Origin of the sequence: Hymenobacter artigasi, assembly GCF_012275535.1 — a bacterium.
GTDB lineage: Bacteria > Bacteroidota > Bacteroidia > Cytophagales > Hymenobacteraceae > Hymenobacter > Hymenobacter artigasi.
Genome location: NZ_JAAVTK010000002.1, coordinates 1 through 57671, shown reverse-complemented (window position 1 = coordinate 57671; position 57671 = coordinate 1). Strand labels below are relative to the sequence as shown.

Genomic DNA, 57671 nt, shown 5'->3' with positions numbered 1-57671 from the left:
CCTGAACTTGGAAAATATACAGTGGCCGACGAGCCAACGAAAATAACCGCGTCCAACGGCCGGATATCCTGGATTCAGATTCGCTCTAATTAATGACCAAACCCGCCCTCCACGCCGCCTGCCACGCCTTCATCGAGCAGCGCATCATCGCCGCCCGCACCGCCATGCAGGCGGCCCAGGAATCCTCCTCCTCCGAAACCAAGAGCAGCGCCGGCGACAAGTATGAAACCGGCCGCGAAATGGCCAACGCCGAGCGCGACCGCAACGCCGCCCACATGCAGCAGGCCCAGCAGCTGCAGGCCGAGCTAGCCCGCATCAGCCCCGAAATGCCCTGTGACACCGTGCGGCCCGGCGCACTTGTGCACACGAGCATGGGCCGCTTCTACATCAGCATCAGCGCCGGCCAGCTGCCCGGTACCGACGTGTTTGCCGTGTCGCCCGCAGCCCCGGTGGCCGTGGCGCTGAAGGGCCTACGGGTGGGGGAAGCGGCCGTTTTTAATGGCAAAACCGTGCGGGTGGAAGCGGTGGAGTAGGCGAGCCGTCCCCCGCGTCAACGCTACCTACTTCCAGTCCCCGCCGCCGTCGGCGGGCTTGTCGTTGGCTTCGGGTCTCACCAGCTTAAACTCGACGCGGCGATTCACCTTGGCATCGTCCTCGGTCACCTCGTCTTTGAGCGGGTGGCTGGAGCCGTAGCCGAAACTCTCGATGCGGTTGGGGGCAATCTTGCCCTTGCGCTCGATGTAGCGGCGGATTGCCTCGGCGCGGTCCTGCGAGAGCTTCTCGTTCACGTCGGGGTCGCCGCTGGTGTCGGTGTGGCCCGTGATGCTGAGCCGGAACGTGGGATGGTCGACCAGAAACAGCGCGATGCGGTCCAGCGTGCTGTGCATGCTGGGCAGCACCGCCGCCTTGCCCTGCTCAAACTCCAGGTTCTTGAAAATGAGCGGCAGCTTGTAGTCGATGCTGTTCGTGAGCAGCGTCATCACTGTGTCGCCCTTCAGGGCAAACTGCTTTTCGACCGAGAAAAAGTCGTTGCTCTGAATCAGCATGGCGTAGTGCGAGCCTTCAATCAGCTCAAAGTCAAACGTGCCATCGGGCCGGATAAACTTGCTGGCCACCTCAATGCCGTTGTCGGTGTCGATGATGCTCACGATGCCCTTCAGCGGCTTGCTGCTCACCGAGTCCATCAGCGTGCCCTCTACCTTGGTGGTGGCCAGCGGCTGCGCCTCCATCGGCAGCGGGAAGGAGTAGAGGTCGAGGTTGTTGATTTCCTGCGCCTCCGAGCGGGCGTAGTACAGGTTTTTACTTTCCCGGTCGATGGTGAAATAATACTCCGAGCCCTTGCCGTTCACCAGCGGGCCAATGTTCCTGGGTTCCTGCCAGCGCCCGCCCACGCGGTAGGTTTTGTAAATGTCGAAGTCGCCAAAATTCAGCAGCTGCCCCCGCGAGCTGAAGTACAGCACGTGGTAGAGCGGGTGGTAAAACGGGCTCACCTCGCTCTCGCGTGTGTTCACCACCGGCCCCGCGTTCTCGGCCGGGCTCCAGCGTCCGTCGCGCAGCTTGTGGGTGTAGTAAATGTCCGACAGCCCAAAGCCGCCCAGCCGGTCCGAGGCGAAATACAGCGTATCCTCGCCCTGCGAGAGGGTGGGTTGCGAGTCCCAACCCAGCGAGTTCACCATGGGGCCCAGGCTTTTGGGGGCGCTCCACTTGCCGTCTTTGCCGCGCGTGGCGGTGTACAGGTCGCAGTTGCCGTGGCAGGTGGCGCACTCGCAGCGGGCAAAGTAAATGGTTTTCCCGTCCTTGCTCAGGCAGGCCGAGCCCTCGTTGTTGGGCGAGTTGATGGGCTTGGGCAGCGGCTCGGCATCGCTCCAGCTCACGCCCTCGCGGTGCGAGGTGTACAGGTCCTCGTCTACCACGCCGGTCAGGCCACGCCGCTTGCGCTTGCTGCTGAAGATTATCAGCGAGTCGTTGCCGGCCAGCGCCGGCCCGTAGTCGGCCGCCTTGCTGTTGATGGCGTCGCCCATGCTCGTGTACACGCCCTTGGGCGGGTGGAAGGTGTTGAGGTTCTTGCGGTACTCCACCAGGTCGTAGTACGTTTTCAGGGGCACGTACAGGGCAGTGTTTTTCTGCTCCAGCGAGTCGTAGTAGAGCTGTACGCGCTTGGTATCGGCGCGGCTGTGCTTCAGGGCCAGGCGGTAGTAGGCCTTGGCTTTCACCGACTGGCTGTCGCGCTCCAGCAGCTGGCCCAGCCGCCAGAGCATGTTGGTATTCTTCTCGAAGTTGACCGGCCCGAACCGGGCCACGTAGTCTTCGAGCAGCAGCCGGGTCTGGTGGTACTGGCGGCGCTTTTCCGCTTTGGCAATGGCTTTCAGCGCCTTCTTATCCTCAAAAAACGAGTATTTGTTGATGTTGATGAAGTCGGGAGTGCCATCGGGCCGCAGGTGTAGCTTGCGGCTCACGCGGCTGTTGAGGCCGCGCACGCGGTAGGCGCCGGGCATTATGGCTGGCTTGGGAGCTGCGGCGGCCGGGTGGCTGGTGGCGGCCTTTTTGGGCGCGGCCGAAGCCCCGCCGCTGGTAGTGTCGGCAGAAGGGGAGGCGGCGGCGGGAATCCGTTGGGTAGGCCGGCGCTGGGCCTGGGCCGTGGGCGAAGTCAGCAGCCACGCGGCCGCGCTCAGCAGCAACCAGCTTCGACGCAATAAAGCCGACATGGGTAGAGTTTTAAACATAGAATATTGCGCAAGTTGCCGACAATTTAACGAATTAGCCATATTCGGCATCCGCCCCGGGGGCTGGTGCGCCGCTTTGGCGGTTTTAGCCCGCTGGCACGGCCCTTGAAGCCCAAACGCGCCGGGAAAGCGTACCTTGTATCTTCCCAATCGAAAGGCCGCAAACTGCCAATCTGGCACCTGCGGCCGCTGCTTCTGCTTTATCTCCGTTCATGCATCTGGCTTCCCTTTATTCTTCCGCTGCGGCCCCGATTCGCACATTTAGCGACGCTAACTCTCAACCCGAAGCCATCGCCATTATGGCCGCCGACCCCGACCACCTCCTGCGCGGCGACGATGCCCCGCCCACGCTGCCTCTGCTGGCAGTGCGCAACACCGTCCTCTTCCCGGGCGTAGTGTTGCCCGTAACGGTATCCCGCAAAAAAAGCGTGAAGCTGGTGCGCAAAGCCTACGCCGCCGACAAGCTCCTCGGCGTAGTAGCCCAGCTCAACCCCGACGCCGACGAGCCCACCACCGACGAGCTGCAATCCGTGGGCACGCTGGCCCGTATTCTCAAGCTGCTGGAGCAGCCCGATGGCCACATTACCATCATCCTGCAGGGTCAGGTGCGCTTCACGGTTGAGGAACAGCTGAGCTTTACGCCGCTGGTGGCCCGCGTCAGCTATTTCCCCGAAGTATCGCTAAACCCCGAAATTCCCGGCGAGTTTGGCCTGTTGCAGGCCCTGCGCGAGGCCGCGACCAAGGTGCTGGAACTCACGCCCGAGATTCCGATGGAAGCCCGGGCCATGCTCGACGGCATTCAGTCGCCGGCTTTTCTCACGCACTTCCTGTCCAGCAACGTGCAGCTCGACCTGCCCGCCAAGCAGCGCCTCCTGGAGCTGGCCGACCCCGAAGCACAGGCCCGTCTGCTCCTCGAAGCTCTCCTCAGCCAGGCTGAATTACTCGAAATCAAGCAGGATATTCGCTCCAAAACCCACACCGGGATTGATGCCCAGCAGCGCGAGTATTTCCTGCGCCAGCAGCTCAAAACCTTGCAGGATGAGCTGGGCCAGGACGGCACCGAGGAAGACGTGCACCGCCTCAAGGCCCGCGCCGAAACCAAGAAATGGCCCGAGGCCGTGGCGCTCCACTTCAAGAAGGAGATGGAGAAGCTGGCCCGCACCAACCCCATGGCCCCCGATTATTCGGTGAACATGAACTACGTCGAGTTCCTGCTCGACCTGCCTTGGGGCGAGTATACCAAGGACAAATTCAACCTCAAGCAAACCAAGAAAATCCTCGATGCCGACCACTTCGGTCTCGAAAAGGTGAAGGAGCGCATTTTGGAGTACATCGCCGTGCTCAAGCTGAAGCAGGATTTGAAAGCGCCGATTCTGTGCCTCTACGGCCCGCCCGGCGTGGGCAAAACCAGCCTGGGCCGCAGCATTGCCGCTGCCATGGGCCGCAAGTACATCCGCATGAGCCTGGGTGGCGTGCGCGACGAAGCCGAAATTCGAGGCCACCGCAAAACCTACGTGGGGGCCATGCCCGGCCGTATTATCGCCCAGATTAAGAAGGCGGGTACCTCCAATCCGGTCATTATTCTCGATGAGATTGACAAGGTGAGCAGCGACTTTCGCGGCGACCCCAGCTCGGCCCTGCTCGAAGTGCTCGACCCGGAGCAGAACGCCACCTTCACCGATAACTACCTGGAAGTGGAGTATGACCTGAGCAAGGTCCTGTTCATTGCCACGGCCAACTCGCTCGATACCATTCAGCCCGCCCTGCGCGACCGTATGGAAATCATCGACCTCACCGGCTACACCCAGGAGGAAAAAGTGCAGATTGCCCGCAAGCACTTATGGCCTAAGCAATTGAAAGACCATGGCCTGGGCGAAACTGAAGTGAAAATAACCGATGCCGCCCTGCATCGCGTGGCTGACGACTACACCCGGGAATCGGGCGTGCGCGGCCTGGAGCGCAAGCTGGCCGCCGTGACCCGCAACCTAGCCCGCCGTAAGGCCGGCAAGGAACTGCTGCCGGCGGTGATAGAACCGGCCGACGTGCGCAAAATCCTCGGCTCGGCCATTTTCGACCGCGACCAGTACCAAGACAACGACACGGCCGGCGTGGTAACGGGCCTGGCCTGGACCTCAGTGGGCGGCGACATCCTGTTTGTGGAAAGCCTGCTGAGCCGGGGCCGGGGCAAGCTCACGCTCAGCGGCCAGCTCGGTGATGTGATGAAGGAATCGGCTATTACGGCACTTTCCTACCTGCGCTCGCGGGCCGATGAAATCGGTATCGACTACCGCCTGTTTGAGCAGTACGACCTGCACATTCACTTCCCCGAAGGCGCGGTGCCCAAGGATGGACCCAGCGCGGGCATTGCTATTTTCACCAGCATGGCCTCGGCCTTCACCCAGCGCCGGGTGCGCCCGCGCTTGGCCATGACCGGCGAAATCACCCTGCGCGGCAAGGTGCTGCCCGTGGGCGGCATCAAGGAGAAGCTGCTGGCCGCCCGCCGGGCCGGTATGAAGGACATCATCCTCTGCCCCAAAAACCGTAAGGACATCGAGGAAATCCAGGAAGACTACCTCAAAGGCCTCACCATTCACTACGCCGACCGGGTGGACGACGTGCTGCGCGTAGCCCTGCTCGATGAGCTGGTGCCGCACCCGCAAAAGCTGCCCGTGCGCGACGAGCCCGTGCCTGTGGTCGGCCCCAGCGTGGAGGTGCAGTAGGGGGTAGAACATGCTTTAGCTTGTTCCCATCAGCTGACAGCTGACTACGCTTGGAGCGGTGAATACTTTCGCGCTTAAATCGGCGTTGAGATGGCCGTTCTAGCCGGAACAAGCTAAAGCATGTTCTACAATTACACCTGTTATCTTCGAAGAATGAAGCACCTCTCCGCCCGCCGGATTATTGGTTTTTGTGTTGTTGGGGCTAGTCTGGCCGTGCGTCCGGTGGCCGCGCAGCAGCTGGGCGGCCGCACCGTGTTTCCGTTTCTGGACCTGCCGCCGAGTGCGCACCTGGCGGCCCTGGGCGGCATGAGCGTCTCGGACCGCAACGACGACCCCACCATGCTCTACGGCAACCCGGCCCTGCTCAACGCCGACATGGACGGCCGCCTGGCCCTGAGCTACGTGGCCTACCTGGCCGATATCAAGCAGAGCACCGCCGCCTACGTGTTCAATACCGAGAAGGCCGGCCGCTTCGGCGTGGGCATCACCTACCTCAACTACGGCAGCTTCGAGAGCTACGACCCGGCCGGCAACAGCCTCGGCACGTTCGGCGTGAACGAGTACACCGTGGGCGTGAGTGATTCCTACACCATGGGCAAATTCACGTTTGGGGCTACTACCAAGCTGGCCGTATCCAGCATTGCGGGCAGCCGCTCGCTGGCCGGCGTGGCCGATGCCGGCGTGGTGTACAAGCACCCCACGGCCGATTTCACGGCGGGCCTGGCCGTGAAAAATGCCGGCTATCAGTTCTCGCCCTACCCTGGCACCGAGCGCGGCCGGCTGCCGCTCGACTTGCAGATTGGGGCCACCGTGAAGCCCGAGCACATGCCGCTGCGCTTCTCGCTCACGGCCCACCACCTGCAGCAGTGGGACATTCAGTACCTCGACCCCAATGCCCGCGGCCCCCTCGATGCCAGCGGCAACGAGAAAAAAGCCACCAAAAGCTTCGGCGACAACCTGGCCCGGCACCTCACCGTCAGCGCCGCCCTCATCCTCGGCAAGGGCTTTCAGCTCCGGGCCGGCTACAACCACTTGCAGCGCCGCGAGCTACGCCTCGACAACACCAGCGGCAGCGCCGGCCTGGCCTTTGGCGTGATGCTGAAGATTAGCACGTTTCAGATTGATTATACCCACGCCACCCTGCAGGCGGCCGGTTCCAGCGAATATTTCACCATCTCGCGCAACTTTAATTCGCTGTTTAAGAAGAAGGAATAAAGTCCCGTTTGTTTAGAACGTCATGCAGTGCGCAGCAAAGCAGCTTGCCCGCCGTAAGTAAACCCATCGATTGGATTACTTATTGCGGGCAAGCTGCTTCGCTGCGCGCTGCATGACGTTCTTTCATTACCTCGTTCCCGTACACCTCCCATGCTCAACCAAGATTTTCTCACCCCGGCCCAAATCGTGGCCGAGCTCGATAAATACATCATCGGCCAGCACGAGGCCAAGCGCCACGTGGCCATTGCCCTGCGCAACCGCTGGCGCCGTCTGCACGCTCCGCTGGATATGCAGGCCGAAATCGTCCCGAACAACATCCTCATGATTGGGGCCACCGGCGTGGGCAAAACCGAAATTGCCCGCCGCCTGGCCAACCTCGCCGATGCGCCTTTTGTGAAAGTGGAAGCCAGCAAGTTCACCGAAGTGGGCTACGTGGGCCGCGACGTGGAGAGCATGGTGCGCGACCTGGCCGAACAGTCCTTCAACCGCGTGAAAGCCCGCCGCCAGGAAGCCGTGAAAGCCCAGGCCGCCGACGCCGTGGAGGAACTCATCCTCGATGCCCTGATTCCGGCCATCCAGCAGCCCGCCGGGGCCAAAACCGGCCTCGGCTTTGGCGGTGGGGGAGGCGATGACGTGCCCCATTCCGATGCCGAGCTAAACGAGCGTACCCGCGAGCGGTTTCGCCAGAAAATTAAGAACGGCGAGCTCGAAGACCGCAAAATCGAAATTCAGGTGGCGCAGGCCGGTCCCAGCATTGGCGTGATGGGCGCACCTCCCGGCATGGACGAGGGCACCCTCTCGGGCCTGCAGGACATGCTGGGCAACATGATGCCCAAAAAGACCCGCAAGCGCAAAGTGACCGTGGCCGAAGCCCGCAAGCTCCTCCTCGACGAAGAAGCCGCCAAGCTCATCGACATGGACGACGTGAAGGACGAAGCCGTTCGCCAGTGCGAAAACGCGGGCATCATCTTCATCGACGAAATTGATAAAGTAGCCAGCAGCGGCGGTAAAAACGGCGGCGGCGGCCCCGACGTGAGCCGCCAGGGCGTGCAGCGCGACCTGCTGCCCATTGTGGAAGGCTCGGCCGTGAATACCAAGTACGGCATCGTCAACACCGACCATATCCTGTTCATCGCCGCCGGGGCTTTCCACGTCTCCAAGCCCAGCGACCTCATTCCCGAGCTGCAGGGCCGCTTCCCCATCCGCGTCGAGCTGCAAAGCCTGACCAAGGACGACTTCTTCCGCATCCTCAAAGACCCCAAAAATGCCCTCACCAAGCAATATGAGGCCCTGCTCAAAGCCGAAGAGGTTGAGCTAACCTTTGATGATGCCGCCCTGGAGCGCATTGCCGAAATCGCCTTCGAGGTCAATGCCGAGGTCGAGAACATTGGCGCTCGCCGCCTGCACACCGTTATGAGCCGCCTGCTCAACGACATCCTCTACGACGTGCCGGACAAGATTGGGGCCAATGCCCGCATCCTCATCACCGCCGCCCTCGTGAACGAGCGGCTGAATGACATGGTGAAAAACCGGGATTTGAGCCAGTATATTTTGTAATTGCCAATAGGTCTTAAAACAAAGAACCCCGCCCAAATTGGGCGGGGTTCTTTGTTTTAAGACCTGTCAGTAATTAAATCGCACGTACTCTCACCAGCGGCGGAATGATGGTGGTGCCATCTTCCAGCGTGATTAAGAAGTAAAAGTTGATTTGATTAGGTGCCTGTGGGTTGGTAGATGCAGTGGCTGCAATTGGAGCCAGTGTCGTGCCAACCCGAGTCCGGTAAGCAGTGTACTTAGCAAGGTCTGATGTGAAGGTGATGGTGTTGCTCCCGTTGCCAGGGGTAACTACTGAGCCAGAAGCGGCACCAGTCAACCCATTCCAGCTATACAGCAGGCTAGCCTTGGCGGCTGAGCCATCCTGCACCTGGGCCAATCCACTGGTCCCCGTCGAAACACGGGTGATTTCCTTGATTTTGCCTTTGTCGGCAGGAATCGAGAACGTGATGGAGAAAGCACCGGAAGGTGCCGTAGCCGTCACGACGTAGAAACGCTCAAAGAAGTTGGCATTGGTTACCGTAACCGGAATCGCCGCGTAGGCTTGGTCCAATGGGGCCAGGCTATTGTCATCGTATACCTTCTTGCAGGAGAACGAGCCCAAAGCCAGCACCGCAAGTACGCATACATTTAAAAGTTGCTTTTTCATGAGAAAAGTAATTTTTGCTGTGAGAAATGGGCGGCCTACTTGCCCCACCATACTTTTACGCTGGTGCGAATGCTGGCATCCTGGTTCTCCGCGCCTGCGTTAGCCGTGAGCTCGGAGAGAGGGTAGGGGAACCGTTTGGGCAAAGTAGCGTCATCTCCCGATGCGTTCAATGCCGGAGCCAGCGTGGGATAACTGGTGCGACGGTAATCGTTGTAAGCCTCGATACCGTTGCCAACCCATGAAATCCACTTTTGGGTGATAATCTGCTCCTTGGCAGTTTCCGTGGTCGCGCTAAGAATAGCTACACTTGGGTTAGCCAAAAGGTAAGCGTCGACGGCTGCGGAAGTGATACCGGCCTTGGTCATCGAAGCCTTAATGCCCGCCTGGTAGAGCGACTGAGCATTGCTGCCATTGGGCAGGGTAACACCGGGCAGGGTCAGAGCCGATTCGGCTAGAATGAACAAACGCTGTGCATTAGTCAGCAGACGAGCCGGAGCTTCGCCGGATACGCCGGTGATGTACGTGTTGTAGCGCGACCGGTAGCCTAGTGGACGCGAAGGCACGGGAACGTTGTTGCCGTTGATGTAGCCCGTAAAAGTCAGCGTTGTGGGAGTGGGTACTCCGCCAACCAGTGGGCCCGGAATTCTCGTTGGGGTGCCGGTAGCGTTAACCGCTGTGGGCGTAGTGGCAGGCGTAGGCGTAGGCGTGTAGTAAATCGGCAGGCGCGGGTCATTGTTGGCATTCATCTTATCGAGAATGGTCTGACTCAGCATTTGGTCGTCCTGACGGGTAACGAAGTTGTACAGGTACAACGGATTCTGGTTGCCAACAGAAGAGCCAAAAGGCACCTCGAAGTCATCAGTGTTAGCCGCGAAAGCTTTAGCGGAAGCCGCGTTGATGAGGGTCGTAGCTAAAGCAGGCTCTCTGTTGCTGATGGTATTGGCGAACTTGAGCAGCAGCATGTTGCCCATTTTCTTCCACTGCGCAATGTTGTCAGCTGATTTGCCATAGGCCGGGTCATCCGAAACGCCAGGTTTGGCGGAGCTGGTTTTTTCCAGGTCAGCCAGACCATCCTTCACCAGGTCAATCAGACCGGTGATGCCCAGTGCGCTGTTGCCTTTGTAGATATCCTCCTGCTTGTCGTAGCGCGGGTGCAGGTTAGCATTGCCCTGCAGGGCCTGCGAGTACGGAACATCGCCGTAGAGGTCAGTAGCAACCGAAAAGTTGTAGGCCTTCAGCAGTTTCGCAATGCCACTGTAAGCAGGACTGTTTTTGGTAGCTGCCAAATCAATCAGCGTCTGCGAATTGATGAGGGTGCCGCCGTAAAGCTCCGTGTTCCACTGGTTGTCGAACGAGCCGCGCAGAATGTACACGTCGTAAGCAGCCGGCTGGTTGGCAATGCCCGCATACTGCTGGGTTAGAAGGGCAGTAGCCCGGCCATAGTCATTGGTGGCCAAAAAGCCCGTGTTGATGACCGTGCTGGTGAGCAGTACCGGCATCGATACTGCCGTGGGGCTGTTGGGCGTAGTGTTAATATCCAGGAACTTGTCCCGATTGCAGCTCATCGTGGAAAAAGCCACGGTAGCTGCCAGCGTAATGCCGATTAGTTTCTTGTTATTCATGAGAAAGACAATCGCTAGATTATAGGGTAAAACGGAGGTTAACACCGTAGTTGCGCGTATTCGGTGCGCCTTGCACTTCCAGGCCCCGGATGTTGCCTGCGCCCTGGGTGTTCACGTCTGGGTCGAAGTTGGCATTGGGTGCGTAGAAATACAGATTGCGGCCCGAAACCGACAGCCGAATCTGGCCAAAGGGCGTGCGCGACAGCAGGCCCGTGGGTACGGAGTAGCCCAGGGAAACTTCGCGCAGGCGGTATACCGTGGCGTCGTACACGTTGAGCTGGCTTTGCAGGCCGCCCGAAGCACCCCAGAAGGTCTGGGCATCAATCTGAATGTTGTTGGGGCGGTAGGTGCCGTCACCGTTGGCAATTACGCCGGGAATGATGCGCGGAGCATCGCGGTTGATGCCGGTTTCGTAGAGGTTGCCCGAACCTTTCAGCGATGCGTTGGTGAACGAGAGGAGCTCTCCACCATATTTAGCGTCAACCAGGAACGAGAGCTCAACGCCACGGTAGTTGAACGTGTTGGTCAGGCCACCCTGCCACAGCGGGTTAGGGTTGGCAATTACCGAGTTAGGAATACCCGTGTCAAACGAGCCACTGGTGGGGTTGATGATGTACTTGCCTACGTACTGTGGGTCGTTGGGCTGGCCGGCAGCATTGAGGGGCTGCACACGCGGCAGCGCGTTGCCGATGATTACACCATAAGGCTGGCCTACTTTGAACGAAGGCACCGAGCCAATGAAAGCAGAACCGTTTACGGAAGAGCTGGTTACGCCTTCCGTGATGGAGATAACCTCGTTCTTGATACGGGTAAAGTTGGCCGTAATGTCCCAACGGAAGTTCGACGTCCGAATTGGGTTCAGGTTCATCAGACCTTCGAAGCCCTTGTTGTCAAGGCGGCCTACATTGGCATAGCGGGCGTTAAAGCCGCTCGATGCTGCCACGGTTACGGGCAGAATCTGGTTTTCGCTGCGCGTGTAGAAGTACGTCAGTTCGAAGTTCAGGTGGTTCTTGAAGAAGCCCAGATTGGTACCAACTTCGTACGACTTCGTGAACTCCGGCGTGAGCGTGTTGCTGCCAATCGTGTTGCTGATGGCGAAACCAGGATAGTTAGTGCCGTTAGCAGTGAAAGGGAATTGAATGCTCGAAACGTTGTTGCCCTGGCTGGCGCTGCTATACGTGGTAGCGAGTACGAACGGGTCCGCATCGCGGCCTACTTTCGAAACGTTGGCACGAATCTTACCATAGGAGAAGATGTCCGACGAAATCTTGAGCGCGTCCGTGAACACGAAGCTGGCCGTAGCCGAAGGGTAGAAGAAGGTGTTGTTGGCAACCGGCAACGTCGACGATTGGTCAGCGCGGCCCGTCAATTCCAGAAAAAGGTAGTTGTTATAGGCCAGCGACAGCTGGCTATACACGCCCAGAATCCGGCGCAGCGACGTGCTTTCGCCCGTGCCATTCGAGAATACGCTGCCGTTTTGAGCATTGTAGAAGCCCGGCAGGGTGAGGTTGTCCGCCTGCGAAGCAATGTTCTGGAAGCGGCGCTGGTTCACGTTCTGGCCCACCAGCAACGAAGCGTTGAAGCCTTCAAAGAACAGGTTGTCTTTGTGAGCCGTCACGATAAGGTCGCTGTTGAATTCGCTGCGGTAGAACACCTGGTCCTGTACCTGGCCCGTAGGCTGGCGCACCGAGCCGATGGCGAATACCTGCTTGCGGCGGTCAGTGTAAGTGTCCAGGCCGGCGCGGTAGTCAATTTTCAGCCAGGGAGTAGCCTCGTAGCCCAGGTTGGCCACGTTGATAAAGCGCGTCAGCGAGGAGGTAGTAGGGTTCTGGGTAAGGCTGTAGTAAGGGTTCTCGACACCAGAGAAATACTGGTTGGCACCCGTCACTGGGTCGATGTAGGGATTGCCCTGCAGGTTGAGGCTGCGGGGAACCCGGTTGGAAAGCGTAGCGAAGGCCGAGCCGTTGTTGCCCTGCAATACACCCGTTTGGTCGGTCTGAACGAAGTTGATAGAACCACCAGCTCTTAACTTGTTCAACAGCTTGGTGTTGCCACCCAGCGTTACGTTGGTACGAGTCAGTTCCGAGTTCTGAGTGATGCCTTTCTGGTTGGTGTTGTTTACGCTGAGCGTAACGTTCTGCTCGGCGGTGCCACCGGCAATGTTCACGCCATTGGTCCAGATGGTGCCCTGACGGTAGAACTCCTTGATGTTGTTTGGGTAGTTCTGGTAGGGGAGCTGGTTGCCATTGGTCAGCAACAAGCCGTTGGCCAGCGTAGGAGTCGTACCAAAGCGGGGGCCGAATGACAGGCCGCTGGCGGTATAGATGTCTCCCAGGCCGCCAGTCGTCGTTACCACACCGTTGGTGCCTTGGCCGTAGTCGGTCTGCAAACGGGCCAAGCCGTACACATTCTGGATGTTGAAGCTCGACGTACCCGTCACTTCCAGCTTTTTGTTGGCACTGCCACCGCTCTTGGTGGTAATGATGATGGCACCAGCTGCTGCCCGCGAGCCGTAAAGCGCTGCAGCTGCAGGGCCTTTCAGGATGTTGATGCTGGCGATGATTTCCGGGTCGATGTCCAAAGCCCGGTTCGACGTCTGAGCTGCACCCAGCGAGCCCAGGCCTGCGCCTCCCAAGCTGCGGTCCAGGTCGTTGCTAATCGGAATACCATCAACTACGAACAGGGGCTGGTTGCTGCCCTGCAGCGATGTAATGCCGCGGATGTTGATGTTGGTAGAAGAACCCGGCAGGCCGCTGGAGTTCGTGATGTTTACCCCCGATACTTTGCCCTGCAAGGAGCTAAGCACGTTGGGCTCAGATTTCTGCGAAATCTGGTCAGCTTTGATTTGCTGCGTAGAGTAGCCCAGCGAGCGAGTGTCTTTCTCGATGCCGAGCGCCGTTACCACCACTTCGCTCAGCTCACGGGTGTCCTGTGCCAGTGCAATGTTGATTTGGGATTCGGTACCAATAGCCCGCTCTTGCGTAGCCATTCCAACGGATGAGAATACGAGTGTGCCACCCGTTTCGGGTACCACTAAGCTATAAGCACCGCTGGCATTGGTCGATACTCCGGTCGTGGTTCCTTTCAGAAGCACAGTCACTCCGGGCAAGCCTTCGGAGGACTTCTGGTCTGTTACCTTTCCTGAAACGGTACGCGTTTGCGCCATCGCTCCGTGAAGAAGTGTAAACATGAGCATGACACTCATGAGTAAGATTTTTTTCATGGACTAAGTGTTAAGATTGAAAAAAAGTAAAAAAATGGGGGAATGCTTAAGATTATCAAAAATAAGCCTTTGTTCTCATACAGTTACCATAAAGTCAACATTAGGACATAAAATTTTATGTCCGGCTTGCAAGCCTAAAGTGTAATGAGACTTCATTTGTGGCGATTGTTCGGAATTAAATAATGTAATTGCAGCTGTATGAAAGTAGCTAATTATATTGATATTAGCTAAACTGTACTTCGGCAATAGTCAGGGATTTACACAGCATTGTTACCCAAAAAAGCACCCCTGGAATTTGTTAATTCCAGGGGTGCTTTTTACTGTTCAGCAAGTCGCGGGTAGCGTTGAAGGACGCTTTTTTCAGTTGACCAAGGGTTGGCAGATTTTCGCCGGGTTATAGGCAAACCATTGCGCAACCCCGTTAATGAGCTGCTCAGCAGGTTCTACCTGAACACGGCGATTGCCGCCAAAGGCGCGTTAATCAGCGAGCTGGCCAATAGCGTATTGTCAGTCGAAACCGGCGTGAGGACGATGCGCCGACCGTCTTTCAGCACGTACTCGAAGGTGAATACAATGGCGTCGTTTCGCACAATGCGGTTATTCAGCGTGAGAACAGCCGGATTGGCCAGAACGGCGAGGGTGCCCGGTATGCTGTTGGGGTACAAGTCCTTAAGCGCCTGCTGGCTGGTGAGGCTGATGGTGGCCGGGAAGCTGGTGAGGTCCGCGATTTTCACCCGGGGGCCATACGTAGTACCCCGCCGGAAGCTCTTGTACACTTCAACGGTCTGCAGCTCGGCGTAGCCCTGCGACGGGTTCACGACAAACTCAAACACGGGCCGGGTATAGTAGTCGGGCCGGGAAGCGAGGCTGTCAATCCGGATTTGCTCGGACAGTTGGCTCCTCCTGAAAGGAAAAAAGGACTTGGTGGCGTTCACTTCCGGGATAATCAGCGGAACGCTTTCGTTTTTGGGCTCGGGAAGCTTGCTGCTCTCGCGGCAAGACGACAGCCCCGCAACCGCCGAGAGCAGCAGCAGGAAACTGGCAAAGTAGTTTTTCATGAATCAATAAAGATGAAGTCAGGGATTAAAGAGAAGGGAACCGCTTCCTACTTGTCCCAGAAAATGGGCGCGGTCACGTCGCGCTGGGAGCGGGGAGAGTTCGGGTTCAACGTCAGGTCGTTGGTGGGGTAGTACAGGCGCAGGGGAAACGGCCCGTTGGCCCGGGTAGCACCGTCGTCTACCAGCAGGCCGCTGTTGGGCGCGCTCAGCGATACGGCCTCGCGCGATACCCGAATGGTGGGATGGCCCGTGCGGCGGAAGTCGGTGTACACGTCTACGCCGTAGCCGAAGCTCGCCACGTACTTCTCGTACATGATTACCTCCAGCTTGTCCTCGGCCGAGGGCGCGTTATCGAACCGGGCCAGGGCGCTGGTTTTGTAGGTCGTGATGCTGGCGGCCGGAATAACGGGGCTGCCATCAGCCGTAGCAATGGCATTCACTTTGTTAAAGGAAGCTTGCACGGCGGCGTCGAAGGCAGTGCGGGCGGCTACTACGTCGTTGTATACCGTCAGGCGCAGCTCGGCTTCGGTGTATTTGCGGCTGTAGTACGTGAGCAGGCGCTGGGGGGCTTCTGCCTTGCCCGAGGTGGTGCCGGTTTTGCCACCCTTGCCGTCGTCGTAGCGGCCGCCTACGGGGTACAGGCCTTGCACGGTCTGAACACTGGCCGTAGTAGCCACGCTGGCGTACTGGCTCGACGTGCCCGGGCGCACCGTCACGAAGCTGGGGTCCAGGGCGCTGATGTAGTCCTGATTAGTCGTTGTGGTGCCGGCGGCCAGCTGGTTGAAGAAATAATAAGGCTTGCGCGGGTCGTTCAGCGTCAGCATGCCTTCGTAGAAATACCGGCCAATGCGGTTTTCCGGGTTGGCGTTGTAGTCGGTCACGTAGCCGGGGTTGCGGTTGTCGGGGTTGGCGGTGTTGAGGTAGCCAAGCTGAAAGTCACCAGTCTCCTCCATGAGCGCGCCACTCAGCAAAGGACCAACCTGGCTCTGAACCGTGGCCGCCGCCGTGGTTTTGCGCAGCTGGTTGTAGAGCTTCAGCTTGAGGGTGCGGCCAAAGCGGGCCCACTTGTCCAGGTCGCCTTTGTATATCAGGTCAACGGCACTCAACGTGGGTTTGGTGGGCACGGAGCCGGGCTTGGCCAGGTTGGCCAGTCCCTCATCGATGAGTGAGAACAGGCCCTGAATATTGGTCGTGCCGTTGTAGATATCCTCGTCCTTGTCGAAGCGGGGGGCCGGGTTTACTTCGCCCTTCAGGGCTTCCGAATAAGGAATGTCGCCCCATACGTCTACCATCTGGCTGAACACGTAGGCTTTCTGGAGCTGGGCAATGCCCACGTAGTTCCAGCGCTGCTCGGTGGTGCCCTGCGTGATGATGCGCTCGTTGTTGATGAGCACGCCGCGGTAGAGGCCCGCCCACTCGCCGCTGAACGCGTCGCCGGTCTGCTGGAAGTTGCCGATGTTGCGGGTGTTGTACAGCTGCTGCATCAGGGCCATGGTGTACTGGCTCAGGCCGCCGATGTTGTCGCCCAGGTACTCAGCCATGTTCACCTGCGCCACGGGCAGCAGGGAATTCAAATCCACTGCCGTCGGGGTCAGGGGGTTTACGTTGACGTTATAGAAATCTTTGCAGCCCGGGGCCACGGCCAACGTACCAGCCGAAGCGAGTATCAGGCAAAATTTAAAAAGTTTCATAGGACAAAAAGCCGAAATCAAATAATTAGAAGTTCACCCGCACGTTCACGCCGAAGCGCTTGGTGGTCGGTGCGTTGGTGAACTCGTAGCCCTGCTGGTTGCTGGCACCGTAAGTGCTGGTCTCGGGGTCGAAATTGCTGTTCTTGGGCAAGTTGGGCGAGTACCACCAGATGTTGCGGGCCGAAACGGATATGTTGATGAGGCTGAACGGCGTTTTGCCGAGGAAGCCTTTGGGCAGGTCGTAGCCCATCGAAACCTCCCGCAGGCGCACCGTGGTGGCATCGTAAATGGACTGCTCGTTGTAGCCGTTAGAAGCCGCGCCGCCGCCCACGCCGCCGCTGGAGAAATACAGGTCGTTGACCGTGATGGCCGTCGTGTTGCGGATAACCGTACCGCTGGCGTCCACGGCGGCCTTCTTGGTCACCGGGTCCCACCGAACGCCGTTGAGCACAACCAAGCGGTTGCGGTCTTCGGTGTCCTTCGTCACCCCGCGGCCCAGCTCTTCCTGCAACGTGGTTGCGTACAGCGAGCCGCCCTTGCGGTAGTCTACCAGCACATTCAGCGTAATTCCTTTGTAGGTGAACTGGTTGATGAAGCCCATCAGGAAATCGGGGTTGGGGTTGCCGATAACCTTGAGCTTCGGCGACAGAATCAGGCGGCCATCCAGCGGGTTGATGTACAGCTCGCCGTTGGCATCGCGCACGGGTGCCGTGCCCAGCAGTACACCGTAGGGCTGGCCGGGAATGTGCACCGACCGGACACTGCCGGCAAACGTGTTGCCCAGAATGAGCGTGTCGCCATTGTCCGTCGTTTTAGCAATAATGTTGCGGTTGCGGCTGAAGTTGAACGTACTGCTCCAGCGGAAGCCGGCCACATCCACCGGCACGGCCGTGAAGGCCACTTCGAAACCCTTGTTGGTGATTTCGCCAAAGTTGGTCTGGGCGGCACCATAGCCAGTGGCCGACGGGTAGGTTATCACGCCAATCAGGTTCGTGGTGCGCTTGTCATAGTACGTGCCGTTGAACGAGATGCGGTTGCGGAACAAGGCCAGCTCGGTGCCTACTTCCAGCTCAGACGTAAATTCCGGGGTCAGCCGGGCGTTATTCACTGTACCGCTAATGCCGATGCCCGGCACTCCCTTGAAGGGCAACGAAGCGCTGGGGTTGGTGACATAGCCCGTGGGGCCGGATGCGTAGGCCGGTGCATCGCGGCCTACGCGGCCGTAAGCGGCACGCAGCTTAAGCAGGTCGAGCCAGCGGTAATCCAGCTTCAGGGCTTCGTTCAGTACCAGCGAGCCAGCGGCACTCGAATAGAAGAACGAGCGGCCCGTATTGCCAATAACCCCGTTCTTATTAAGGGTCGATGAGAAGTCGTTGCGGCCCGTCACGGTCACAAAGGCGAAGTTCTTGTAGCCAACGGTGGCGTTGCCCAGCAGGCCCATCAGGCGGCGCTCGGCGTAGGCATACCCGTAGGTGCTTTTCTCCGTGGTATTCTCAATGTTGTCGATGCCAAACGTGATGATGCCCGTGCCAAGGTAAGACTTGCCTTCGTACTTGCGGGCGTTGATATTCTGGCCCACGCTGGCGGTCAGGCTGATGTCTTCGGTCAGGTTCTTGTTGAAGTTCAGCAGGGCAGTCTGCTCAAACTCGGTGTTCTGGATGTTATCCTCAATTATCTGGCTCACGCCCCGGTTGGCAAGCGAGCCGGGCCGGATGGTGCTCGACCGGATATCGGTGTAGGAGTTGATGCCGCCGGTATACGTCAGCGACAGCCAGTCTTTGAAGGCATATGACAGGCCCACGCTGCCCACCACGCGGTCTACGCGCGATTTGTAGATGGCATTTTCCACCGACCACAGGGGGTTGTCGGCTTGGGTGGTCAGCCAGGCAAACACGGGGCCTTTCGTCACCGGGTCCTGGTAGGGGAGGCCCTGCAGGTCGAGGCTACGGGTCAGAAACAAGGTGCGGGCAAATGCCGAGGCACTGCCGGAAGCCGAGTTGTTGGCGCCCACAATGGGGCCCTGCTGGTTAGTGTTGGTATAAGCAACGTTGCCGTTCACGGTCAGTTTATTGAACCGGCCCGAGCCGCCCGCGCTGATGTTGTTGCGCACAAACGACGAGTTGGGGATGGTGCCCTGCTGGTCGGCCCGCGAGATAATGGTCGAGAAGGTCGAGTTGTCCGAAGTGGAGCTCAGCGAAACCGAGTTCTCGTACAAGTTACCCGTCTTGAAAAAGTCTTTGACGTTGTTGGGGTAGGCCTGGTACGGGATGCGCGTGCCCGCCGGAATGTTCGGAAAGTCCACGTTCCCAGCCTGGGGGTGTTCGATGGTCGCCGGTGCGCCCTGCGCCGTATTGCCAAACTCGGGGCCCCACGAGCCGTTGGCCGCAGAGTTTACGAAGTTGGCACCCGCGCCATACTTATTCTGGTAGTTGGGCAGCGCCGCTACTTTTTCAATGGCGTAGCCGGTGGTATAGCCTATCTGAATGCCTTTGGCACCACGGCCGCCGCCGCCGGTTTTGGTCGTAATCACGATAACGCCGCCAGCGGCCCGCGAGCCGTACAGTGCCGCCGCCGCCGCGCCCTTCAGCACGTTGATGGACGCCACGTTGTTCGGGTCCACGTCCGATGTGCGGCTGGAGTAGGAAGCGCCGTTCACCAGTGGGCTGTCCGATTCCGTCTGGGTGTTGTCGTAAGGCACCCCATCCACAACAAACAGGGGCTGGTTATCGCCAAAAAACGAGGTGTTGCCCCGGATGGTGATGCGCGAAGACGCACCGGGTACTCCGCTCGAGCTCAGGATGTTCACGCCGGGCACCTTGCCGGTGAGGGTGCGCAGCAGGTCGGGCTCCGATTTTTGCACAATCTGCTCGGCCTTTACCTCCGAAACGGCAAAGCCCAGGGCGCGCTTCTCGCGCGAGATGCCCAGGGCCGTTACCATTACTTCGTCCAGCTGCTTGTTGTCAAGCGCCAACGCAACATTTACCGGCCCACTGGCCCCAATGGCCTGGTCGGTGGTAATGTAGCCCAGGTACTTAAATTGCAGCGTAGTGGCCGCAACAGGCACATTCAACTCAAATTTGCCATCGGCATCGGTCGCAGTACCCGTGGTGGTGCCTTTCACAATAACGCTCACCCCGGGCAGGCCTTCGTTGTTGGTCTTGTCGAGCACGCGGCCCGACACCTGTCGCGTTTGCGCCCAGCTCCGCCCGGCCAGGGTCAGCAGCAAGAGCAGGCTTAATAGTAAGGTTCTCTTCATCGAGTTGTAATAGTGGGTGTGTGAAAAAAAGAGGGAAAAAATATGGGGGTGGCAGTTTAAAAAGATGAAAGTACGGCATTTGCCGAAAACGTCCCAACAGTAGCGCTGTGATATTTCGCTTTAGCAATCCTTTAGCTGCTGAGGGCTCACTTCCGCAGCAGTTCGATAAGTGGCGGCTGCTTCATTGCGCTAACTATAAAGGAGTAATGAAAAGCATTGCCTTTAAATTGTATTTTTTATATATTCAGTAGTTGTCCTGGGGGGCGTAGGATGATTACCGCTGCATCACGGCAACTGGCCCGTCTGACCCATTGCATCCTCAAAACCTGACTACCGGCCACATCTATCCCGACCATGATGGATTCATGAATTATCGAGGTGTCTAGCCAGAATTACGTGCTTTATGCCCCGATTTACTCACGGAGCTCCGATGAAATTAATCTTCATCCCAGCCCGCTCTTACTAAGGGCCTGTGTCATACTGCCCAGAACAGTGTGAATAGTTAACCAATAGATTATAAAATACTTGCAGCAGAAATGCGGCGTCTGGCGAGCGTGTGCTGGCGTGGTAATGTTGGTTTAGGTATCTAATAAGTTTAATATTGTTATTGACTCCTGACTACCCCGAAATACTGGCGTAACAAAAAACTTGTAATACCTTGCCGCTAGATTAGTCACGTTAAGTTCCTTATTTTCCCATTCTTCCCACTTTTTTTTCCAACTCACTCACCATTTTCACTACTACATGAAACACTTCTTTTTCATGGTCGTCTTATTGATGACCTGCCTGTTGCAGCAGGTAAATGCACAAGACCGAACCGTCTCGGGTCGTGTGACGGACCGGGCTACCGGCCAGGGCCTACCAGGTGTTACGGTATTGGCCAAAGGCACTACGGCCGGCGCTTCTACCAATGCCGATGGCGCTTTTAGCTTGTCGGTGCCCTCAGCGGCAACCCGCCTTACTTTCAGCTACGTGGGCTATGTGGCCCAGGAACTGGCATTGGGTGATGCTTCCACCATCAATGTAACCTTGGCTACTGATACCAAGCAATTGGACGAAGTAGTTGTGACGGGTCTGGGCACGAGCATTGCCCGCTCTAACGCTGCCAACAACGTGGCCAGCATCTCTGCCAGCGAGCTGGTGGGGCGCACGCGTCCTTCTACTGTAGACGCTGCTATGTATGCCAAGCTTTCGGGTGCGGTTATCACGCAGAACAGCGGTGCTCCCGGCGGAGGTATCTCCGTGCAATTGCGTGGCCCCTCGTCGATTACGGGTTCTTCGGAGCCGCTTTACATCATCGACGGTGTGTACGCCAACAACAACTCGTACGATTCGGGCCGCGCGGCCGGTGCTTTCAGCAACGCCGGCGGTAGCCGTCAGGACGGTGCAACCAACCGCCTGGCTGACATCAACCCCGATGATATCGAAAACATCGAAGTGCTGAAAGGCTCGTCGGCTGCTGCCATCTATGGCCAGCGTGCCAACGCCGGTGTTATCATCATCACCACGAAAAAAGGTAAAGCCGGCCAGACCCGCATCAGCGTGCGTCAGGACCTTGGCGTAACCAGCATTCTGCGTAAGTACGGCAAGTCCGACTTCACCAACGAGAAAATTGACTACGTATTCGGTGGCGACGCTGGCGAGAAAGCGGCTTTGGCTGCTGCCAATGCTTCGGGCAAAATCTTCGACTACGAGCAGGAGATTTTCGGCAACAAAGGCTTCCTGTCGAACACCAACGTGAACGTTTCCGGTGGTGGTGAGCGGGTTAAGTTCTACATTTCTGGTTCGCGCACCGACGAAGGTGCCATTCAGAAAAACCTGGGCTTCCAGCGCAACACCTTGCGGGCCAACGTATCGACGGATATCACCAAGAACTGGGATATCGCGCTGAATTCGAGCTACGTGAATTCGAGCAACCAGCGTGGTTTCTCGAACAACGCCAACACCGATGCGACCATTCCTTACCTGATTGCCGTAACGCCGAGCTACGCCGACCTGCACCCCGTAAACGGCATCTACCCCCGCAACCCGTATGCTGGTGAGAACCCCCTGGCCTTGCGCGACCGTGGCATCAACAACGAAACCACGAACCGTCTGCTCGAGTCGTTCACTTCCAACCTGTACTTCATCCGCAACGAGAAGTCGTCGTTGCGCCTGGCTGCTTCGGCCGGCGTAGACTTCGCCCTGACCGATGCCGAGCTGTACCTGCCGGAGGATATGCAGTCGCAGTCTGGCCTGGCTAACCCCGGTGCTTCGCGCTACAGCAAAAACAAGCAGTTGAACACCAACCTGCAGGGCTTGCTGATTCACACCGTGCAGCTGGGCACCGTTGGCCTGACGACTTCGGCCGGTACCTCGCGTTTCACGCAGGACATCAACTCCGACTTCGTACAGGGTGAAGGCTTGCAGCCCAAGCTGCGCAACCCTGCCCGGGCTAACCGCCAGACCCTGAGCCAGTCGTTCCAGTCGAGCGTCGACTTGGGCTACTCGGCCCAGGAAGAAGTTAACTTCGCTGACCGCGTAATCGGTACCGTAGGCATTCGTGCCGACCAAAGCAACCTGAACGCTGACCCCAAGAAGCTGTACTTCTTCCCCCACGCTTCGTTGGCTTTGAACGTTGCCAACTTCGACTTCTGGACCTTTAAAGAGGTAGTTAACCAAGTGAAGCTGCGCGCCGCTTACGGTGAAACAGGTGGTGTTCCCGGCTTCGGCTCGTACTTCACGCAGCTGAACTCGGTTGTGGTTGACACCCGTCTGGGCCTGCGCAACTCGACCGTGCTGGGCTACGACCGCGTAGCTCCCGAGCGGGCTGCTGAACTGGAATTGGGTGCTGACCTGGGTTTCCTGAACAACAAGATTACCCTGTCGGGCACGGTGTACCGCAAGCAAGTAACCAACCTGCTGTTTGCTTACGCGCTGGCTCCTTCTACGGGTGTTACTTCGATTGCTGCTTTCCCAGTAGGTGACCTCGTAAACCGCGGTCTGGAAATCGGCCTTGGCGTACAAGCCATCGACCGTCCTAACTTCCGTTACCACTCGCAGACCCAATTCTGGCTGAACCGCTCGGAGGTGACCCGTCTGGTGGTACCCAGAACGACGGCCGGCCCCGGCTTCGCTTCGCTCTACGGTCAGAACTTCCTCGCCCTGGGCGAGTCGCCTACCCGGTGGTTTGGTAACCCTGTTGTAGGTGGTGTTCCAACTCCTTTCCAGGAGTCGCAGCCTACTTACCAGGTTACGTTTGCCAACGATTTCACGTTCTTCAAGCACATCGACTTCTCGTTCCTGATTCATGTGAAGCAGGGCGGCTACAACAGCACCCTGACGCAGAACGCCTACGACCAGGGCGGTACTTCGCCCGACTACATGAACCCCGTTACCCTGGGCGACGGCACTACGTCGGTTATCGGCTACGAGCGTTTCAACGGCGAGCTTTCGGGCCAGACCAAGAACTACGTGCAGGATGCCAGCTACATGAAGGTGCGCGAGGTTTCGCTGTACTACTCTTTCGACAAAGAGCAGCTGGGAGCTACCATGGGCCGCTTTGTGCAGCGCATTAAAGTAGGTGTATCGGGCAACAACCTGTTCCTGGTGACGCCTTACAAAGGTGGCTACGACCCCGAGGTATCCAACTTTGGCAGCCGTCCGGTTGGTGGCAACCAGGACCTGTACGCTTTCCCAAGCGCACGTCGGATGTTCCTGCATTTGAACTTTGACTTTTAAGCCTGAGTTCAGCTACAAATTTTCTTACTTATGCTCCTCCACAACATGAATAAAACTTTTATCCGGGCACTACTGCTTGGTAGTGTCGTAGCCTCCCTCTCCGGGTGCAGCTACGTTGAAATCAACAAGTTGGATGACCCCAACTTTCCCACGCTTGCCTCGGTACTGACCAATGCCACCAAGCAGCAGCTTGACTACCTGGCTACGGGAACTTTCTCGGACATGCGTACCAACGTCGACGGGATTGTGTGGTACCACCAGCTTACCGGCGCTATCGGCCGTGAGGTGTACGTACTAGCCGGCTCGGACTCGCGCTACGCCACCAACCTGCTGGGCATCGGCACGGCTGGCTTCGATAACAACAACTTCCTGAGCGGCCGTTACTACACCACGTACTCGTCTTCGCGTCGCACGGCACGTATTCTGGCCCAGTCAACGGCTAACACTTCGTTGGTAACTGACGAGCAGAAGCGGGGCTACTTGGCCCTGGCAAAAACAGCCGAAGCTTATGACATGATGGTCCTGTCGGACCTGCAGTACGAGAACGGCTTACGCATCGATGTTACGGACCCGCTGAAGCCAGGCAAGATTCGTGCTTACGACGATGTGCTCGCCGCTATCAAAGCGTTGCTCGATGATGGTGCTAAAGATTTGGCGGCTGCCGGTACGGCGCTGCCTTTTCCCCTCCCTTCCGGCTACGCTGCCGGCACTGCTGGCGTTAGCTTCCTCACCCCGGCAGGCTTCCTGAAGGTCAACCGTGCCCTGGCGGCTCGGCTGGCCGTTCGTCGTGCTTCACGCCCCAATGGTAGTTACCAGGAAGTGCTGGATGCATTGTCCGGTAGCTTTATCAACGACGCTGGTGCCCTGACTATCGGGCCTCGCTTCACCTATGGTGGTACCTCGCCCGACGTTGTTAACCCACTATTCCAAGCCCGGAACTTCACGGGCTCGGTGGTAACGGTGGCGCACCCCTCGTTCCGTCGCGACATCCGCGCTACCGATACGCGCATCAGCAAAATCGCGGCCCGCACCGCCGCACTGCCTCCCCGTCAGGGCTTCTCCAGCGCCGACGATGTAGTGCTGTACGCCACCAACACATCGCCAATTCCGATTATCAAAAAGGAAGAGCTGGTGTTGTTGTCGGCCGAGGCGCACGCCATGCCCGGTCCGCAGCAGAACCTGGCCCTGGCCGTGACCGAAGTAAACTCGGTAGCTACCGCCTACGATGCTCTGCGTCCTACGCCCCTGACGGCTACTTCGCCGTCGGCTGACATTCTCGACGAAATCCTGTACCAGCGTCGTTACTCGCTGTTCTTCGAAGGCCAGCGTTGGGTTGATTTGCGTCGCCTGAACCAGCTGAACCGCCTGAACGTACCCGGCACCAGCCTGCCCGAGGTTTCGTCCACGAACTTGCAAACGACTATCGTTCGCCAGCTTCCGATTCCTTTTGCCGAAGTGGCATGGGACGTTGCCAATCCGTAAGGGTCTGGCAATTGCACGACACAAAAAAAGGGCTGCCCAACTGGGCAGCCCTTTTTTTGTGTCGCGAAGTGGCACCGTTCCTTCACGGTCCGGTCCCGGTAGTTCTAGCTCTGCATCAGAAAGCCTTTGATGTACTCATCCAAATCCCCATCCAGCACGTTCTGCACATCGGTGCGCTCGATGCCGGTGCGCAGGTCTTTGATGAGCTTGTAGGGGTGAAGCACGTAGTTGCGAATCTGGGAGCCGAAGTCGATGCGCTTCTTGGTGGCTTCCACCTTGTCGCGCTCGGCGTGGCGCTTGTCCATCTCAATCTGGTAGAGACGCGATTTGAGCATGCGCAGGGCATGCTCTTTGTTCATGAGCTGCGAGCGCTCAATCTGCACGGCGATGATGATGCCGGACGGCGCGTGCGTGAGGCGCACGGCCGTTTCCACCTTGTTCACGTTCTGGCCCCCCGCGCCGCCGGCCCGGAAGGTGTCCCAGGAGATGTCGGCGGGGTTGATTTCGATGTTGATGGTGTCATCAATCACCGGGTAGGCAAACACGGAGGCAAACGACGTGTGCCGCCGGCCGCTGCTGTCGAACGGCGACATGCGCACCAGGCGGTGCACCCCGATTTCGCTCTTCAGGTAGCCGTAGGCGAAGTCCCCGTCGATTTCGAGCGAGGCGGACTTGATGCCCGCGCCCTCGCCGGGCTGGTAGCTGATTTGCTTCACGCCAAAGCCGTGGCTTTCGGCCCACATGATGTACATGCGCATGAGCATTTCGGCCCAGTCCTGGCTCTCGGTGCCCCCGGCCCCGGGGTTGATGTCGATGATGGCCGAAAGCTGGTCTTCCTCGTCTGAAAGCATGCGTTTGAACTCCAGCTGCTCTAGTTTCTTGAGCGTGGCGTTGTAGTCGGCCTGCATTTCGGCTTCGGGTACATCCCCCTCCCGGTGAAAATCGAACAGCACTTCGGTGTCGGCCAGGGCCTGCTGCACACCCTCAAAATCATCGGTCCAGGTTTTGATGGCCTTGATTTCGCGCAGGGTGATTTCAGCGGCTTTGGAGTCGTCCCAGAAGCCGGGGGCCGTGGTTTGGGCCTCGGCGGCGGCTATTTGTTGTTTGCGGGCATCGTAGTCAAAGATACCTCCTCAGGGCCTCGGCGCGGCCCTTCAAGTCCTTAATCTGGTCTTGGGTCATGGTGGGGGAAATGGTGAAAGGTGGCCGGTGGCAATGCCGCCGGCTCACCCGAAATAATAAGTGAATCGCGAAAGTACCGAATTTCAAAGCGGTAACCGGCCTTGGCCTTGTGGCGTACCTTTGGGGCCAGCGGCGTTTCGCAGCCATTTTTTCTTCCCCTCAACGGGGCAGCTCCCGGTTTCGCAACGGGTGGCTTGCACCATATTACTTGCTTAAGGGTATAGCTTTGCTCATGACAACGGACGACCTGAAGCAGGATTTTGATTCCGCTCGCATCAAACATGTGCATTTTAAGAGCAAGCTGCGCTCTTTTCTTTTTGGCAATGGCGGGGACGAAGGTCCGTTGCGCGACCCCGAACAATGCAGTATGGGGCTGTGGATAGCCTCCCGTATGCGCGGGACGGGGGTGTATGCACACCTGCCCGAAGCCCGACGTTTTGACCAGCAACACGTGCTGATTCACAAGGAAGCTGCCCGCCTGATGGACCTCTACCTGGCCGGCCGCGTGGAAGAAGCCAGCGCAGGCTACGCGCCCCTGCAGGTCATTGCCGATGAAATGACGAGCCTGCTCCAAACCATGGAGACCAAGCTTCGTACCAAGGCCTGACCCGAAGCGTTGCGCCCGCGCACCAGTGCATGAAAATCACCCTCACTACGAAGTTGTTTGCCGGATTTGTGCTGTTGCTGGCGCTGTTTGCGGTAATTGTGCTGTTCTCTTACAAGCTGGCGGGCCAGGTGCTGCGCAACTCCCGGCAGGTAGAAGCATCTCAGCACGTTTCGAACGAATCACTGAGCATGCTGCGCAGCATTGTCGATATGGAAACCGGGTTTCGGGGCTACATGCTCATTGGCAATGAGATGACGCTGGATATCTACTACACCGGCGAGCGCGACTTGATTGGCCGGTTTTCCCAGTTGCGCACGCTGGTAGATGAAACTCCCGAGCAGGTTGAATTGACTGACCAGACTCAGCGACTTTTTCAGCAATGGATGGGCTACAGTCATTTGCTGATTGCTGAAAAAAGAGAAGCCCGCCGCCGCAACCCCCTGCAACGTGGCCTCGACGACCTGCCGCACCGCCGCCTGGCCGAAGCCCTCACCGGCAAGCAGCTGATGGATAATATCCGATTCCGGCTGAATAAATTTGAGCTGACGGAAGCTGCTTCCCGCAAAACCATGCGGCAGCGCTTGAACGACAGCATTGTGCGAGCCGAATGGCTATCGGTGGGGCTGGCCGTTATGGCGCTGGTGCTCGGGCTGTTGTGGGCGCTGTACATCGTGCGCACATTTGCCCGGCGGCTGCGCGGCATGCTGAACCTGGCCCGGCGTATGGCCGGTGGCGACTACGACACCCAGATTGTGGACAATGAGCAGGACGAGGTGAGTGAGCTCACGGCGGCCCTGAACGTGATGGCCCGCACCGTGGGGGCCAACATCAACCAACTCGAGAGCCGCAACCAGGAGCTTGACCAGTTTGCCTACGTGGTGTCGCACGATTTGAAGGCGCCGCTGCGCGGCATCGAAAGTGCTTCCCGCTGGATTGAGGAGGACATGGGCAAAGACGCGCTGCCTCCTCACATTCGCGAGTTTCTGGGCATGATGCGTCAGCGGGTGCACCGCATGGAAAAGCTCATCACCGGCATCCTGGATTTGGCGCGGGTGGGCCGGGTCACACAGGCCAACGAAACGGTGTTCGTGCGCACCCTGCTGCGCGAGATAATCGACAGCCTGCACCTGCCTACCGGCTTCAAGGTTGAGCTGCCCTTCTTTCTGCCCACGCTCACCACCAATGCCGTGCAGCTCCAGCAGGTTTTCACCAACCTCATCAGCAACTCCGTGAAATACCACGACCACCCCGAAAAGGGCACCGTGCACATTGGCTGCGATGATGCCGGCGAGTTCTACTCGTTTTCGGTGGCCGACGATGGCCCCGGCATTGACCCCGAATACCACGACCGTATTTTTGTTATCTTTCAGACCCTGACGGAGCGCGATACTTTTGAGAGTACCGGGGTGGGGCTGGCCATTGTGAAAAAAATTGTGGAGCGCCAAGGGGGCCGTATCAGCATCAAATCGGCGGAAGGTCAGGGCGCTAAGTTCATTTTTACCTGGCCCAAGTACCCGGCCAAAACCAAAAATGTTGCCGCTACGGTGGCCACACCGGTTAATTCTACCGTATCAACCTCTAGTTTATAGCAGTTCTGCACTGCCGTTTGCGGGTATTTTCCCGCTGTTGCCAATTGCCTAGCCTATGTCCGCCGACTATCCCACGCCCAGCATCCTGCTTGTGGAAGACGACCAGATGGACGTGATGAACGTGCAGCGCGAGCTGCGCCGCCAAAACATCAACGTGCCCCTAATCCACGCCCGCAATGGCCGTGATGCCCTCCGCATGCTGCGCGGCGAGGGCGATGAGCCCCAGATAGCCAAACCCAGCCTGGTGATGCTCGACATCAACATGCCGCGCATGAATGGCCTGGAATTGCTGGAAGTGCTGCGCGCCGACCCGGAATTCATGGATTTGAACGTCTTCATCATGACGACTTCCGACCTTGAGTCGGACCGCCTGAAAGCGCAGCAGCTGGCCGTGAGCGGCTACATCATCAAGCCCCTCAGCTTCGACACCTTTGGCGAGGGCGGTACCAGCGTGGACGGATTCAGCTTGTTTCTCGACCTGCTGAAGCTCAAGAGCTAGAGCAGTTTTAATGTTCTTGTACACGTAGCGCGAACTACAAAGTTCGCGCTACTGCCTGCTGGCCTCCTAAGCTGTACATAAACCCGAAAACTGCTCTAGATTTGACTTTAGCGCCGGGCTACTGGCGACTACAGCAGCCGGAATCCCATGCGGTGATGCGGGCTGGGCCCGTGCGCGCGGATAGCCGCGCGGTGGCTGGCCGTAGGGTAGGCCGCATTCTGCTGCCAGCCGTACTCCGGGAATTCTTCGGCCAGGGCCGCCATGTGCTCATCCCGAAAAGTTTTGGCCAGGATGGAGGCGGCAGCGATGCTGCGGTACAACCCATCGCCGCCAATAATGCAGGTGTGCGGGAAGCCGGCCATTGGCTTAAATCGGTTGCCATCAACCAGCAGGTGACCCGGCGTGACGGCCAGTGCCGCCACGGCCCGGTGCATGGCCAGATAGCTGGCTTGGGCAATGTTGATGCTGGTAATTTCTTCTACCGATGCCTGACCCACTGCCCAGGCAATGGCCTCGGCACAGATGATGGGTCGCAGGGCATCGCGCCGTTTTGCACTGAGCTGCTTGGAATCGTTGAGAAAGCGCGGGTCAAAATCGGGCGGCAGGATAACGGCCGCCGCGAACACCGGGCCCGCCAGGCAGCCCCGGCCGGCTTCGTCGAGGCCCGCTTCGAGGGCATGGCCAGTGTGGGAGGCAAGGAGCATAGAATAACAAAAGAGCTAGCAAAAATACGCGTAAGCTGTCCGGTTGCGGTGCAGCAAAAAGCCCTTCCGGCAGCTAATCTGGCTGCCGGAAGGGCTTTTCTGTACTATATGAATGGACTGCCCGTGGGGGCAGAAGTAAGCTTATTAGTGGTCGCCGGCGTTGCTGCCGATAACGCCGGGCTCCTCTTCGCCACGAGTAAAGCCCTGGCTATCAATAGGGGCAATGGCTTCGTCGATATTCTCCTCTTCGTCGTTGGTGACGTAGACGTTAGTAGTGGGACCGAGGCCGCCGTTATGCTTGGCCAGCTCGGCTTCGGCTTGGGCGTGGTGCAGGTTAAAAAGTGGGTCGCCAGCCTGAAGCTCGGGTTTGGCGGTATCAGCTTTCTTGTTTTTTGAGGAATCGGCCATAAGTAGTGCGGGAGCGCGCCGGAATGTGAACGGTGGGTTCCTGTTAACTTATACGAAACACGGCCGCCGTGGGTTAAGTGTTGGGCTGGTAAGCATTTGCCCACCGGCAGGCACAAAAAAAGGCCGCCACCCGAGGGTGACGGCCTTAAAGTGGCGGGTCCGGCTTAGAGGTGTCTACCCCACCTGTTCAGCCAGAGCGCCGCCGCACGAGAGGTCCTTCCTTTCCACATTTCCAGCCCGTGCGGGGGTACTTATAGGTCAAAGCTACGAAGCCCGGAGGGGGGGATGCAAGTCGTATTGGATTAATCAGGACATATAAGCTGCCAACGGTCCATTTTACACGGCGGATGGCAGATAGGCATCTGCGAACGGCGACTCGTGAAGGCCTTGGTGGGCGTAGTTTTGCATTCTCTACTCCATAACCATCCTGCCAATAGCCATGCAATTCGTAGCCCGCCCCGATGTGGACGAAACCCATAACCCCTGGCACACGCTCAGCAGCGAAATCAAGTACCATAATCCGTGGATTTCGGTGCGCGAAGACCAGGTGCAGAATCCCGGCGGTGGCCAGGGCATCTATGGCGTGGTGACAATGAAGAATAAGGCACTGGGCATTGTGCCCGTCGATGCGGAGGGCAATACCTGGCTGGTGGGCCAGTACCGCTACCCGCTGAACGAGTACAGCTGGGAAATTCCCATGGGCGGCGGCCTGGTTGAGCTGGATGTTCTGGAATCGGCCCAGCGCGAGCTAAAGGAAGAAACCGGCCTCACGGCGGCGCGCTGGACGCGCATCGCCCGCCTGCATACCTCCAACTCGGTGACGGATGAAGAAGGCTTCGTGTATCTGGCCGAAGAACTCACGCAGGGCGAGCTGGAGCCCGAAGAAACCGAAGACCTGCGCCTGTGGAAGCTGCCGCTGGCCGAAGCCATTCGCATGGTGATGGATGACCGGATTACGGACGGCATCAGCGTAGCCGGCCTGCTGAAGGCCGAAAAGGTGCTGGCCGGCCGCGCCTAGCAGCGTTTTGGGAGCCGGATTCTGCCGCCGGGTGGGGGCTGCCGCTGCCGACGCGCAATGCACAACGGCCAACTAGCCTAACTTTGCCATTATGCGCCATATGCTTCGTTACCTCGGCCAGCGCCTTTACACTACGTGGGCGGTGGTGTGGTTTATCATTCCCTTCGTGCTGATTTACCCTTTCCAGTGGTATTTCAGTCGGCGGCCCACCGGGGGTGGGGTGGTGCACGCGCTGAACCGCTTCTGGTCGTGGCTATCCATTACGATGTGGGGCATGCCGGTGGAAGTGGTGCGCGAAAGCAAAGGCCCCAACCCGCGGCCCTGCGTGTACGTGGCCAATCATGGCTCGTACATCGACATCATGATGCTGTTTAAGTACATTCCGGGCTTTTTGAATATGATGGGCAAGGCCTCGCTGGCACGGGTGCCGGTGTGGGGGCCGCTTTTTGGCAACGTGTATATTACCGTGGACCGGGCCAGCGCCGTGAGCCGGGGCCGGGCCATGGTAGCGGCCCGCCGCACGCTGGCTGAGGGCAAGAGCATTGCCATTTTTGCCGAAGGCCGGATTTCGCCCATGCCCGGCAAGGAGCTGCTGCCGTTTCTGGACGGCGCGTTTCAGATGGCTATTGAAGCCGGGGTGCCCATCGTGCCGGTGGGCATGCCGCTCAACCACATGTTTATGCCCGATGTGGAAAAAGACCTGCGCGTGCGCTATCACCGGCTCAAAATCGTTTTTCACCAGCCCATTTCCACCGTCGGCCTCACCCTGACCGACATACCCGAGCTGAAGGCACGGGTGTACGCCCAGCTGGCCGCCGATTTCCTGCCCGAAGGGGCCGTGAAGCCCGGCCCCAGCACCTGGCGTGCCCCGGCGGCCGCTGCCGCGCAGGACCAGCCGCAGCCCACCAACTCTTAACTCCTAACTTTTAACTCATAACTCTAATGAGCACCGACCTTGGCACCCTGCGCGGCCTGGCCCATCTGGCCCGCCTCGAATTTGACGAAACCCGCGAACAGCAAATGCTCGGCGACCTGAACAATATCCTCGATTTTGTGGCCCAGCTCGAAGGCTTGGACACGACGGGCGTGGAGCCGCTGGTGCACCTCTCGCAGGAAATCAACGTGCTGCGCGATGACGAAGCCCGCAACACTGTGAGCCACCAGGACGGCCTGCGCAATGCACCCCGCAAGGACTCGGACTACTTCCGGGTGCCTAAAGTGCTGGAATAGTTGGTGACGCCGCAATCCGTAAGCACTCGCGCCACCACGCGGCCCGGCTGGCTGGTGTGGCTGGCCGCGCTGGCCGTGGGCCTGACCATCTTCTATTATTTCACTGGGGAAAACAGCACCCTGCCCGTGCGGGAGGTGGCGCACCTGCAAGCCCTGCCGCTGACGCTGGACAGCGTGGCCGCCGGGCCGGTGCACCTGCCGGTACAGGCCAGCAGCTTCGTTGTGACCCTGACGCATGACGTGGCGGGGCCCTTCACTCAGCCCGTGGCGGCGGGCGTGTACCTGGTGCTGCTGGCGGTGCTACTGGCTGGCTGGGTGGCGGTGGTGAGCACGCTGGCCCGCACGGCGTTTGTGGCGGGCATGGTGCCGGTTATTTTCCTGCTGCTGTCGCTCAATACCGAGTCGCTGGGTGTTTTCAATACCAGCGAGCGGTATTTTCTGTACCTGATGCTGGGGCTGGTGGGCGGCGTTGGCTTTGTGCTGCACGCTTTTGCCGAGGGCTGGCCGCTGTGGCGGCGGGCGGTGGCCATGGGCACCGTGGTGGCGGGGCTAAGCGTGGTGCTGCTCACTCAAAGTCAGCTGCCCCTCACCGATACCGTGTTGCAACTGGCGGCGTATGCCACGCCGGGCGGCGCGGTGCTGGTGGCGCTGCTGGTACTGTGGGTAGGCGTTGAGAATATCCGGGCCCTGCTGTGGTTCAATACCCAGGCGGAGCAGCCGGGGGGGCGGTTCGGCTTGCTGCCGTTTGTGGCGGCCAGCCTGCTGTACCTGGGTGCGCTGCTGCTGTATGAATGGAACGACGGTGTGCTGCAGCTGCTGCCGGGCCTGGGCCTCGACCCGCTGGTGCTGCTGCTGCCGGCTGTGGTGGCCGGCTGGCTGGGCCTGCGCCTGCGGGCCCCCAGCTACGCGGCTTGGGTGCCGTATGCCCGGGGCGCGGCGCAGCTGTACCCGTTGGTGGTGCTGGGGGCGGCCGGGGCGCTGGGCTATGCGTTTGCCACGGCCAATACGCCCCTGCTGGTGGCGGCCCGTCGCTTCACGGGGCTGGCGCTGCTGCTGCTGGGCGCGCCATTTCTGCTGTATGTGCTCATGAATTTTGCGCCGCTCATCCGGCAGCGGTTGCGGGTGTACCGGGTGGTGTTTGAGCCGCGCCGCCTGCCGTTCTACTCGGTGTATATTCTGGCGATTGGCGGCCTTATTGCGGTGCAGTCGCGCCAGAACTTCCCGCTGCCCGACCAGGTGATGGCCGGCCAGTACAACCACCTCGGCGACCTTACGCGCCAGCAAAGCGAAGCCGCGCCCGATGACCTCAGCCTCGCCGGTCTGGCCGAGCGCTACTACGCTGAAAGCGGCGACGTGCTGTACCGCGCCAACCGGCATGCCGAGTTTGGCCGGGCGGCGATTTTCCGTTTCCGGCAGCAGCGCCAGAATGAGAGAAATTCCCTGCGCCGCGCCCTGCTGCGCGGGCCCGATGAGAAGGTGTCGCTGCGCCTGGCCACGCTTTATAACGACCCGGATGACTTGTTTGAGGGGCTTGATATTCTGCGCGGCGGCCTCAGGGCCTACCCGCGCAGCGCAGCCCTGGCCGGCGATTTGGCCCAACTCTTCACCCGCACTACGATAACCGATTCTGTTGCCTTCTACCTCGACAAAGCCGAGCAGCTGGCCCCCGGTAGCTACGCCAGCAGCACCAACCAACTGGCCTTTCTGCTCAGCCAGAACCTGCTGCCCGATGCCCGCCAGCGCGCCGCTAAGCTGACGTTGAAAACCACCGAGCCGGCCCTGCTGAGCAACTACACGCTGCTCCAGCTGCGAACCACCACGCCGCTCCAACCCGCGCCCACCGCCCCGCCCGCCGATTTGCAGGTGCTGGACGAAGCCACTTTTGCCCAGCTCTACCACGTAGTACTGTGGGATGTGGCCCGGCACAAAGACCAGCTCACACCCGCCCTGCTGGCCCAGCTGAACCGCCTGGCCACGCAGCCCGCCAATGCCAGCTACTACGAGCAGCTCCTGTTTCTGCAGGCGCTGGCGCGGCACGCGCTGGGGCAGGAGCAGGTGGCGCGGCAGCTGCTGTTACCGCTGGCGGCGGGCACCGGGGCTACCTCGGCCTATTTCCAGCAGCTGCTGGCGCTGTGGCAGCTGCAGCAGGGCCAGTACGCCACTGCGGCCGACCAGCTGGCCTTTGCCGCCTCGCACGGTGCCCCGCAGGCGGCGGAGATGCGCGTGTATGCCCTGGCCCTGAGCGGCAATGCCGACTCGGTGCAAGCGGCTACGGCGCGGCTGCTAGCATCGCCCGATACGGCGCAGCGGCGGCAGGGGAGGCAGGCGCAGCAGTTGCTGGCCGCTGGCCTTCCAAATCCGGCAGCCGATACGGCTGGCCGGGCGGGCATGGCGTGGCTGGCCGAAGCCCGGCGCGCCGAGCAGCAGGGCAATGCCACGGCGGCCGCCAAAAGCTACCAGCGCATCGTACGCGAAGCCCCGTTCAATGCGCCGGCGGTGCTTGCGGCGGCGGGCTTTTACACGCGCCGCCACGATTATACGGCGGCCTATTCGGCCCTGCGCACCGGGCTCGATGAAAACCCGCAGTCGCTGCCGCTGTTGAAGGCCTACGTGCTGGCCGCCGCCGATGCCGGCCTGACCGAGTACGCCGCCGATGCCCTGGCCCAGCTGCGCCAGCTGCTGCCGCCCGCTGCGTATGCTACTTTAGCAACGGAGTATGCCGCCCGTGAGGCAGCCCGCGCGGCTGTCGGTGCGTCCTTCTCCCAAGCGCCTGCTCCCTCACCTCTGCAATAAGCCCCTCGCCCCATGAATCCGAACGTTATTGAAACCACTGACATCGCCAAATCCTATGTGATGGGCGCGGAGGTAATCAACGCGCTGCGTTCGGTTACCATCAAAATTCCGCGTGGCGAGTACGTGGCGTTTATGGGGCCGTCGGGCTCGGGCAAGTCAACGCTGATGAACATCATTGGCTGCCTCGATACGCCCACCAAAGGCCAGTACATCCTCAATGGGCAGGACGTGAGCCGGATGAGTGACAACCAGCTGGCCGAAGTGCGTAACAAGGAAATCGGCTTCGTTTTCCAGAGCTTCAACCTGCTGCCCCGCGCCAGCGCCCTCGACAACGTGGCCCTGCCGCTCATCTATGCCGGCCTGAGCAAGCGCGAGCGCACCGAGCGCGCCCTCGAAAGCCTGCGCGCCGTGGGCCTGGCCGACCGGGCCTCGCACCGCCCCAACGAGCTGAGCGGTGGCCAGCGCCAGCGCGTGGCCATTGCCCGCGCCTTGGTCAACAACCCCAGCGTGCTGCTGGCCGACGAACCTACCGGTGCCCTCGACTCAAAAACCAGCCACGAAATCATGGACTTGTTTGAGGCGCTGTATGATAAAGGCAATACCATTATCATGGTGACGCACGAAGAGGATATCGCCCGCTACGCTCACCGCATTGTGCGCCTGCGCGATGGGTTGGTGGAAACGGATGAAATCAACCACGATATTATGAAGCATGCCGTGGTTGGCCACTAAAAAGAACGTCATGCAGAGCGCAGCGAAGCATGACGTTTTAACAGACTAATCAAGCCAAATGAAAATATACACTAAAACCGGCGATAAAGGCCTTACCTCGCTCATTGGCGGCACCCGCGTACCCAAGAGCAGCCTGCGCATTGAGTGCTACGGCACGGTAGATGAGCTGAACTCCCACATCGGGCTGGTGCGCGACCAGGAGGTGAATGCCGGCCGCCGGCCGCTGCTGAAGGAAATTCAGGACCGCCTGTTCACCATCGGCTCGGCCCTGGCCGCCGACCCGGAAAAGTCGAAGATGAAGCTGCCCGACCTGCACGCCGCCGATGTGACGCTGCTGGAAGACGAAATGGACCGCCTGAACCTCGATTTGCCCGAGCTGCGCGCCTTTATTCTGCCCGGCGGGCACCCGGCCGTGAGCCATGCGCACGTAGCCCGTTGCGTGTGCCGCCGCGCCGAACGCCTCGTTATTCACCTGGCCGAGGATGCTTTTGTGGCCGAATTGGTGGTGGTGTACCTGAACCGCCTGTCCGATTTCCTGTTTGTGCTGAGCCGGGCCATGGCCCACGAGCTGGGCGTGGAAGAAGTGACCTGGCAGGCCCGGATGTGAACCCATTCAGGCTCAATACCATTACAGCAAAGTAGTCGTCATGCTTCCGCCACGTACAGCATAACGACCTTTGCCAGCCGTATAATACCCGTTTAAATTACCCACACGCTCTCCAATTCCGTACTCGGAAAATCCCACCCACGCGTACCCGTAACCGCTTTCTTATGATAGACACTCTTTCGATTCACACGCAGGTAACCACCGCCCCGCGGCTGGCCTCGCAGGACTTTGGGAACCTCGAATTCGGCAAAGCTTTCGCCGACCACATGTTCGTGGTGGACTACCGTGACGGCGAGTGGCAAGACGCTCAGATTCTGCCCTACGGCGATATCTCGGTGAGCCCCGCCAACTCGGCGCTGCACTACGGCCAGGCCATTTTTGAAGGCATGAAGGCCTATCACCAAGCTGATGGCGGCGTGGCCTTGTTCCGCCCCCTCGACAACTGGGCCCGGTTCAATGCCTCGGCCGAGCGCATGTGCATGCCCACCATCCCGGAGGAGCTGTTTATGCAGGGCCTGCGTGAGCTTATCAAGCTTGATGCCGGCTGGGTGCCCACGTTTGCGGGCAGCTCGCTCTACATCCGGCCCTTCATGTTTGCCACCGATGGCTTCATCGGCGTGCGGCCGTCGGAGGCATACCGCTTCGTGATTTTCACCTGCCCCGTGGGCCTGTACTACAGCAAGCCGCTGCGCGTACGCTTCGAGCAGAAATACGTGCGCTCGGCCGAAGGTGGCGCGGGCTACGCCAAAAACGCTGGCAACTACGGCGCGGCCATGTACCCCACCAAGCTGGCCCAGCAGGAAGGCTACAACCAGCTCATCTGGACCGATGCTTCGGAGCACCGCTACGTGGAGGAGTCCGGCACGATGAACGCCATTTTCGTGATTGATGGTCGCGTGATTACGCCCGCCCTCAGCACCAGCATTCTCGACGGCATCACCCGCCGCAGCGTCCTGCAACTGGCCCGCGACTTCGGCCTGACGGTGGAGGAGCGGAAGGTGAGCAGCCGCGAAATTATTGAGGCCCTGGAGGCCGGTACGCTGGAGGAAGCCTTCGGCGTGGGCACGGCTGCTACTATTGCGCCCATTGCCGTTATCGGCTACGAGGGCCACGACTACGAGCTTCCCGCCGTGCGCCCCGATGCGTTCTCGAAGCGAGTGGGGGCTGCCCTGGATGCCATCCGTACCGGCGAAGGTGCCGACGTGCACAACTGGGTTGTGACGATATAATGTAGCAGTAGCGCGAACTTTGTAGTTCGCGTCCCCACGCCATTAAAACCGTTCAGGGACGCGAACTACAAAGTTCGCGCTACTAAAAAAGCCGCTTCCTACCGAAGCGGCTTTTCTTTTTTGCCCCACCTTTGCAGCGCAATTCACCTACCCACCCATCCGCTAACCCGTCCAATACATGACCGTTTCCCTGAAAACCGTTACCCTCGATAGTAAGCACCGCGAGCTGGGTGCCAAAATGGTGCCCTTTGCCGGCTACGACATGCCGGTGCGCTACTCTTCCGACCTCGACGAGCACCACACCGTGCGCCGCGCCGTGGGCATGTTCGACGTGTCGCACATGGGCGAGTTTCGCCTGCGCGGTCCCCAGGCCCTCGACCTCATTCAGCGCGTGACCAGCAACGACGCCAGCAAGCTCGCCGACGGCAAAGCCCAGTATTCCTGCCTGCCCAATAACGACGGTGGCATTGTGGACGACTTGCTGGTGTACAAGCTGGCCGATGAAGATTACCTGCTGGTAGTCAATGCGTCCAACATCGAGAAAGACTGGAACTGGATTAAGCAGCACAACACGCAGGGCGTGGAGATGGAAGACATCTCGGACCGCACCAGCCTGTTGGCCGTGCAGGGCCCGAAGGCGCAGGCCGCCCTGCAGGCGCTCACCGACGTGGATTTGAGCACCATTCCGTACTACTCTTTCGTGCAGGGCGCCTTCGCCGGTGCGCCCGATGTCATTATCTCGGCTACTGGTTACACCGGCGCGGGTGGCTTCGAGCTGTACATTCCCAACGAAAGCGCCGCGATGGTCTGGGATAAAATCATGCTTGCCGGCCAGCCCTACGGCATCAAGCCCATCGGCCTGGGTGCCCGCGACACGCTGCGCCTCGAAATGGGCTACTGCCTCTATGGCAATGATATCGACGATACGACCTCGCCCCTGGAAGCTGGCCTGGGCTGGATTACCAAGTTTGCCAAGGAGTTCACCAACTCGGACAGCCTGAAAAAGCAGAAAGAAGCCGGGGTGAGTAAAAAGCTGGTGGGCTTCGTGATGGACGGCACCGGCATCCCGCGCGGCCACTACGAGCTGGTGGATGCCGACGGCCAGAAAATTGGCGACGTCACCAGCGGCACGCAGTCGCCCTCGCTCAGCAAAGGCATTGGCATGGGCTACGTGAAAACCGAGCTGGCAGCGCCCGGCACCCAAATCTTCGTCCAGATTCGCGGCAAAAATCTGCCCGCCACCATCAGCAAGCTGCCCCTCACCAAAGGCACGGAGGAGTAGCATTAAAAGTTAAAAGTTGAGAGTTAAAAAGACTGACGGCTCAACTTTTGGCCGCTGCTTTTTAACTCTCAACTTTTAACTTTTAACTGAAAAGGTGCCCAAACTAGATATTTGCTTCTCGCCCGAGCTGCTGCCCTTGTATGACTTACGCGGCAAAGTGGCCGTTATCGTGGATATTCTGCGGGCTTCCAGCACCATTGTTACGGCGCTGGGCGAAGGGGTTACGCATGTTTTTCCGGTGGCTTCGCTGGAAGAATGCGCTGCCTACGGCCAGCAGCACGGCAGCCTGACCGCCGCCGAGCGCGACGGCCTGGCTGCTCCCGGCTTCGACCTGGGCAACTCGCCCTTCGGCTTTCTGGACGCCGCCCGGCCGGTGCGCGGCCGCTCCCTCACCATCAGCACCACCAACGGCACGGCGGCCCTGCGCCGCTCGCTGGCCGCTGAGGCCGTGGTAGTGGGCAGCTTCCTGAATATGGCCGCCGTGGCCGGGTTTGCCCGGCGCCAGCAGCGCGATGTGCTGGTGGTGTGCGCCGGCTGGAAAGGCCAGTTTTGCCTCGAAGACACCGTGTATGGCGGTGCGCTGGCCGAACGGCTGGCCCCGGATTTTGACGTGCATGGCTCCGATGCCACGCTGGCCGCGCTGCACCTGTGGGAGCAGGGCAAGGCTGATTTATCGGCGTATCTGTTGCAGTCGGCCCACGTCCGGCGGCTCAACTCACTGGAAGCCAGCAAGGACTTTGAATTCTGCCTGCAGATTGATTCCTACGCCGACGTACTGCCCCTGTGGCAGGAGGACCGGTTGGTATTGGAGTAAGGTATCTGTCATCCTGAGCGCAGCGAAGGACCTTATTGTGTTGGAACGGTTTGCCATAGGGCAATCGATGCAAGCACGATAAGGTCCTTCGCTGCGCTCATGAGGACAATGCAAGCAGCTACTTCAGCTTCTCATTATTCTGGTGGCGCTGGCTGTCGCGCTGGGTTTTCTTGGCCAGGTTGCGGGTCATGGCCTCGGTGAGGTCGACGCCGGTTTGGTTGGCCAGGCAGATGACGACGAACAGCACGTCGGCCAGCTCGTCGCCCAGCTCGCGGCCTTTATCCGATTCCTTGAACGACTGCTCGCCATACTGGCGGGAGATGAGGCGGGCTACTTCGCCCACTTCTTCCGTGAGGATGGCCATGTTGGTCAACTCGTTGAAATAGCGCACGCCGGTGGTGGTAATCCAGGTATCAACGGTTTTCTGGGCTTCTGCAATAGTCATGGGTGCGGGTTAGGGGAAAGAGGTTAAGCCGGAGAATCGAGCACGATGGTTACCGGGCCGTCGTTGAGCAGGCGGACTTTCATATCGGCCCCGAAGATGCCGGTGGGCACGGGCTGGCCCAGCTCGGCGGCCACCATCGCCACAAACTGCTCGTACAGCGGCTCGGCCACGGCGGGCGGGGCCGCCCCGATGTAGCTGGGGCGGTTGCCCTTGCGGGCATCGGCCAGGAGCGTAAACTGGCTCACCACCAGCACTTGCCCGCTGATGTCCTGCACGCTGCGGTTCATCTGGCCATTGTCGTCACCGAAAATGCGGAGCTGCACCAGCTTGCGGCACATCCAGGTGAGCGAGGCCGTGTTATCGGTAGGGGCGAAGCCGGCCAGCACCAGCAGGCCGGGGCCAATCTGGCCCGTAATCTGGCCCTCAACGGTGACCGAGGCTTCGCTGACGCGCTGAATAACGAGACGCATATTTTCTAAAGTGAAACGGGTAAAGTGGGAAATGAAGCCGAATGTTGCGCCGGGCGTACCGACCTTCGCACCAATCTGCCCATGACTACCTCTGCTTCCGCAAATAACGCCCCCATATCTGCCAGCCGCCGCTGGTGGCTGCTGGGGGCGTTGCTGCTGGTGGCCATCAGCCGGCTTTGGCGGCTACCCGAAACCGGGGGGCTCGACTTTGATTCGGTACACAACTGGCAGATAATTCAGCGGTTGGCGCACGGCGACTTTTCCGAGTTCTTTCATCACGGCAGCCCGGCATTTTCCCTGGTTTATCTGCCGGTAGTGGGGTTCACGCACCGGTTTTTGGCGTTTCAAACCATCAATGCGCTGCTGGGGATAACGGGGTTGGGCTTCTTTGTGGCCTGGGTAAGCCGGCAGGCCAACCTCTCCGGCCCCGAAACGGCGGGCCTGACGCTGCTGGGCGGCACCTCCCTGCTGCTCACGTTCTCGGGGCGCGACTTCACCATGAGCTCCCTCAACCTGATTCTATTCACGGGCCTGCTGCGGAGCCACTTGGCGCGTTTGCAGCGGCCACAAGCTGCCTCGCTGCCGCACGTAGCCGCCTGGCTGGCCCTGGGCCTGAGCGTGGACCACAAATTTTTGCTCACCATTCCCATTCTGGCGGTGCTGGAAGTGTGGCAGCGCGATGGCCTGTGGCGGCGGCCCGGCGTGTGGTGGCGGGTGCTGGGCATTCTGGCGCTGCCTTACGTGCTGCTGTGCCCGTTGGGGTGGCTGAATGGCCTGCCCTGGTACCGCTGGCCAGCTTTCTACGTGCTTATTGCCTTCCCCAACACCCCCAACCTGGCGGGCCGGCAAGCCGCCCTGCACCCCGATTTTACCTATTATCTGCGCTACCTGCTCAGCTTCGAGTCGCCGCTCCTGCTGCTGGGGCTAGGGCTGGCGGGCGGGCTGGTGCTGCGGCAATGGACCGGCCGGTTGCAGCGCCAGGCGCGCGCCTGGAAAGTGCTGCCCTACCTGCTGGTGTGGGCTGCCTTGCTGCTGGCCGGCATGTCGCTGCTGGTGAAAGCGCCCCGGGGGCTGTTTTTTGCCTACCTGCCGCTGGCCGCGCTGGCCGTGCTGAGCGGCCGGCGCATGCTGCCCGGCTGGGCGCTGGCCGGGGTGCTGCTGGCCGCAGTGGGCCAGAATATTTTCCGTATTCAGCGCGAGCTGTATGCGCCGCTGCCCACGCACTACCCGCAGGTGGCGGCGTGGCTGCGGCAGCACGGGGCCACTCGCGTAGCCAGCACCGTGAGCCTGGGCCTGGCGCCCTATCTCGATAAGCAGCAAACCCTGACCGTTATCACCGACGAGCGCGAGCTGCCGGCCCTGCGACGCCAGGGCGTGCAGTACGTGCTGCTCGATGGCTACCGGCATGTAACGGGGGTGGCCCGGTTCGATTCGCTCCAGGCCCAGCGCCCGGTGGCGGGCTGGCCTGAGCCGGCGCTTCAGCAGCCGCTGCTGTTTCTGGAGCATTCCGAATACACGGGGCTGGGCTACGCCGAAACCCTAGCCGCCTGGCAGGCCGCCCGGGCCGACTCGCTGCCCCTGCGGCTGTACCGTCTGAAATAGAGTGCTTTCCAAGCTAGTGCAGTACCTTATTCAATCGGCCATACATCAGGCTGAAAGCCGCTTAAGAATGAGCTGGATGTTGTACCAACGAAAAATCTCCGTGGTCCGCTCCTCAAAGGAGGGCTTAACCACGGAGATTTTTTCGGCTGAATAAATGGGCTCAACCCGTCGTGCCAACGCTATTGCGCCGTTGCCGGCAGCTTGTTCACGTCGATAGCCGGGATTTTGGTGCGGTAGGCGCGGTTGAGGGCGGCGATGATGGTATTGGCCAGCAGCCCATTGCCGCGCGGCGTGAGGGTATAGTAATCCAGCGAAAAGAAATTGCCCCGCACCACCTCCGATGAGTATTGCACGCCGGCCACCGAAATAGTACCGGCTACCTGATTAAAAAGCAGTACTTCCGAATCCAGCGTGCTGGTGCTGGCCGAAGGGGTGAGGATGGGCAATTTGTAGATGGTACTGGCCAGGCGGTCAAGCTCATTGTTGTAGCTACTCATCACTCCCGCAATCCGGCTCAGCTCTTCGGAGTTATCGAGTACGTCGGCGTCGCGCACCGGATTGCGGCTGTCGCGGCCGTAGGGCAGCATCAGCGTCGCGCCGTTCACTACCACGGGCGTAGGGCGGCCAATGCGGGCAATGGCCGTGGCCAGTACATAGTCGCCGTTGGTAATGGGCTGGGCCCCACGCAGGCCAATCGGGTCTTCGATATAAATGCGGGCGGTATCGCCAAAGCTGGCTTGCAGGCGGGCCTGCAGGCTAAGGCCCTGGCCGGCCCGCAAAAACGGCAGGCTCGTGAGTGCCGGCAGCCGGATGATGACACCCGGCTGGCCTTTGGCCGTGAGGCGGTCGAGCACTTTGCGGGCATTGTTGCGCATAACGGTGATGCTGGGCAGCGCGGCCGGATTGGCTCCGCACTGGCCGCCGCTGCGCACGTAGGGCATCAGGTCGTCGAGGCCCTGGAAATAGGTGAAGAAGGTGGCGGTAGCGGCCGCGTCGGTCACGGCTTGCAGGTAGGTACGGCTGTCGGCGGCCGGCAGCAGGCGCTCAAAATAGGGGTTGAAAGGCGTGCCAGGCTTGGCGTTGACCTCGTTGCCCAGGCCCACCGTTTCCAGCTGCGCCAGGGTGATGCCGGGAATGCCCAGGTTCTGGGGCAGGGCACTGGCCGTGGCAGCGCGCGTCAGCAGGCGCGTCGTGTCGGGAGTACCGCAGGTGCCGGGAGTGATGATGAGGTTGCCCCGGAAGGCCTGCCCGGCCACGCGGGTGGTGCGCGCCAACCCTGAGGCGGTAAAATCGACAAAGTTGAGGTAGCCGGTGCCCGAGCCCGCTTCCAGCAGCGGCTGGGTGAAGGCCGCCCCGGCCGAGATGCCCTGAAACTGCTGTGCCAGCAGGTTCGGGAAAGAATACTGCTGGCTGGCGCGGGTGAGGCCGCCCGCGCTCACGCCAGCCGTGTAGGTGTCGCCCACGGCCAGGTAGCGGCTCAGGTTAAGGGCAGCGGTGGGAGTAGGGGTATCCTGGGCCGGAGCGCAGGCATTCAGCAGCAGCGCGGTGGCGGCTACATAAGCAGCGCGGCCCGGGAGCGTAAAAGAAAAATGCTTCATCGCGGAAATCGAAATCGAAAATGCAGAATGAGGGGGTGCGGAGCCGATGGCAGGCTTAGAAGGCCACCGCAATGCCTACCGAGGCCGTATTGACGGCCATGCGGTAGGTACCGGCTACGTTGGACACCTTCGCGTTGGTGGGGGCCACGCGGGCGGTGCGCAGCTGGCTGTAGTCGAAGGCATAGGCCGCCTCCAGCGCCAGGCGGGAGCTGAGCTGGTAGCTCAGGCCGGCCGATACGCCCAGGCGGTTGGCATCGAGAAACTCGGGGTTGATGTACTCGTCGCGCACGGGCGTCTCGTCGTAGTGAAAGCCGCCGAGCACAGTCAGCTTGGGGTTCACCTGGTACTCGGTGCCTACCCGAAAGCTCAGGGCGTCTTCGTAGCGGCGCACGCTGCTTTGGGTGCGGGCGGGGGTGTTGCCCGTGGCGGCCACGTTCAGCTTCAGCGAATCGACCGAGCTCCAGCCGCTCAGCGAGAAATCGAAGGTGAGCAGCAATTTCTTGGTGATGCGGTCGGCGATGCCCACGGAAAGCGTGCTGGGCATGGTGATGCGCGTGGTGAAGGCCGACGCGGCCGGCGCCAGGCCGGCATCGCGGGCGGGCACGCCGGTGGTGGTGAGGGTGCCGTTGTTCATTTTCAGCTGCACGCTGCTGCGGTAGCTGATGCCGAAGGACAGGTTGTCGCCGCTGCGGCCGTACAGGCCCGCATTCACCCCAAACCCCGAGCCGCTGGCGCTAAGCTGGGTCTGGGCCGCTTGGTCGTCGTACTGGCCCAGGGCGCTGCGCTGGCTGTACTTGCCAAACGCGTACACAAAGCCCACGCCGGCGCTAAAGTTGTCGTTGAGCCGGATGCCCACCGTGGGCTGCACAAAGTAGGTATTGAGCTGGCTTTCCTGAATTACGGAGCGGCCTTCCCAGGTGCTGGGCCACTTGGTGTGGTAGCCGTAGGGCGTGGTGATGGCCAGGCCCAGGGCCACGCGCTTGTTCAGGGCGTGGGTGGCGTAGAGGTAGCCGCCGGGCTGCACCACCAGGTCCTGGTCGGTGCGCTGGTAGGTGTCCTGCCCCACAAAGGAGGCGCGCCGTATCTGGCCCATGCCCCCAATGCTGATGCGGGTGAGGGAGTCGGCCCACTGGCCCAGCAGGCCGGGATTGGTGCTCAGGCTGGCAATGCTGTTGATGTAGGCCGTGCTGGCCCCGCCCAGGCCCAGTACCCGGGCACCCTGCGGGCCGCTGTCATATCCGCTGGCCGAAGCCGTTAATCCACAGAAGACAGGAATCAGAAAAAGAAGAGGTTGGCGCATACGGGCGGTTTTGCGGAAAATTGGGAAACAAATGTACACAGCCAGCCGGTAGCAGCCCAGCCCCCGGCCCGTGGCCCACATTAAGAAATGAAATGCGACCACCACTGCCACAGTCGCGCCGGGCTGCCCTGCGCAGGTGCTGTGAAGTGCTCAAGCCCAGCGCGGAGTGTTTGGAGGAGCGGGTTTTAGTTCAGCAAAAAGCTGGTTGGCGGCGCAGGGATTTTTTCAGCGCTTCACCCCCAGGCTGTCGAGCCGGTGCTGGTAGCGCCGCGCATTGAGCTTGTGCTGGGCGTAGGTTTCGGCAAAGTCGGAGAAGCCGCTGCCGTCGGGCCGGGCGCAGAAGAACAGGTTCTGGTTGTGCGCCGGCTTGAGCACGGCCAGCAGCGAGCCCGGCAGCGGCGTGGTGATGGGGCCGGGCGGCAGGCCCTTGTGGCGGTAGGTGTTGTAGGGCGAATCCACTTTCTTGTCCACGTTCAGTACGCGCTTGCGGGTGCCCAAGCCGTGCAGGGGCCAGAGCAGAGTGGGGTCGGCCTGCAGGGGCTGGCCGTTGCGCAGGCGGTTGAGGTACACGGCGGCAATGAGGGGCTTGTCGGTGGGTTGGGCCGTTTCGCGCTGCACGATGCTGGCCAGCACGCTTACCTGCACACGGGTCATCTTCAGCGAATCGGCCCGGGCCTGGCGTTGCGGCGTCCAGAAGCGCCGGTAGCGGGCGGCCACCGAATCGAGAAAAACCGGGGCGCTGGTGTTCCACAGCAGCCGGTATTGCCCCGGGATAAACATGGTGCGAATAGTACAGGTATCGAGGTGGTAGCGTCGTTGCAGGCCCTCGTTGTCGCCCAGCAGCAGCTCCAGCTTAAAGGAGTCGGTTTCGAGCCGGCCGCATACTTTGCGCGGCAGCTGGTCGAGGTAATGAAAGGGCTTTAGCTCGAACTTCACCGTATCCTGCCGGCCAAACAGCAGCATCTTTACCAGGTCGATATTGCCCATACCGGGGTCCAGCCGGTAGCGGCCGGGCAGTACGTGGGTGGGGTAGTCGTGGTGCTCGGCCACCCAGCGGAAAGTGGTCGGTTCCAGTAGCAGCTCATGCTTTTGCAAAGAGTCAAGCACCGCCGCGTAGCCCGTGCCGGTGCGGATGTAGAGGTAGGCCGGGCCTTCGGCGAAGGCCGTGACGTTGGGGCGGTAGGCCACACGCCACACGGCGTAGCCGGCGGCGGCTAGGAGCAGCAGCAATGCTATTAAATAGGGGAGAAGGCGGCGGGCGGGCTTGGGCAAAAGGATGTTGGCGGTTGGATGGGTAAAGTTAGGGCGGCGCGGCCGGGTCACCTCACCCCCGGCCCCTCTCCTTGGGGAGAGGGGAGCCAGTCGTTAACAAACGAAACAAAGTCATCAGGCTCCCCTCTCCGCGGGAGAGGGGCCGGGGGTGAGGTGCCGCTACCCCGCCACCAGCTCCGCCACGGCGGCCTCAAACGCTGCCCGCTCGGCCAGCCGTACGATTTCCGTGGGGGCCGCCGCCCGCGACTCGCAATCCTCGATAGGGCAGCGCTCGCAGGTTTCATTCACGATGCGGAAGGGCAGGGCCGGGTCGGCCAGGAAGCGGATGTGCGACTTCAGGTTGTCGTCGCAGCGCAGGCCCACGGTCACGCTTAGGGCCATCTGGGTAGGGGTGCCGGCGCGGGCCAGTGTGAAGCAGAGGTACTCGTCGTCGGTGCCGAAATAGCGGGACTTTTGCGCGCCGGCCACTGTCACGGGGGCGGCAGCGGTGTCGGGCAGGGGCAGGGCGCGGGCCTCATCGAGGAGGCGCAGGCTCACCCAGCGGCGGCAGTAGTGCTCATTCAGCTCGTTGCCGTGGGGGTTGTGCAGGCGGGCCAGGTGCAGCTCCTTGGTCAGCTCGTAGGGCGCGTTGGCGTCGGTCTGGTCGAAGCGCAGGAAGAACAGGCTTTGCAGCCCAAAATGGCGTGGCAGTAGCGTGGTGAGGCGCTGCATAAACATCTCGGGGCTCACGTCGTACTGCGTCATCAGGTTCAGCAGCAGCTCGGGTTGCCACTTTTTGGCCCCGAAAAACTTCTTCACGTCGCGCAGCAGGCTTTCCTCCTCCATCAGCAGCGCCCCGGCAAAATAGGAGGCCTTGAAGTTGTTCAGGACCTCATCGAAGGAGCTCACCTGCAGGCTGCTGCTCACGTAAGGCCGCTCCGTCAGCTTCAGGTAGTTAAACGCCACCTCGCGGCCCAGCACGAACGCCTGCTGGCCCCGGCTCAGGCCCGGCCGCAGCAGCAGGCGCCGGGTTTTGGGCTGAAATACGCTCCGCAGTCGGGCCTGGGTGGCCACGGCGTGCCGGCCCAGCGTTTCGCGGTCCAGGGTGTAGCCGTATTCTTGGGTCAGCACGCGCTCCAGCTGGCTAAGGTCGAACGGCGCGGCGGTGCTCAGCTGGTGGCTGCCCACGAAGGCGCGCACGTCCTGCTCCAGGTCCTCGAAGTAATTGTCGTGCATCTCCTGAAACGAGCGTAGCGCGGCCAGAAACAGGTGTTCCTGGCGCATCTCGTAGTTGCGCGCAATCTCGAAGATGGTGCTGATGAAGGCATTCATCCGGGCCGGGGCGTTGGCAATCAGCTCGATGATGCGGGCCGGCTCCAGGCCGTACATCTCCAGCGGAAACTCCTTCAGCATCTTGGAGTTCAGCAGCTCGCCGATGGGCTCCAGCCTGCGCGGCAGCTCCAGCGAGGTGAGCTGGTCGTAGCGCACGTCCAGGGCCTTGCTCAGGCTCAGAATCTTGTCGGCTTTGGGGTACTTCTTGCCCTTCTCAATCTCGTTGAGGTAGCTCACCGACACGTCGCAGACCCGCGCCAGCTCGGCCGGGCTCAGGCTGCGCTCCTGCCGCAACTCGCGCAGCTTCAGACCAAAAATGAGGCGGACGACCTGGCCGTGATTGAGCATTTTTTGATTTGAAAATGTGGGGGATGCGGAAATATGAGAAATTCCTTTTGGTTAGATTAGCAAATGCCTGCCGCCGTAAAAAGCCGTTTTAAGCCGAAAGGAAAGCGTTTCGCAACGAAGCCAGCTTTTTAACAAAGGTAAGCGAGGAAGCAAATTCTGTAACTTTAGCGAATATTCGCTAGATATTTAAATTCGCTTCGTTATGTTTGTATCGGTTGTCATGCACGAGCCGCGAGAGGAAGACTGAACGAAGTCGTTTTCTCATTTCCACATTCTCACCTTCTCACATTAAAACAATGACCTTCACCGACGTTGCCCCCACCCCAGCGCCCACCTACCTCACTCCCGAGCGGGTGAAAGTCATCGGCGCATACTCCCCGGCGTTTGCCGAAATCCTCACGCCCTCGGCCCTGGCCTTCGTGGCCGAGCTGCACCGCCGCTTCGACCACACGCGGCAGGCCCTGCTGGCCCGCCGCACCGAGCGGCAGGCCGATTTTGAGGCCGGCATCCTCCCAGACTTTCTGCCCGAAACCCAGCGCATCCGCGAGCAGGAATGGACCGTAGCCCCGCTGCCCGCTGACCTGCTCGACCGCCGCGTGGAAATCACCGGCCCCGTGGAGCGGAAGATGATTATCAATGCGTTGAACTCCGGGGCCAGCGTGTTCATGGCCGATTTGGAGGACTCCAACGCGCCCACTTGGGACAACGTCATCGAGGGCCAGATTAATCTGCGCGATGCCGTGCGCCGTACCATCTCCCTCAGCACGCCCACCAAAGAGTACAAGCTGAACGAGAAAACCGCCGTGCTCATGGTGCGCCCACGCGGCTGGCATCTGGTCGAGAAACACATTCTGGTCGATGGCGAGCCCATCAGCGCCTCGCTGCTCGATTTCGGCCTCTACTATTTCCACAACGCCCACGAGCTGTGCGCCCGGGGCACGGCGCCGTACTTCTACCTGCCCAAGCTCGAAAGCCACCTCGAAGCCCGCCTGTGGAACGACGTGTTCGGCTTCGCTCAGTGGTCAATGAAACAGCCGAAATGCGTCATCAAAGCCACAGTTTTGATTGAAACGCTACCGGCCGCCTTCGAGCTGAATGAAATCCTATATGAGCTGCGCGAGCACAGCGCGGGCCTCAATTGCGGGCGCTGGGACTACATATTCAGCTATATCAAACGGCTGGGCCTGAACCCCGATTTCCGTCTGCCCAACCGCGCCGAGGTAACCATGACCGTGCCTTTCATGGCCGCTTATTCGGCGCTGGTGGTGCAAACCTGCCACCGCCGGGGCGTGCACGCTATCGGCGGCATGGCCGCCCAGATTCCCATCAAAAACGACCCTGCCGCCAACGACGCAGCCCTGGAAAAGGTGCGGCAGGATAAAATCCGCGAAGCCACCAACGGCCACGACGGCACCTGGGTGGCCCATCCCGGCCTGGTGCCGGTGGCGTTGGAAGTCTTCAACCGCCTGATGCCCGGTCCCAACCAAATCGAGAACAAGCGCCTGGATGTGCACGTAACGGCCGCCGATTTGGTGCAAGCCCCCACCGGCAGCATCACCGAGGATGGTTTGAAGCTGAACATCGACGTAGCCATTCAATACCTTGCCTCCTGGCTGGGGGGCAACGGCTGCGTGCCGATTTACAACCTGATGGAGGACGCTGCCACGGCCGAAATTAGCCGGGCGCAGGTGTGGCAGTGGCTGCACACGCCGGGTACCGTGCTGACCGATGGCCGCCCCGTCACCACGGAGCTGTACCGGGGCCTGGTGCCCGGCCAGCTGGAGAAAATCAAGGCGCAGGTAGGAGAGGAGGCCTACTCAACAGGCCATTTCGTGAATGCTGCCCGGCTTTTTGATAAGCTGGTGATGAGCGAGCAGTTCATCGAATTCCTGACCGTGCCGGCCTACGAGCAGCTGGCGTAGCCTCGCCAGACGACTTCACCTCACCCCCTGACCCCCTCTCCCGTGGAGAGGGGGCACCGGAAATGCTCTGGGTGATAATCGTCAGGCTCCCCCTCTCCGCGGGAGAGGGGGCCGGGGGGTGAGGTGACCCGCCCGCGCCACAATCCCATCAAATTCATAAAAAAGCCGCCCCATGGGCAGCCCGGTATCCCTTTGCCCAAACCTAACCCACCACCAACCTAATCTCAGGCCCCATGAAAACCCAACCCCAACGCGCCGCCGAAATCGCCCTCGACTGGGCCCACAACCCCCGCTGGATTGGCATCCAGCGCCCTTATTCGCCCGAGGATGTGGTGAAACTGCAGGGCTCCGTGCACATCGAGTACTCGCTGGCCCGCCAGGGTGCCGAGCGGCTTTGGGACCTGCTGCACACCCGCGAGTACGTGGCCGGGCTGGGCGCGCTCACCGGCAACCAGGCCGTGCAGGAAGTGCAGGCGGGCTTGCTGGCCATTTACCTCAGCGGCTGGCAGGTGGCGGCCGATGCCAACGGCGCCGGCCACATGTACCCCGACCAAAGCCTATACCCCGTGGACAGCGTGCCGGCCGTGGTGCGCCGCATCAACAACGCTCTGCTGCGCGCTGACCAGATTCAGCACCTCGACGGCCGGAGCGACATTCACTACCTCGCGCCCATCGTGGCCGATGCCGAGGCCGGTTTCGGTGGCAATCTGAATGCCTTTGAGCTGATGAAGATGATGATTGAGGCCGGGGCGGCCGGCGTGCATTTCGAAGACCAGCTCTCATCGGCCAAGAAGTGCGGGCATTTGGGCGGCAAAGTGCTGGTGCCCACCCAGGAAGCTATCAACAAGCTGGTGGCCGCCCGCCTGGCCGCCGACGTGCTGGGCGTGCCCACGCTCATCGTAGCCCGCACCGATGCCGATGCCGCCGACCTGCTCACCGCCGATGTAGACCCCCGCGACCAGCCCTTCATCCTGCAGGAGGCCGAACGGACCAACGAAGGCTTCTATCGCATCCGCTGCGGTATTGAGGCCGGTATTGCCCGTGGCCTGGCCTATGCACCCTACGCCGACCTCATCTGGATGGAAACCTCGCACCCCGACCTGGACGATGCGCGCAAGTTTGCCGAAGCCATTCATGCCCAATTCCCCGGCAAGCTGCTGGCGTACAACTGCTCGCCGTCGTTCAACTGGGCCTCCAAGCTGAGCGTGGAGCAGATGGAAACCTTCCGCGAGGAGCTGGCCGCCATGGGTTACAAGTTCCAGTTTATCACGTTGGCCGGTTTCCACGCCCTCAATACCAGCATGTTTGAGCTGGCCCAGGCCTACCGCCAGCGCGGCATGGCCGGCTACTCGGAGCTGCAGGAGCGCGAATTTGCGCTGGCCAAAGACGGCTACCAGGCCGTGAAGCACCAGTCATTCGTAGGCACCGGCTACTTCGACGCCGTGCAAAACGTGGTGACCAGCAACCAGACCAGCACCGCCGCCTTGGTGGGCAGCACAGAGGAAGCACAATTCTAAATCACTGATTACGCAGATTTAAGCGGATTTCACGGATTTTGTAGTCGATTAAAATCAACAAAAAAGGCTTGCCAATTGGCAAGCCTTTTTTGTTCTCCTGACACCTTTATGAATCTCCGGATGACTGGCAATAATCGTCTACAAAATCCGTGGAATCCGCTTAAATCTGCGTAATAAGTGATTTAGAAGGGCTGCTCAATTGACGCGTAATCCTCGCCGTGCTTCTCGGCCGAACCCTTTAGCAGCTGCTGCTGCCAGGGGCGCAGGGCGGCTTCGGTGCCCAGCTCGATGATGTCGGCGATGAGGCGGTTGCTGAGGACCATGTTGGCCATGGTGCTGCCGTGGTCGGTGGTGAGGTGGCTTTTCAGGGCCATAAGCAGGGCTTCGCGGGCATCGGCGCGGGCGGCAGCGGGGCCGTTGAGGCGGCGGCGGAACGGAAACTTACGCTGCTCGGGCGGCAGCGGCGCATCGGGCTCCAAGTCGGTGGTGCCGATGGCGAGGAGCTGCTCGGCGTAGGGCGAGCGTTTCAGCTCGGGGTGCAGGCCGTTGGCGGTGCGCAGCTGGAGCGCGGTTTCGAGCGGATTGCGGGCCAGCTCGGCCAGCCGGTCGTTGCTGAGAACGTGGTAAGGCGGGCGGTCGAGCTGCCGGGCCACGGTATCGCGCAGCATAAACAGCTCCCGGAACATGGGCATTTCCTGGGCCGAAATCTTGTACTTAGCGGCGTTGCGCGACCACGGGCGCGGGTCGTCGCGGCCGTAGCGCACGGCTTCGAGGGCCAGGTTTTCCTGGGCGGCCCAGTCGGCCCGGTCCAACTCGGTGAGGCGGGCACTGAGGCGGTCGGTAAGCTCGAAGAGATAGAGCACGTCGTTGGCGGCATATTCCTTCTGGGCTTCGGTGAGCGGACGCTTCAGCCAGTTCGATTTCTGTTCGCCCTTATCTACTTCGAAGCCCAGTTCGGCCTGAATAAGGCGGCCCAGCGAAATGTTATTATCCTCGGCGGCCAACAAAGTAAACTGCACGCTGGTGTCCACAATGGTGCGGCAATTCACGCTGAACACCTCGTCGAGCAGCAGGATATCCGACTTGCAGGAGTGGAATACCTTGGCCACGGCCGGGTCGCGGAGCACCGCAAACAGCGGCTCCAGGTCGGCGGCCATGTCGGGCAGAGGCAAGGGGTCAATCAGGTACACCTCCGTGCCGTCAAATACCTGAATAAGTGCCAAGTGGCGGCCGTAACGGTGGCGCATATCGTCAAATTCCAGGTCGATGCCGATGCGCGGCAGGGTGGCGAAATGCGCGGCGGCGGTAGCAATAGCGTCGGCCGTGGTGAGGTAATGAATGGTTGGCATTGAGGCAATAAGGGAATCAGCGAGGCTGGCACCGAGGACAGCACAAGGTTGAGACGGTAAAGGTAGCAGGTATGGCAGTGCCCAACAGAGTGGGGACGGTCCCAATAAAAAACTATTGGAGGAGAAAGGTGTGTAATTATATTTGTTTCAACATCGTGTAGTTGGAGTTAAACTCAATTCATCACTCCGGGTCAAACGTTGCGTTTTTCTTAACAAAACGGTTGGAGCACGGTTTTGCCATTTTTTTCGAGTTCATTAATCACCATTTTTCACGGACATGAAACAAACTTTATTCGTCCCCATAAGACCAGCCATGATAGCGGCGGCGGTTCTGTTCTCGGCTCCGGCCTGGGCGCAGTCGGTGGCCATTAGTGGCCACGTTACCGGCTCCGATGGTGGTGACCTGCCTGGAGCTACCGTTCTGGAGCGCGGTACTACCAACGGCGTGAGCACCGGGGCCAACGGTTCGTTCAGCCTGAGCGTGAAGCCCGGGGCTACGCTGGTTATCAGCTCGGTGGGCTACACGGCGCAGACCATTGCGGTGGGCAGCCAAACGGCCATCAACGTGACGCTGGCCGTGGCGGCTACGCAGCTGAGCGAAGCGGTAGTAGTAGGCTACGGCACCCAGTCCAAAACCGACCTCACCGGTTCCGTGGCCACGGTTTCGTCCAAGGAAATTGCCAACACGCCGGTTACGTCGTTCGAGCAGGCCATTCAGGGCAAGGCGGCCGGCGTATTTATTGAGAACGGCAGCGGCAAGCTGGGCCAGGCCGTGAAGGTGCGCGTGCGCGGCACTACGTCGGTGAGCGGCGATACGCAGCCGCTGTACGTAATCGACGGCATTCCCATTACTTCGGAAGACCAGTCGGGCACCACGGCGCCCACCAACCCGATTGCCGACCTCAACCCCAACGACATCGAGTCCATCAGCATTCTGAAGGATGCTTCGTCGTCGGCTATCTACGGCTCGCGCGGGTCCAACGGCGTTATCCTCATTACCACCAAGCACGGTAAGAGCGGTGCCACCAAGTTCAACCTGGGCTACCAGACCGGCCTGAGTGAGCCCACCCACAAAAAGTCGTACCTGAATTCGGCCGACTATGTGATGCTGGAGCGTGAGGCCGCTGCCAATGAGAACGTGCGCGACCCTTCGTTCGACTATGTGGCTTACACCGAGTCCCGTCTGCGCCGCTTTTCGGCGGGCAACGACGACTACAAGACGGCGGCCGTGAACACCAACTGGCAGGACCAGGCCTTCCAGCGTGCCCCCTTCAGCCAGTATGACCTGGGGGCCAACGGCGGCGACGAGAAAACCCGCTTTTACATCGCCGGCAACTACACCAACCAGAAGGGCATCCTCATCAACAACAAGTTTGAGAAGATGAGCGCCCGCATCAACGTGGACCACAACGCCAGCAAGCGCCTGACCCTAGGCGTGAACATTAACCTGGCCCGTACCAAAAACAACCGCCTCGACAACGACAACTCCTTCGGCACGCCGCTTCAGCTGGTGGCCTTGTCGCCCATCACGCCCCTTATCGACCCCCGCACGGGGCTGTTGAGCGGCGCGCTGGACCCGGCTACTGGCCAGCCCAACACCAACTTCCCGGTGTACTACAACCCGCTGCTGAGCGTGGAAAACGCCTCGTTTGTGACCACGGTGTACCGCACGGTGGGTAACGTGTACGGGCAGTTTAAAATCGTAGATGGCCTCTCATTCCGCAGCGAGCTGGGCATGGACCTGCTCAACCAGAACGAGACTTCCTACCAGGGCCGCCTCACGGCCCGCAACACGGACTTCACCAGCAACGGCAACGGCTACAATGCCTATGTGCAGAACAACCGCTTCACGACCAACAACTTCCTGACCTACCAGAAGCGCTTTGCTGAGCTACACTCGGTGGAGGCCGTGGTGGGTACTTCTTACGAGGAGCGGCGCATCAACAGCAACAGTGTGTCGGGCCAGCAGTTTCCGAGCGATGCCTTCAAGTACATTACCAGCGCGGGTTTGATTAACGCCGGTTCGTCGCGCAGCACGGGCAGCACGCTGCTCTCGTACTTCGCCCGCGTCAACTACGCCTTTGCCAGCAAGTACCTGCTCACCCTGAGCGGCCGCGTTGACGGTTCGTCGCGCTTCGGCAAAAACAACCCCTACGGCTTCTTCCCGGCTGCTTCGCTGGGCTGGGTAGTGACCGATGAAGCCTTCCTGCACGACCAGAAAGTGCTGAGCCTGCTTAAGCCGCGCGTCAGCTTCGGCAGAACGGGCAACCAGGGCTTTGGCGACTTCATTTCGCGCTCCCTGTACTCGGGCGGCTCCTACGCGGGCGGCCCCACTATCCGGCCGGAGATATTATCGGGCAATACAACGCTGGGCAACCCCGACCTGAAGTGGGAATCGACCACGCAGGCCGACGCCGGCCTCGAATTCGGCTTCCTCGATAACCGCATCACCGGTGAGGTGGATGCCTATCTGAAAAAGACCACCGGCCTGGTGCTGTCGGTGCTCACGCCTAGCGTGACGGGCTACTCGAACCAGTACCGCAACGTGGGCAGCCTCGAAAACAAGGGCCTGGAATTCTCGCTGACCACCCGCAACGCGGTGGGTGCCTTCGCCTGGACCACCACCTTCAACGCGGCCACCAACCAGAATAAAGTAACGAACCTCGACAAGCAAATCCTGAACGGCGGCTACGTGAACCGCGCCGTGGAAGGCCAGCCCATCGGCGTGTTCTACACCGTGGAATATGCTGGGGTGGACCGCGACAACGGCGATGCCCTGTACTGGAAAAACAAGGTGAACGACGACGGCAGCACGACCATTGACCACAGCGCCGGCACGACCAGCAACTACAACGATGCCAACCGCGTGGTAGTGGGCAACCCCAACCCGCGTTGGGTGGGTGGTGTAACCAACACCCTGAGCTACAAAGGAGTGGAGCTGAATTTCACGTTCCAGGGCGTGTTCGGCAACAAGGTTTTTGACGGTGGCGGGCAGTACCAGGCCGCCAACGCCAGCAACGGCTTCGACAACCAGACCTCCGACCAGCTGAACCGCTGGCAGAAGCCCGGCGACATCACCAACGTGCCCCAGGCCCGCCTGTTTGAGGGCAATGGCACCGCCAACTCGACCCGCTACCTCTCCAACGGCGACTACGTGCGCCTGAAGACGACTACCCTGAGCTACACCCTGCCCGCTGCCGTGGTGGGTAAGGCTATGCTTGAGCGCGTGCGCATCTACCTCTCGGGCGTCAACCTGCTCACCTTCACGCCCTACAAGGGCTGGGACCCGGAAGTGAACGCCGACTACCAAGCTAGTAACATTGGCCAGGGCAACGACTTCTACTCGGCCCCGCAAGCCCGCACCTACACCGTGGGCATCAATGTGGGCTTCTAAGCCCGGGCTCTTTTCCTCACTTCCGACAGTTCGAACTATATGAAAAAGGTATTTTATCCCCTGGCCCTGGCTGCCGGCCTCAGCGCGGCATTGCTGAGCGGCTGCGGCAAGCGCCTCGACGTGGCCCCCGTGAACTCGGTGCCCGCCGAAACGGCCCTCAACAACTCCAACGACGTGGAAACGCTGCTGAAAGGCGGCTACGAGCTGGCCGGCGACCAGTACCTCTACGGCGGTGGCTTCCAGTACTACTCCGATTTCCTGGGCGACAACGGTGAAATCCAGTTTGGCGGCACCTACAGCCAGCCAAAGGAGATTTTCAACAAGCGCATTCTGGTGAATAACTCCTTCGTGTCCTTCACCTGGACCAATGCGTACCGTACCATCAACGTGGCCAATACGGTGTTGGACAACCTTGGCAAAGTAACCGCCTCCAAAGCCGATGCCGTGGCCGGCGGGGCCAAGTTCCTGCGCGGCTCGCTGTATTTCGACCTTGTGCGTCTCTACGCCAAGGCTTGGAACGACGGCACGCCCGCCAGCAACCCCGGCGTAGTGCTGGTGCTCACGCCTACCAATACCACCGACCCCTCCAACGCCCTCACCGTAACGGGCCAGGCCCGGCGCAACTCGGTGGCTGAAGTCTACACCCAGGTCATCAAGGACCTGCTGGATGCCGAGCGCCTGCTGCCCGCCTCCAACGGCGTATTTGCTAGTAGCGCGGCCGCTTCGGCCATGCTCTCGCGGGTGTACCTGCAACAGGGCCGCTACGCCGATGCCGCCGCCGAGGCCAACAAGGTGATTCAGACCGGCAACTACTCGCTGGTACCTAGCTACGCCGATGAGTTTGCCAACAAGGCCAACACCAGCGAAAGCGTATTCGACGTTCAGCTCACCACCCAAAGCGGCACCAACGACCTGAACACGTTCTACTCCAGCAACGGCCGGGGCGATGTGGCGGTGCTCGATTTGCACCTGGGCCTGTACAATGCGGCCGATGACCGCCTGAACCTGTTCGACACCAGCAATGGCCCCGACGCGGCCCTTACCCTGAAGTTCGACAACATTCATGGCAACATTCACCTCATCCGTCTGGCCGAAATGTACCTCACCCGCGCCGAGGGTAACTTCCGGGCTGGTACCACACTGGGTGCCACGCCGCTGGCCGATGTGAACCGCGTACGGGCCCGTGCAAAACTGCCGGCCCTCACCACGCTCACCCTGCCCGTTATCCTGCGCGAGCGGCACCTGGAGCTGGCTTTCGAAGGCTTCCTGTTGCACGACCTCAAGCGCAACGCCGCGTCGGTAGGCACCCTGCCCTACAGCTCGCCCAAGCTGATTTTCCCCATTCCCCAGCGCGAGCGCGACCTGAACGCCAACCTGCAGCAGAACGAAGGCTACTAAACTGCCCACGTTTTCAGCTACAAAAAAAGCCCTGGCACACTGCCTTGTCCTTACCCAAAACTCTGAAAAGCGCCGGCCGGTAGGCCGGCGCTTTTTTTTGGCATTACTCCTGCAACAGTTGGGCGGCCATCTGCACGC

General features: G+C 60.3%; 41 protein-coding genes (1 of these 41 running past the window's edge). 24 read left to right on the top strand and 17 right to left on the bottom strand.

The features are described from left to right. Together HBN54_RS03720 and HBN54_RS03715 are read left to right on the top strand one after the other, a co-directional pair. Positions 1 to 93, top strand: the end of a protein-coding gene (locus tag HBN54_RS03720; RefSeq protein ID WP_168671818.1) for a hypothetical protein. 489 nt of this gene lie to the left of the window's left edge; 93 of the gene's 582 nt are visible here — the last part of the coding sequence; its start codon lies off the left edge, out of view; its stop codon occupies positions 91 to 93. Continuing rightward, positions 93 to 533 (top strand): 3-oxoacyl-ACP synthase, encoded by a 441-nt coding sequence (locus HBN54_RS03715; RefSeq protein WP_168671817.1) that lies wholly within the window; start codon positions 93 to 95, stop codon positions 531 to 533. The genes HBN54_RS03720 and HBN54_RS03715 overlap by 1 nt, the downstream gene beginning before the upstream one ends. Positions 534 to 560: 27 nt before the next feature. Here the strand turns inward: HBN54_RS03715 and HBN54_RS03710 are convergent, their stop codons facing one another. Continuing rightward, positions 561 to 2723 (bottom strand): OmpA family protein, encoded by a 2163-nt coding sequence (locus HBN54_RS03710; RefSeq protein ID WP_235955383.1) that lies wholly within the window; start codon positions 2721 to 2723, stop codon positions 561 to 563. Between the two features lie 299 nt (positions 2724 to 3022). Here HBN54_RS03710 and lon point away from each other — a divergent pair, with 299 nt between their 5' ends. The 3 genes from lon to hslU all read left to right on the top strand — a co-directional run bounded on the left by lon (position 3023) and on the right by hslU (position 8215). Next, positions 3023 to 5443: an endopeptidase La gene (gene lon, locus HBN54_RS03705; RefSeq protein WP_168672283.1), complete on the top strand. Its 2421-nt coding sequence runs from the start codon at positions 3023 to 3025 to the stop codon at positions 5441 to 5443. A gap of 153 nt (positions 5444 to 5596) precedes the next feature. After that, complete coding sequence (porQ, locus tag HBN54_RS03700) at positions 5597 to 6658, top strand: type IX secretion system protein PorQ (RefSeq protein WP_168671816.1); 1062 nt, start codon at positions 5597 to 5599, stop codon at positions 6656 to 6658. A gap of 150 nt (positions 6659 to 6808) precedes the next feature. After that, positions 6809 to 8215 (top strand): ATP-dependent protease ATPase subunit HslU, encoded by a 1407-nt coding sequence (gene hslU / locus HBN54_RS03695; protein WP_168671815.1) that lies wholly within the window; start codon positions 6809 to 6811, stop codon positions 8213 to 8215. A 73-nt stretch (positions 8216 to 8288) separates the two neighbouring features. Here hslU and HBN54_RS03690 read toward each other — a convergent pair whose 3' ends face one another. The 6 genes from HBN54_RS03690 to HBN54_RS03665 all read right to left on the bottom strand — a co-directional run bounded on the left by HBN54_RS03690 (position 8289) and on the right by HBN54_RS03665 (position 19711). Continuing rightward, on the bottom strand, positions 8289 to 8861 hold the full coding sequence (locus tag HBN54_RS03690; RefSeq protein WP_168671814.1) for a hypothetical protein: 573 nt from the start codon (positions 8859 to 8861) through the stop codon (positions 8289 to 8291). Between the two features lie 35 nt (positions 8862 to 8896). Continuing rightward, positions 8897 to 10483 carry a SusD/RagB family nutrient-binding outer membrane lipoprotein gene (locus HBN54_RS03685; protein WP_235955382.1) on the bottom strand — a complete coding sequence of 529 codons (1587 nt, stop codon included), beginning with the start codon at positions 10481 to 10483 and terminating at the stop codon, positions 8897 to 8899. 19 nt (positions 10484 to 10502) lie between these two features. Then, positions 10503 to 13649: a SusC/RagA family TonB-linked outer membrane protein gene (locus tag HBN54_RS03680; protein ID WP_317170176.1), complete on the bottom strand. Its 3147-nt coding sequence runs from the start codon at positions 13647 to 13649 to the stop codon at positions 10503 to 10505. Between the two features lie 500 nt (positions 13650 to 14149). After that, the gene (locus HBN54_RS03675) at positions 14150 to 14764 is read right to left on the bottom strand and encodes a hypothetical protein (protein ID WP_168671812.1); all 615 of its coding nucleotides are present in this window, start codon (positions 14762 to 14764) and stop codon (positions 14150 to 14152) included. Between the two features lie 47 nt (positions 14765 to 14811). Further along, a complete protein-coding gene (locus HBN54_RS03670) occupies positions 14812 to 16455 on the bottom strand; it encodes a SusD/RagB family nutrient-binding outer membrane lipoprotein (protein WP_168671811.1) in 1644 nt (547 codons plus the stop codon). A 25-nt stretch (positions 16456 to 16480) separates the two neighbouring features. Beyond that, positions 16481 to 19711: a SusC/RagA family TonB-linked outer membrane protein gene (locus HBN54_RS03665; RefSeq protein WP_168671810.1), complete on the bottom strand. Its 3231-nt coding sequence runs from the start codon at positions 19709 to 19711 to the stop codon at positions 16481 to 16483. A gap of 744 nt (positions 19712 to 20455) precedes the next feature. Between HBN54_RS03665 and HBN54_RS03660 the strand changes: the two genes are divergently transcribed. Further along, positions 20456 to 23431 (top strand): SusC/RagA family TonB-linked outer membrane protein, encoded by a 2976-nt coding sequence (locus HBN54_RS03660; RefSeq protein ID WP_168671809.1) that lies wholly within the window; start codon positions 20456 to 20458, stop codon positions 23429 to 23431. 45 nt (positions 23432 to 23476) lie between these two features. Next, entirely contained in the window at positions 23477 to 24913 is a 1437-nt protein-coding gene (locus tag HBN54_RS03655; RefSeq protein WP_168671808.1) for a RagB/SusD family nutrient uptake outer membrane protein, read from the top strand. A 104-nt stretch (positions 24914 to 25017) separates the two neighbouring features. Here HBN54_RS03655 and prfB read toward each other — a convergent pair. After that, positions 25018 to 26095 (bottom strand): peptide chain release factor 2 gene (gene prfB, locus HBN54_RS03650; protein ID WP_168671807.1). Its coding sequence is split into 2 segments (ribosomal slippage): positions 25018 to 26034 and positions 26036 to 26095, totalling 1077 coding nucleotides; the frame shifts between segments, so codons are not numbered across the junction. Positions 26096 to 26327: 232 nt separating this feature from the next. On the opposite strand from prfB, the gene HBN54_RS03645 reads away from it, so the two are divergent. From HBN54_RS03645 to HBN54_RS03635, 3 genes are read left to right on the top strand one after another with little or no spacing between them, the layout of a single operon-like run. Beyond that, positions 26328 to 26702, top strand: a complete 375-nt coding sequence (locus tag HBN54_RS03645; RefSeq protein ID WP_168671806.1) for a CZB domain-containing protein — start codon at positions 26328 to 26330, stop codon at positions 26700 to 26702. 29 nt (positions 26703 to 26731) lie between these two features. After that, positions 26732 to 28291, top strand: coding sequence for a sensor histidine kinase (locus HBN54_RS03640; protein ID WP_168671805.1), 1560 nt, complete (start codon positions 26732 to 26734; stop codon positions 28289 to 28291). Positions 28292 to 28346: 55 nt separating this feature from the next. Further along, a complete protein-coding gene (locus HBN54_RS03635) occupies positions 28347 to 28790 on the top strand; it encodes a response regulator (protein WP_168671804.1) in 444 nt (147 codons plus the stop codon). Positions 28791 to 28918: 128 nt separating this feature from the next. Here HBN54_RS03635 and HBN54_RS03630 read toward each other — a convergent pair whose 3' ends face one another. Continuing rightward, positions 28919 to 29494 carry a ribonuclease HII gene (locus HBN54_RS03630; RefSeq protein WP_168671803.1) on the bottom strand — a complete coding sequence of 192 codons (576 nt, stop codon included), beginning with the start codon at positions 29492 to 29494 and terminating at the stop codon, positions 28919 to 28921. A 144-nt stretch (positions 29495 to 29638) separates the two neighbouring features. Continuing rightward, the gene (locus HBN54_RS03625; RefSeq protein WP_168671802.1) at positions 29639 to 29902 is read right to left on the bottom strand and encodes a hypothetical protein; all 264 of its coding nucleotides are present in this window, start codon (positions 29900 to 29902) and stop codon (positions 29639 to 29641) included. A gap of 439 nt (positions 29903 to 30341) precedes the next feature. Between HBN54_RS03625 and HBN54_RS03620 the strand changes: the two genes are divergently transcribed. The 9 genes from HBN54_RS03620 to HBN54_RS03580 all read left to right on the top strand — a co-directional run bounded on the left by HBN54_RS03620 (position 30342) and on the right by HBN54_RS03580 (position 39607). Continuing rightward, positions 30342 to 30920, top strand: coding sequence for an NUDIX domain-containing protein (locus tag HBN54_RS03620; RefSeq protein ID WP_210427940.1), 579 nt, complete (start codon positions 30342 to 30344; stop codon positions 30918 to 30920). A 100-nt stretch (positions 30921 to 31020) separates the two neighbouring features. Further along, positions 31021 to 31836, top strand: coding sequence for a lysophospholipid acyltransferase family protein (locus tag HBN54_RS03615; protein ID WP_168671801.1), 816 nt, complete (start codon positions 31021 to 31023; stop codon positions 31834 to 31836). A gap of 26 nt (positions 31837 to 31862) precedes the next feature. Further along, on the top strand, positions 31863 to 32150 hold the full coding sequence (gatC, locus tag HBN54_RS03610; RefSeq protein WP_168671800.1) for an Asp-tRNA(Asn)/Glu-tRNA(Gln) amidotransferase subunit GatC: 288 nt from the start codon (positions 31863 to 31865) through the stop codon (positions 32148 to 32150). A gap of 3 nt (positions 32151 to 32153) precedes the next feature. Continuing rightward, positions 32154 to 34943 (top strand): tetratricopeptide repeat protein, encoded by a 2790-nt coding sequence (locus HBN54_RS03605; RefSeq protein ID WP_168671799.1) that lies wholly within the window; start codon positions 32154 to 32156, stop codon positions 34941 to 34943. 12 nt (positions 34944 to 34955) lie between these two features. Beyond that, complete coding sequence (locus HBN54_RS03600) at positions 34956 to 35675, top strand: ABC transporter ATP-binding protein (protein WP_168671798.1); 720 nt, start codon at positions 34956 to 34958, stop codon at positions 35673 to 35675. A 58-nt stretch (positions 35676 to 35733) separates the two neighbouring features. Continuing rightward, complete coding sequence (locus HBN54_RS03595) at positions 35734 to 36282, top strand: cob(I)yrinic acid a,c-diamide adenosyltransferase (RefSeq protein WP_168671797.1); 549 nt, start codon at positions 35734 to 35736, stop codon at positions 36280 to 36282. Positions 36283 to 36446: 164 nt separating this feature from the next. Continuing rightward, positions 36447 to 37511 (top strand): branched-chain amino acid aminotransferase, encoded by a 1065-nt coding sequence (locus tag HBN54_RS03590; protein ID WP_168671796.1) that lies wholly within the window; start codon positions 36447 to 36449, stop codon positions 37509 to 37511. A gap of 178 nt (positions 37512 to 37689) precedes the next feature. Then, positions 37690 to 38793 carry a glycine cleavage system aminomethyltransferase GcvT gene (gene gcvT, locus HBN54_RS03585; protein WP_210427939.1) on the top strand — a complete coding sequence of 368 codons (1104 nt, stop codon included), beginning with the start codon at positions 37690 to 37692 and terminating at the stop codon, positions 38791 to 38793. A gap of 94 nt (positions 38794 to 38887) precedes the next feature. Further along, positions 38888 to 39607: a 2-phosphosulfolactate phosphatase gene (locus HBN54_RS03580; protein WP_168671795.1), complete on the top strand. Its 720-nt coding sequence runs from the start codon at positions 38888 to 38890 to the stop codon at positions 39605 to 39607. Positions 39608 to 39725: 118 nt separating this feature from the next. Here the strand turns inward: HBN54_RS03580 and HBN54_RS03575 are convergent, their stop codons facing one another. Then, on the bottom strand, positions 39726 to 40052 hold the full coding sequence (locus HBN54_RS03575; protein WP_168671794.1) for a nucleotide pyrophosphohydrolase: 327 nt from the start codon (positions 40050 to 40052) through the stop codon (positions 39726 to 39728). A 23-nt stretch (positions 40053 to 40075) separates the two neighbouring features. Further along, entirely contained in the window at positions 40076 to 40522 is a 447-nt protein-coding gene (gene dtd / locus HBN54_RS03570; protein WP_168671793.1) for a D-aminoacyl-tRNA deacylase, read from the bottom strand. Between the two features lie 81 nt (positions 40523 to 40603). Here dtd and HBN54_RS03565 point away from each other — a divergent pair, with 81 nt between their 5' ends. Beyond that, positions 40604 to 42124 (top strand): hypothetical protein, encoded by a 1521-nt coding sequence (locus HBN54_RS03565; RefSeq protein WP_168671792.1) that lies wholly within the window; start codon positions 40604 to 40606, stop codon positions 42122 to 42124. A 179-nt stretch (positions 42125 to 42303) separates the two neighbouring features. Here HBN54_RS03565 and HBN54_RS03560 read toward each other — a convergent pair whose 3' ends face one another. From HBN54_RS03560 to HBN54_RS03545, 4 genes are all read right to left on the bottom strand, one after another. Further along, positions 42304 to 43722: a hypothetical protein gene (locus tag HBN54_RS03560; RefSeq protein WP_168671791.1), complete on the bottom strand. Its 1419-nt coding sequence runs from the start codon at positions 43720 to 43722 to the stop codon at positions 42304 to 42306. A 55-nt stretch (positions 43723 to 43777) separates the two neighbouring features. Beyond that, the gene (locus HBN54_RS03555; RefSeq protein WP_168671790.1) at positions 43778 to 45022 is read right to left on the bottom strand and encodes an OmpP1/FadL family transporter; all 1245 of its coding nucleotides are present in this window, start codon (positions 45020 to 45022) and stop codon (positions 43778 to 43780) included. Positions 45023 to 45247: 225 nt separating this feature from the next. Beyond that, positions 45248 to 46252, bottom strand: coding sequence for an endolytic transglycosylase MltG (gene mltG / locus HBN54_RS03550; RefSeq protein ID WP_210427938.1), 1005 nt, complete (start codon positions 46250 to 46252; stop codon positions 45248 to 45250). Positions 46253 to 46453: 201 nt separating this feature from the next. Then, a complete protein-coding gene (locus HBN54_RS03545; protein ID WP_168671788.1) occupies positions 46454 to 47953 on the bottom strand; it encodes a helix-turn-helix domain-containing protein in 1500 nt (499 codons plus the stop codon). Between the two features lie 296 nt (positions 47954 to 48249). On the opposite strand from HBN54_RS03545, the gene aceB reads away from it, so the two are divergent. Beyond that, positions 48250 to 49875, top strand: a complete 1626-nt coding sequence (gene aceB / locus HBN54_RS03540; RefSeq protein WP_168671787.1) for a malate synthase A — start codon at positions 48250 to 48252, stop codon at positions 49873 to 49875. Between the two features lie 233 nt (positions 49876 to 50108). Beyond that, positions 50109 to 51392, top strand: a complete 1284-nt coding sequence (aceA, locus tag HBN54_RS03535; RefSeq protein ID WP_168671786.1) for an isocitrate lyase — start codon at positions 50109 to 50111, stop codon at positions 51390 to 51392. Positions 51393 to 51574: 182 nt separating this feature from the next. Here the strand turns inward: aceA and HBN54_RS03530 are convergent, their stop codons facing one another. Next, positions 51575 to 52741, bottom strand: coding sequence for a ribonuclease D (locus tag HBN54_RS03530; RefSeq protein WP_168671785.1), 1167 nt, complete (start codon positions 52739 to 52741; stop codon positions 51575 to 51577). 277 nt (positions 52742 to 53018) lie between these two features. Here HBN54_RS03530 and HBN54_RS03525 point away from each other — a divergent pair, with 277 nt between their 5' ends. Together HBN54_RS03525 and HBN54_RS03520 are read left to right on the top strand one after the other, a co-directional pair. Then, positions 53019 to 56135: a SusC/RagA family TonB-linked outer membrane protein gene (locus tag HBN54_RS03525; protein ID WP_235955381.1), complete on the top strand. Its 3117-nt coding sequence runs from the start codon at positions 53019 to 53021 to the stop codon at positions 56133 to 56135. Between the two features lie 39 nt (positions 56136 to 56174). Next, positions 56175 to 57533 carry a RagB/SusD family nutrient uptake outer membrane protein gene (locus HBN54_RS03520; protein WP_168671784.1) on the top strand — a complete coding sequence of 453 codons (1359 nt, stop codon included), beginning with the start codon at positions 56175 to 56177 and terminating at the stop codon, positions 57531 to 57533. Positions 57534 to 57671 lie beyond the last annotated feature (138 nt).

Excerpts from the sequence above, each read along its gene's own strand:
- HBN54_RS03715 (WP_168671817.1), top strand. The coding sequence starts at position 93 with ATGACCAAACCCGCCCTCCACGCCGCCTGCCACGCCTTCATCGAGCAG.
- HBN54_RS03710 (WP_235955383.1), bottom strand. The coding sequence starts at position 2,723 with ATGTTTAAAACTCTACCCATGTCGGCTTTATTGCGTCGAAGCTGGTTG.
- lon (WP_168672283.1), top strand. The coding sequence starts at position 3,023 with ATGGCCGCCGACCCCGACCACCTCCTGCGCGGCGACGATGCCCCGCCC.
- porQ (WP_168671816.1), top strand. The coding sequence starts at position 5,597 with ATGAAGCACCTCTCCGCCCGCCGGATTATTGGTTTTTGTGTTGTTGGG.
- hslU (WP_168671815.1), top strand. The coding sequence starts at position 6,809 with ATGCTCAACCAAGATTTTCTCACCCCGGCCCAAATCGTGGCCGAGCTC.
- HBN54_RS03690 (WP_168671814.1), bottom strand. The coding sequence starts at position 8,861 with ATGAAAAAGCAACTTTTAAATGTATGCGTACTTGCGGTGCTGGCTTTG.
- HBN54_RS03685 (WP_235955382.1), bottom strand. The coding sequence starts at position 10,483 with ATGAATAACAAGAAACTAATCGGCATTACGCTGGCAGCTACCGTGGCT.
- HBN54_RS03680 (WP_317170176.1), bottom strand. The coding sequence starts at position 13,649 with ATGGCGCAAACGCGTACCGTTTCAGGAAAGGTAACAGACCAGAAGTCC.
- HBN54_RS03675 (WP_168671812.1), bottom strand. The coding sequence starts at position 14,764 with ATGAAAAACTACTTTGCCAGTTTCCTGCTGCTGCTCTCGGCGGTTGCG.
- HBN54_RS03670 (WP_168671811.1), bottom strand. The coding sequence starts at position 16,455 with ATGAAACTTTTTAAATTTTGCCTGATACTCGCTTCGGCTGGTACGTTG.
- HBN54_RS03665 (WP_168671810.1), bottom strand. The coding sequence starts at position 19,711 with ATGAAGAGAACCTTACTATTAAGCCTGCTCTTGCTGCTGACCCTGGCC.
- HBN54_RS03660 (WP_168671809.1), top strand. The coding sequence starts at position 20,456 with ATGAAACACTTCTTTTTCATGGTCGTCTTATTGATGACCTGCCTGTTG.
- HBN54_RS03655 (WP_168671808.1), top strand. The coding sequence starts at position 23,477 with ATGAATAAAACTTTTATCCGGGCACTACTGCTTGGTAGTGTCGTAGCC.
- HBN54_RS03645 (WP_168671806.1), top strand. The coding sequence starts at position 26,328 with ATGACAACGGACGACCTGAAGCAGGATTTTGATTCCGCTCGCATCAAA.
- HBN54_RS03640 (WP_168671805.1), top strand. The coding sequence starts at position 26,732 with ATGAAAATCACCCTCACTACGAAGTTGTTTGCCGGATTTGTGCTGTTG.
- HBN54_RS03635 (WP_168671804.1), top strand. The coding sequence starts at position 28,347 with ATGTCCGCCGACTATCCCACGCCCAGCATCCTGCTTGTGGAAGACGAC.
- HBN54_RS03630 (WP_168671803.1), bottom strand. The coding sequence starts at position 29,494 with ATGCTCCTTGCCTCCCACACTGGCCATGCCCTCGAAGCGGGCCTCGAC.
- HBN54_RS03625 (WP_168671802.1), bottom strand. The coding sequence starts at position 29,902 with ATGGCCGATTCCTCAAAAAACAAGAAAGCTGATACCGCCAAACCCGAG.
- HBN54_RS03620 (WP_210427940.1), top strand. The coding sequence starts at position 30,342 with ATGCAATTCGTAGCCCGCCCCGATGTGGACGAAACCCATAACCCCTGG.
- HBN54_RS03615 (WP_168671801.1), top strand. The coding sequence starts at position 31,021 with ATGCTTCGTTACCTCGGCCAGCGCCTTTACACTACGTGGGCGGTGGTG.
- gatC (WP_168671800.1), top strand. The coding sequence starts at position 31,863 with ATGAGCACCGACCTTGGCACCCTGCGCGGCCTGGCCCATCTGGCCCGC.
- HBN54_RS03600 (WP_168671798.1), top strand. The coding sequence starts at position 34,956 with ATGAATCCGAACGTTATTGAAACCACTGACATCGCCAAATCCTATGTG.
- HBN54_RS03595 (WP_168671797.1), top strand. The coding sequence starts at position 35,734 with ATGAAAATATACACTAAAACCGGCGATAAAGGCCTTACCTCGCTCATT.
- HBN54_RS03590 (WP_168671796.1), top strand. The coding sequence starts at position 36,447 with ATGATAGACACTCTTTCGATTCACACGCAGGTAACCACCGCCCCGCGG.
- gcvT (WP_210427939.1), top strand. The coding sequence starts at position 37,690 with ATGACCGTTTCCCTGAAAACCGTTACCCTCGATAGTAAGCACCGCGAG.
- HBN54_RS03575 (WP_168671794.1), bottom strand. The coding sequence starts at position 40,052 with ATGACTATTGCAGAAGCCCAGAAAACCGTTGATACCTGGATTACCACC.
- dtd (WP_168671793.1), bottom strand. The coding sequence starts at position 40,522 with ATGCGTCTCGTTATTCAGCGCGTCAGCGAAGCCTCGGTCACCGTTGAG.
- HBN54_RS03565 (WP_168671792.1), top strand. The coding sequence starts at position 40,604 with ATGACTACCTCTGCTTCCGCAAATAACGCCCCCATATCTGCCAGCCGC.
- HBN54_RS03560 (WP_168671791.1), bottom strand. The coding sequence starts at position 43,722 with ATGAAGCATTTTTCTTTTACGCTCCCGGGCCGCGCTGCTTATGTAGCC.
- HBN54_RS03555 (WP_168671790.1), bottom strand. The coding sequence starts at position 45,022 with ATGCGCCAACCTCTTCTTTTTCTGATTCCTGTCTTCTGTGGATTAACG.
- HBN54_RS03545 (WP_168671788.1), bottom strand. The coding sequence starts at position 47,953 with ATGCTCAATCACGGCCAGGTCGTCCGCCTCATTTTTGGTCTGAAGCTG.
- aceB (WP_168671787.1), top strand. The coding sequence starts at position 48,250 with ATGACCTTCACCGACGTTGCCCCCACCCCAGCGCCCACCTACCTCACT.
- aceA (WP_168671786.1), top strand. The coding sequence starts at position 50,109 with ATGAAAACCCAACCCCAACGCGCCGCCGAAATCGCCCTCGACTGGGCC.
- HBN54_RS03530 (WP_168671785.1), bottom strand. The coding sequence starts at position 52,741 with ATGCCAACCATTCATTACCTCACCACGGCCGACGCTATTGCTACCGCC.
- HBN54_RS03525 (WP_235955381.1), top strand. The coding sequence starts at position 53,019 with ATGAAACAAACTTTATTCGTCCCCATAAGACCAGCCATGATAGCGGCG.
- HBN54_RS03520 (WP_168671784.1), top strand. The coding sequence starts at position 56,175 with ATGAAAAAGGTATTTTATCCCCTGGCCCTGGCTGCCGGCCTCAGCGCG.